The organism is Streptomyces sp. R-07, from assembly GCF_049913175.1.
In the GTDB taxonomy this organism is placed as follows: domain Bacteria; phylum Actinomycetota; class Actinomycetes; order Streptomycetales; family Streptomycetaceae; genus Streptomyces.
In genome coordinates this window covers 6,495,853-6,553,523 of record NZ_CP183978.1, presented here as the reverse complement: position 1 = coordinate 6,553,523, position 57,671 = coordinate 6,495,853, and the positions used below count along the sequence as shown (strand labels likewise).

The 57,671-nt window shown below is 70.3% G+C and carries 41 protein-coding genes and 2 pseudogenes (2 of these 43 only partly in view); 20 read left to right on the top strand and 23 right to left on the bottom strand.

The genetic code is table 11. The features are described 5' to 3' along the window. Together ACN9M0_RS30025 and ACN9M0_RS30020 are read right to left on the bottom strand one after the other, a co-directional pair. Positions 1 to 815: the 5' portion of a GNAT family N-acetyltransferase gene (locus ACN9M0_RS30025; protein ID WP_366040069.1), read on the bottom strand. 184 nt of this gene lie to the left of the window's left edge; only the first 815 of its 999 coding nucleotides appear in the window; its start codon is at positions 813 to 815; its stop codon lies off the left edge, out of view. 318 nt (positions 816 to 1,133) lie between these two features. Beyond that, entirely contained in the window at positions 1,134 to 2,285 is a 1,152-nt protein-coding gene (locus tag ACN9M0_RS30020; protein ID WP_366040068.1) for a glycerate kinase, read from the bottom strand. A 112-nt stretch (positions 2,286 to 2,397) separates the two neighbouring features. Between ACN9M0_RS30020 and ACN9M0_RS30015 the strand changes: the two genes are divergently transcribed. Together ACN9M0_RS30015 and ACN9M0_RS30010 are read left to right on the top strand one after the other, a co-directional pair. After that, positions 2,398 to 4,068, top strand: coding sequence for a BCCT family transporter (locus ACN9M0_RS30015; RefSeq protein ID WP_366040067.1), 1,671 nt, complete (start codon positions 2,398 to 2,400; stop codon positions 4,066 to 4,068). Positions 4,069 to 4,112: 44 nt separating this feature from the next. Continuing rightward, positions 4,113 to 5,174: an ADP-ribosylglycohydrolase family protein gene (locus tag ACN9M0_RS30010; protein WP_399696637.1), complete on the top strand. Its 1,062-nt coding sequence runs from the start codon at positions 4,113 to 4,115 to the stop codon at positions 5,172 to 5,174. A 25-nt stretch (positions 5,175 to 5,199) separates the two neighbouring features. Here the strand turns inward: ACN9M0_RS30010 and ACN9M0_RS30005 are convergent, their stop codons facing one another. From ACN9M0_RS30005 to ACN9M0_RS29975, 7 genes are all read right to left on the bottom strand, one after another. Continuing rightward, complete coding sequence (locus ACN9M0_RS30005) at positions 5,200 to 5,403, bottom strand: DUF2191 domain-containing protein (protein WP_426404512.1); 204 nt, start codon at positions 5,401 to 5,403, stop codon at positions 5,200 to 5,202. 21 nt (positions 5,404 to 5,424) lie between these two features. Next, positions 5,425 to 5,925, bottom strand: coding sequence for a methylated-DNA--[protein]-cysteine S-methyltransferase (locus ACN9M0_RS30000; RefSeq protein WP_426404511.1), 501 nt, complete (start codon positions 5,923 to 5,925; stop codon positions 5,425 to 5,427). Between the two features lie 22 nt (positions 5,926 to 5,947). Beyond that, positions 5,948 to 7,426 carry an AlkA N-terminal domain-containing protein gene (locus ACN9M0_RS29995; protein ID WP_426404510.1) on the bottom strand — a complete coding sequence of 493 codons (1,479 nt, stop codon included), beginning with the start codon at positions 7,424 to 7,426 and terminating at the stop codon, positions 5,948 to 5,950. Positions 7,427 to 7,507: 81 nt separating this feature from the next. Then, positions 7,508 to 8,275 carry a metallophosphoesterase gene (locus ACN9M0_RS29990; RefSeq protein ID WP_366040062.1) on the bottom strand — a complete coding sequence of 256 codons (768 nt, stop codon included), beginning with the start codon at positions 8,273 to 8,275 and terminating at the stop codon, positions 7,508 to 7,510. A 185-nt stretch (positions 8,276 to 8,460) separates the two neighbouring features. Beyond that, positions 8,461 to 9,081: an L-threonylcarbamoyladenylate synthase gene (locus tag ACN9M0_RS29985; RefSeq protein WP_399696632.1), complete on the bottom strand. Its 621-nt coding sequence runs from the start codon at positions 9,079 to 9,081 to the stop codon at positions 8,461 to 8,463. 10 nt (positions 9,082 to 9,091) lie between these two features. Further along, positions 9,092 to 10,495 carry a phytoene desaturase family protein gene (locus ACN9M0_RS29980; protein ID WP_366040110.1) on the bottom strand — a complete coding sequence of 468 codons (1,404 nt, stop codon included), beginning with the start codon at positions 10,493 to 10,495 and terminating at the stop codon, positions 9,092 to 9,094. 81 nt (positions 10,496 to 10,576) lie between these two features. Further along, entirely contained in the window at positions 10,577 to 11,413 is an 837-nt protein-coding gene (locus tag ACN9M0_RS29975) for an inositol monophosphatase family protein (RefSeq protein WP_426404509.1), read from the bottom strand. Positions 11,414 to 11,996: 583 nt separating this feature from the next. On the opposite strand from ACN9M0_RS29975, the gene cseB reads away from it, so the two are divergent. The 6 genes from cseB (at position 11,997) to ACN9M0_RS29945 (ending at position 18,433) form a co-directional block, all read left to right on the top strand. Then, positions 11,997 to 12,725 carry a two-component system response regulator CseB gene (gene cseB / locus ACN9M0_RS29970; protein WP_366040059.1) on the top strand — a complete coding sequence of 243 codons (729 nt, stop codon included), beginning with the start codon at positions 11,997 to 11,999 and terminating at the stop codon, positions 12,723 to 12,725. Beyond that, entirely contained in the window at positions 12,722 to 13,993 is a 1,272-nt protein-coding gene (locus ACN9M0_RS29965; protein WP_399696628.1) for a sensor histidine kinase, read from the top strand. The genes cseB and ACN9M0_RS29965 overlap by 4 nt, the downstream gene beginning before the upstream one ends. A gap of 141 nt (positions 13,994 to 14,134) precedes the next feature. Then, positions 14,135 to 14,368: a hypothetical protein gene (locus tag ACN9M0_RS29960; protein ID WP_426404508.1), complete on the top strand. Its 234-nt coding sequence runs from the start codon at positions 14,135 to 14,137 to the stop codon at positions 14,366 to 14,368. Positions 14,369 to 14,564: 196 nt separating this feature from the next. After that, positions 14,565 to 15,338 carry an ABC transporter ATP-binding protein gene (locus tag ACN9M0_RS29955; RefSeq protein ID WP_399696625.1) on the top strand — a complete coding sequence of 258 codons (774 nt, stop codon included), beginning with the start codon at positions 14,565 to 14,567 and terminating at the stop codon, positions 15,336 to 15,338. Between the two features lie 119 nt (positions 15,339 to 15,457). Further along, positions 15,458 to 18,019 (top strand): ABC transporter permease, encoded by a 2,562-nt coding sequence (locus tag ACN9M0_RS29950; RefSeq protein WP_426404507.1) that lies wholly within the window; start codon positions 15,458 to 15,460, stop codon positions 18,017 to 18,019. 132 nt (positions 18,020 to 18,151) lie between these two features. Continuing rightward, positions 18,152 to 18,433: a hypothetical protein gene (locus tag ACN9M0_RS29945; RefSeq protein WP_426404506.1), complete on the top strand. Its 282-nt coding sequence runs from the start codon at positions 18,152 to 18,154 to the stop codon at positions 18,431 to 18,433. Between the two features lie 116 nt (positions 18,434 to 18,549). Here ACN9M0_RS29945 and ACN9M0_RS29940 read toward each other — a convergent pair whose 3' ends face one another. Together ACN9M0_RS29940 and ACN9M0_RS29935 are read right to left on the bottom strand one after the other, a co-directional pair. Beyond that, positions 18,550 to 19,323 carry a GNAT family N-acetyltransferase gene (locus ACN9M0_RS29940; RefSeq protein ID WP_426404505.1) on the bottom strand — a complete coding sequence of 258 codons (774 nt, stop codon included), beginning with the start codon at positions 19,321 to 19,323 and terminating at the stop codon, positions 18,550 to 18,552. A 140-nt stretch (positions 19,324 to 19,463) separates the two neighbouring features. Beyond that, the gene (locus ACN9M0_RS29935) at positions 19,464 to 19,901 is read right to left on the bottom strand and encodes a LysR substrate-binding domain-containing protein (protein ID WP_426404504.1); all 438 of its coding nucleotides are present in this window, start codon (positions 19,899 to 19,901) and stop codon (positions 19,464 to 19,466) included. Between the two features lie 59 nt (positions 19,902 to 19,960). On the opposite strand from ACN9M0_RS29935, the gene ACN9M0_RS29930 reads away from it, so the two are divergent. The 3 genes from ACN9M0_RS29930 to ACN9M0_RS29920 all read left to right on the top strand — a co-directional run bounded on the left by ACN9M0_RS29930 (position 19,961) and on the right by ACN9M0_RS29920 (position 21,979). Further along, positions 19,961 to 20,089: a hypothetical protein gene (locus ACN9M0_RS29930; RefSeq protein WP_399696615.1), complete on the top strand. Its 129-nt coding sequence runs from the start codon at positions 19,961 to 19,963 to the stop codon at positions 20,087 to 20,089. A 20-nt stretch (positions 20,090 to 20,109) separates the two neighbouring features. Beyond that, on the top strand, positions 20,110 to 20,997 hold the full coding sequence (locus ACN9M0_RS29925; protein ID WP_426404503.1) for a hypothetical protein: 888 nt from the start codon (positions 20,110 to 20,112) through the stop codon (positions 20,995 to 20,997). Between the two features lie 190 nt (positions 20,998 to 21,187). After that, the gene (locus ACN9M0_RS29920; protein WP_366042856.1) at positions 21,188 to 21,979 is read left to right on the top strand and encodes a serine protease; all 792 of its coding nucleotides are present in this window, start codon (positions 21,188 to 21,190) and stop codon (positions 21,977 to 21,979) included. Here the strand turns inward: ACN9M0_RS29920 and ACN9M0_RS29915 are convergent. Then, positions 21,933 to 23,492, bottom strand: coding sequence for an NCS1 family nucleobase:cation symporter-1 (locus ACN9M0_RS29915; protein ID WP_426404502.1), 1,560 nt, complete (start codon positions 23,490 to 23,492; stop codon positions 21,933 to 21,935). The genes ACN9M0_RS29920 and ACN9M0_RS29915 overlap by 47 nt on opposite strands. A gap of 123 nt (positions 23,493 to 23,615) precedes the next feature. Beyond that, on the bottom strand, positions 23,616 to 24,107 hold the full coding sequence (locus tag ACN9M0_RS29910) for an MmpS family transport accessory protein (protein ID WP_426404501.1): 492 nt from the start codon (positions 24,105 to 24,107) through the stop codon (positions 23,616 to 23,618). Positions 24,108 to 24,408: 301 nt separating this feature from the next. On the opposite strand from ACN9M0_RS29910, the gene ACN9M0_RS29905 reads away from it, so the two are divergent. Both ACN9M0_RS29905 and ACN9M0_RS29900 read left to right on the top strand, forming a co-directional pair. Beyond that, the gene (locus ACN9M0_RS29905) at positions 24,409 to 33,042 is read left to right on the top strand and encodes a DNRLRE domain-containing protein (RefSeq protein WP_426405344.1); all 8,634 of its coding nucleotides are present in this window, start codon (positions 24,409 to 24,411) and stop codon (positions 33,040 to 33,042) included. Positions 33,043 to 33,055: 13 nt separating this feature from the next. After that, the gene (locus tag ACN9M0_RS29900; protein ID WP_366042654.1) at positions 33,056 to 33,577 is read left to right on the top strand and encodes an SMI1/KNR4 family protein; all 522 of its coding nucleotides are present in this window, start codon (positions 33,056 to 33,058) and stop codon (positions 33,575 to 33,577) included. Between the two features lie 90 nt (positions 33,578 to 33,667). Here ACN9M0_RS29900 and ACN9M0_RS29895 read toward each other — a convergent pair whose 3' ends face one another. The 3 genes from ACN9M0_RS29895 to ACN9M0_RS29885 all read right to left on the bottom strand — a co-directional run bounded on the left by ACN9M0_RS29895 (position 33,668) and on the right by ACN9M0_RS29885 (position 43,507). After that, positions 33,668 to 34,213, bottom strand: a complete 546-nt coding sequence (locus ACN9M0_RS29895) for a GNAT family N-acetyltransferase (RefSeq protein WP_366042653.1) — start codon at positions 34,211 to 34,213, stop codon at positions 33,668 to 33,670. Between the two features lie 38 nt (positions 34,214 to 34,251). Continuing rightward, positions 34,252 to 34,743 (bottom strand): hypothetical protein, encoded by a 492-nt coding sequence (locus ACN9M0_RS29890; protein WP_366042652.1) that lies wholly within the window; start codon positions 34,741 to 34,743, stop codon positions 34,252 to 34,254. Positions 34,744 to 34,867: 124 nt separating this feature from the next. After that, positions 34,868 to 43,507, bottom strand: coding sequence for a DNRLRE domain-containing protein (locus ACN9M0_RS29885; RefSeq protein ID WP_426404500.1), 8,640 nt, complete (start codon positions 43,505 to 43,507; stop codon positions 34,868 to 34,870). A gap of 346 nt (positions 43,508 to 43,853) precedes the next feature. Here ACN9M0_RS29885 and ACN9M0_RS29880 point away from each other — a divergent pair, with 346 nt between their 5' ends. Continuing rightward, positions 43,854 to 44,279 (top strand): MmpS family transport accessory protein, encoded by a 426-nt coding sequence (locus ACN9M0_RS29880; protein WP_426404499.1) that lies wholly within the window; start codon positions 43,854 to 43,856, stop codon positions 44,277 to 44,279. Between the two features lie 301 nt (positions 44,280 to 44,580). Here ACN9M0_RS29880 and ACN9M0_RS29875 read toward each other — a convergent pair whose 3' ends face one another. Together ACN9M0_RS29875 and ACN9M0_RS29870 are read right to left on the bottom strand one after the other, a co-directional pair. Then, on the bottom strand, positions 44,581 to 44,772 hold the full coding sequence (locus ACN9M0_RS29875) for a hypothetical protein (protein WP_426404498.1): 192 nt from the start codon (positions 44,770 to 44,772) through the stop codon (positions 44,581 to 44,583). A gap of 508 nt (positions 44,773 to 45,280) precedes the next feature. Beyond that, on the bottom strand, positions 45,281 to 48,229 hold the full coding sequence (locus ACN9M0_RS29870) for an AfsR/SARP family transcriptional regulator (RefSeq protein WP_426404497.1): 2,949 nt from the start codon (positions 48,227 to 48,229) through the stop codon (positions 45,281 to 45,283). Between the two features lie 79 nt (positions 48,230 to 48,308). Between ACN9M0_RS29870 and ACN9M0_RS29865 the strand changes: the two genes are divergently transcribed. The 6 genes and pseudogenes from ACN9M0_RS29865 to ACN9M0_RS29840 form a co-directional block, all read left to right on the top strand. Next, positions 48,309 to 48,872 carry a carboxymuconolactone decarboxylase family protein gene (locus ACN9M0_RS29865; protein ID WP_366039565.1) on the top strand — a complete coding sequence of 188 codons (564 nt, stop codon included), beginning with the start codon at positions 48,309 to 48,311 and terminating at the stop codon, positions 48,870 to 48,872. 96 nt (positions 48,873 to 48,968) lie between these two features. After that, on the top strand, positions 48,969 to 49,946 hold the full coding sequence (locus tag ACN9M0_RS29860) for a GNAT family N-acetyltransferase (protein ID WP_426404496.1): 978 nt from the start codon (positions 48,969 to 48,971) through the stop codon (positions 49,944 to 49,946). Positions 49,947 to 49,990: 44 nt separating this feature from the next. Next, on the top strand, positions 49,991 to 51,208 hold the full coding sequence (locus tag ACN9M0_RS29855; protein WP_399700046.1) for a serine hydrolase domain-containing protein: 1,218 nt from the start codon (positions 49,991 to 49,993) through the stop codon (positions 51,206 to 51,208). Positions 51,209 to 51,285: 77 nt separating this feature from the next. Continuing rightward, positions 51,286 to 52,497, top strand: a pseudogene (locus tag ACN9M0_RS29850) (glycosyltransferase); the annotation flags it as partial. 12 nt (positions 52,498 to 52,509) lie between these two features. Beyond that, entirely contained in the window at positions 52,510 to 53,256 is a 747-nt protein-coding gene (locus ACN9M0_RS29845; RefSeq protein WP_426405343.1) for an SAM-dependent methyltransferase, read from the top strand. An 8-nt stretch (positions 53,257 to 53,264) separates the two neighbouring features. Then, positions 53,265 to 53,372: pseudogene (locus ACN9M0_RS29840) on the top strand (alpha/beta hydrolase); the annotation flags it as partial. 766 nt (positions 53,373 to 54,138) lie between these two features. On the opposite strand, the gene ACN9M0_RS29835 reads toward ACN9M0_RS29840, so the two are convergent. From ACN9M0_RS29835 to ACN9M0_RS29815, 5 genes are all read right to left on the bottom strand, one after another. Next, a complete protein-coding gene (locus tag ACN9M0_RS29835; RefSeq protein ID WP_426404495.1) occupies positions 54,139 to 54,660 on the bottom strand; it encodes a hypothetical protein in 522 nt (173 codons plus the stop codon). 283 nt (positions 54,661 to 54,943) lie between these two features. After that, positions 54,944 to 55,216: a lamin tail domain-containing protein gene (locus tag ACN9M0_RS29830; protein WP_426405342.1), complete on the bottom strand. Its 273-nt coding sequence runs from the start codon at positions 55,214 to 55,216 to the stop codon at positions 54,944 to 54,946. Between the two features lie 206 nt (positions 55,217 to 55,422). Then, positions 55,423 to 55,629, bottom strand: a complete 207-nt coding sequence (locus tag ACN9M0_RS29825; RefSeq protein ID WP_426404494.1) for a hypothetical protein — start codon at positions 55,627 to 55,629, stop codon at positions 55,423 to 55,425. A 484-nt stretch (positions 55,630 to 56,113) separates the two neighbouring features. Continuing rightward, positions 56,114 to 57,559 (bottom strand): GH1 family beta-glucosidase, encoded by a 1,446-nt coding sequence (locus tag ACN9M0_RS29820; protein WP_399700052.1) that lies wholly within the window; start codon positions 57,557 to 57,559, stop codon positions 56,114 to 56,116. Between the two features lie 51 nt (positions 57,560 to 57,610). Next, a protein-coding gene (locus ACN9M0_RS29815; protein WP_426404493.1) for a carbohydrate ABC transporter permease crosses the window boundary here: on the bottom strand, positions 57,611 to 57,671 show its final stretch. The gene runs 848 nt beyond the window's last position; the window shows 61 of its 909 coding nt (coding positions 849-909); its start codon lies off the right edge, out of view; the stop codon is at positions 57,611 to 57,613.

Genomic DNA, 57,671 nt, shown 5'->3' with positions numbered 1-57,671 from the left:
GCGAGCAGTCGCTGCCCCAGGCCCCGGCCGCGGGCCGAGCGGTGGACGAGGAGCCGGGCGATCTCGCCGCGGTGCCGGCCGTTCGCCGTGCCGGTACGGACGAGCGTGACGACGCCGGTCAGCCGCCCGTCGGGGGCGTGGGCGGCCCAGACGTCCCGTACGCCCTGCTCGGCCTCCTCGGCGACGCGGGACCACCAGGCGGCCGCCTCGGCGGTGTCCAGGGGCGCCAGGAAGCCGACGGAGGCCCCGCCGTCCACGGCGTCCACGAGGAGCGCGGCGAGACCGGCCGGGGCGTGGGCCCGTACGGCGTCGGGGTCGAGGCGCTCGACGAGATCGAGCCGCCGCTCCAGACAGAGGAGGTCCGGGCGGTCGTCCCAGGAGGCGACGGTCCCGAAACCGAGGCTGCGGTAGAGGGCGAGCGGCTCCTCCCGCCAGTTCCAGACCGTGAGGCGTACGGCGGGGGCGCCGGCGGCGGCCGCCCGGTGCAGGGCCTCGGTCATGAGGGCCTTCGCGAGCCCCTTCCGGCGGGCCTCCGGCGCGACCCAGAGCCGCTTGATCTCGGGCGCGCGGCCCTCGCGGGGTGCCTTGAGGACGACACAGGCGGCCGGCTCGTCCGCACCGGGCGGGGTGGCGAGCAGGACCGTGTCGGCGGCGAACGCGACGGCCGGGTCCTCGGCCTCCGCGCGGTATACGGCCGGGAGCTCGTCGACGGTCGCGACGGCGGTCCCCTTCTCGGCCTGGTTGACCAGGTGGTAGGCGCGCAACAGGTCAGGGAGGCGGGGGTGGGAGCGGTTCTCCTCGATACGGGGGTTCATGGCCCGAGCTTCACACCACCGTGTTTCCACAAGATGACGATCTCCGGGCCCGCCCGTGCCCACGCCCGTGTGGGCAATCGTCCGCAGGGCGGGCCGGGTGGGCACACGGGACGGCGCCCTCTGCGGGCGCCTCCGCTCCCGTGCCTGCCCGCACCACCAGCGCGGCGCACCCGTGGGGCGGGTCCAAGCGCGGAAGCCTAGGCCCGGCACGGGGCGCCGTCCGTTGTGCCCACCCGTTCCGCCCTTGCGGAACGTATGCCCACAACGGGGGCGACGGGCGGGTGCCCACAGCGGACGGGGTGAGCGCTCGCGGCGCGGCTACCGCAGGAAGTCGCGGGCGATGTCTGCCGCCACGTCCTCCAGCAGCGGCCCCGCGTTCGCGATGCACTTCGCCGTGTCCGGTTCCAGGTCCGTGAGCGGGTACGCGCGGCGGATGCCCGCCGTGCCCAGGGCCTCCGGGGGCAGGGCCAGGCGGCCGCAGACCGCGACGACCTCCTTGCCGGCGGCGCGGGCGGCGGCGGCGACGCCGGCCGGGGCCTTGCCGTGGAGGGTCTGCTCGTCGAGGGAGCCTTCGCCGGTGATGACGAGGGTCGCCCGCGACAGCGCGGGCGCGAAGCCGAGGACCTCCAGCATCAGCTCGATGCCGGGCCGGAAGCTCGCGCCGAGGATGAGCGCGCCGTAGCCGATGCCGCCCGCCCCGCCCGCGCCGGGCGCGACGGCGGCCTCGGCGGCCTTGGGGCCGATGGCCTTCTCCAGGACGGTGGCGAAGTGGGCGAGGGCCGCGTCGAGGGTGCGCACGTCGTCCGGGGTGGCGCCCTTCTGCGGCCCGTAGACGGCGGGCGCGCCCTTGGGTCCGGTCAGCGGGTTGTCGACGTCGCTCGCGAGGATCAGGTCGACGGAGCCGAAGCGGGGGTCGAGGCCGCTGAGGTCGGCCGTGGCGAGGTCCGCGAGGGGCGCGCCGCCGGGGCCGACGGGTTCGCCGGCGGCGTCGAGGAAGCGGGCGCCGAGCGCCGCGAGCATGCCGGAGCCGCCGTCGGTGGTGGCGCTGCCGCCGACGCCGAAGACGAGGGTGGTCGCGCCGGCGTCGAGGGCGGCGCGGAGCAGCTCTCCGGAGCCGTACGTGGTCGCCGTCAGCGGGGCGAAGACGCCGGGCGGGAGGAGCTGGAGGCCCGAGGCCTCCGCCATCTCGACGACCGCGGTGGTGCCGCGCAGCGCGTACGCCGCGGTGACGGGCTCGCCGAGCGGGCCCGTCACGCGGACCTCGCGCCGTTCGAAGCCGGCCGCGACGGCCGCCGCGACGGTTCCGTCGCCGCCGTCCGCGACGGGCAGGGTCTCCACCGTGAGCTCCGGGACGACCCGTCGCAGTCCTGCTGTGACCCGCTCCGCGACCTGTACGGCCGTGAGCGAGCCCTTGAACTTGTCGGCCGCCACGAGCACGTGAGCGACCTGAGTTGCTGCCCCGTCCGTCACCTTGCATCCCTTGCTTTCGAACGTGCAGTCGCGCCGAGGCCGACCCTATCCGTACCGCCAGACGGCGTGCCACCCCCTGATAAGGCGATATTCCGCACCATAGTGGGGTCACATGAGCACGGAAGAGATCGTTCCTGACGGCAGGCCCGACGGCAAGGTCATCGGGATCGGGATCGTGGCGGTCATCGCGGTCGTCGGCTGGGCGGCGCTGGGCGAGGACTCCTTCGACAGTGCGTCCTCCTCCGCCCTGAACTGGGTGTTGTCGAACTTCGCCTGGCTGTTCGTGGTCGCCGCGGACACGTTCCTCGTGCTGTGCGTGGTGATCGCCATGAGCCGTTTCGGCCGGATCAGGCTGGGCGCGGACGACTCGGAGCCGGAGTTCACGAACCTGGCGTGGATCGCGATGATGTTCAGCGCCGGCATGGGCATCGGTCTGATGTTCTACGGGGTCGGGGAGCCGCTGACGCATTTCCTGAGCCCTCCGCCGGCGGCCGGGGTCCCGGCGGGGACGGGCGCGGCGGCCCGGACGTCCCTGGAGTACTCGTTCTTCCACTGGACGCTGACGCCGTGGGCGATCTACGGCATCGCGGGTCTCGCGCTCGCGTACGCGGGCTTCCGCAAGGGCCGGGGGAACCGGCTGAGCTCCGCGTTCGTGCCGCTGATGGGGGCGCGCCGGGCGGATTCCTGGCCGGGCAAGGCGATCGACCTGATCGCGGTGTTCGCGACGGTGTTCGGCACGGCGACGAGTCTGGGGCTCGGCACCCTCCAGGTCGCCGAGGGGCTGAACCTGACGATGGACGTGGAGAACTCCACGGCCACCCAGCTGATCATCATCGTGGCGCTGTCGGGGGCCTTCGTCCTGTCGGCGTTCTCCGGTCTCCACAAGGGCGTGAAGTGGCTGTCGACGCTGAACATCGTCCTCGCGGCCTGTCTGATGCTCTTCGTGTTCCTGCTCGGCCCGACCGTCTACATCCTGGACACGATCCCGGCCTCCGTCGGCGGCTATCTGCACCAGCTGCTGCCGATGGCGAGCCGCACGGGCGCGTTCACCGACCGTGACTGGCTGGGCGCGTGGACGATCTTCTACTGGGCGTGGTGGCTGTCCTGGGCGCCGTTCGTCGGGACCTTCATCGCCCGGATCTCGCGCGGCCGGACGATCCGCGAGTTCCTGGTGGGCGTTCTGCTCGTGCCGTCGGGGGCGACGGTGGTGTGGTTCTGCGTGATGGGCGGGACCGCGATCCGGCTGGAGTCGACGGGCGCGGCGGACCTGGCGACGGCCGTGAAGGACGGCCCCGAGGCCTCCCTGTTCGCGATGCTGGAGGCGCTGCCGATCGGGACGGTCACCTCGGTCATCGCGATGCTCCTGGTGATGACGTACTTCGTCACGAGCGCGGACTCGGCCTCGCTGGTGATGGGTTCGCTGACGAGCCGCGGCTCGCTGCACCCGCCGACCTGGCTCGTGGTGACCTGGGGCGTCCTGATGGCCGCCGTGGCGGCGGTCCTGCTCGTGGCGGGCGGCCTGAAGTCGCTGCAGACGGCGACGATCCTGGTGGCGCTGCCGTTCGTGGTCGTGATGCTGACGCTGTGCTATGCGCTGCTGAAGGAGCTGCGGGAGGATCCGGGGGCGGGCCCGGCCCGGCACCACGCCCTGCACGGGCTGCGGGACGCGGTGCGGGCCCTGGTCGGGGAGGCGATGACCGAGCGGGCCGGCGACCGCGACCGGCGGCCGACCGGCCCGGCGGAGGCCCGTACCGACGCCGAGCACGCCGAGGAGGGGCGCTGAGCCTCCGACGCGCGCCCGGCCGCCGGATTCGGTACACCGGAGGTATGGGGTTCGCACACGGGGAGCTCGGGGACCGGATCCTGGGCGGCTGGACGGGCCGGATCGCCGGGAACATGCTCGGCAAGCCCGTGGAGCGCGGGGACCACTGGACCCGGGAGCGCATCGACGCCTATCTGCGGCTGACCGGGGCGCTCCCGCTGACGGACTACCTCCCTCCCCCGCCCCCGGGTGCGGAGGGCTTCGAGCTGCGGCCCGAGTGGGAGCGGTGCGTGCGGGGCGGGATCGACGGGAGCTGCCGGGACGACGACGTCGACTGGTCGGTCCTGGGGCTGCACCTCCTGGAGACGTACGGCTCCGGATTCACCACCGAGCAGGTCGGCGAGGAGTGGCTGCTGCGGCTGCCGTACCTGCAGACGTTCACGGCGGAGCGGGTCGCGTACCGGAACCTCGCCGACGGGCTGCGGCCGCCGCTGACCGCCACGTACGACAATCCGTACCAGGAGTGGATCGGCGCGCTGATCCGGGCCGACGTCTACGGCTGGACCTGCCCGGGCGACCCGCGCCGGGCCGCCTCGCTCGCCCGCCGGGACGCGGTCCTCTCGCACACCGGGAACGGCGTGTACGGGGCGATGTGGGCGGCGGCGCTGATCGCGGCGGCCTTCACCGCGCCGGACGTGCGCTCCGCCCTGGAGACGAGCCTGGGGCGGGTCCCGGCGAGCAGCCGCCTCGCCCGGACCGTCCGGGGCACGATCACGCTGTACGAGTCGGGTCTCGGCTGGTCGGAGACCCTCACCGAGCTCGCGGCGCGGACGGCGGGCCTCGGCTGGATCCACGTCGTCCCGAACGCGGCCGTGCTGACCGCCGGACTCCTGTACGGCGAGGGGGACTTCACCCGCACGATCACGCTGACCGTCCGCGGCGGCCTGGACACCGACTCCAACGGGGCGACGGCGGGCTCGGTGGCCGGGGTCCGCTGCGGGGCGGCGGCGATCCCGCCGCAGTGGTCGGAACCACTGCGGGACCGGGTGCGCAGCGCCGTCTTCGGCTTCGACGGCATCGGGATCGGCGAACTGGCGGACAGAACCCGGCGATTGGCCGAGCGGTGACGCGGCGCCTCGTCGCCGGCCGGCCTCAGCCCTGCGGGGGTTCCGGCTGGATGATCTCGCCGGTGCGCTGCGGCTCGTCGCGGCTGACGGCGCGCGCCTCGGTGCGGTGGCCGCGGGCGATGTAGTCGCGGACCACTGCCTCGACGGCGTCCTGGGGATTGCCGATGCCGGCCAGAACCATGACTTCCACGACGAGTTCGACATCGAGACCGATGTTCACCTTGGCCATGGCGGGAACCTAACACCCCGCTCAGAAAAGGGCGTCCGGTTCCGCCGTACCCGATTCGAAGGCGAGCAGCCGCTGCTTGCGGTCCAGGCCGCCGCCGTAGCCGGTGAGACCGCCGCCCGCGCCGATCACCCGGTGGCAGGGGACGATGATGCCGACGGGGTTCTTGCCGTTGGCGAGGCCCACGGCCCGGGAGGCGCCGGGACTGCCCAGTTCCTCGGCGAGTTCGCCGTACGTCCGGGTCTCCCCGTACGGGATGCGCAGCAGCTGCTCCCAGACGCGCAGCTGGAACGGGGTGCCGATGAGGTTCAACGGCAGGTCGAACTCGGTGAGTTCGCCCGCGAAGTAGGCGTCGAGCTGGCGGATCGCCTCGCCGAAGGGGCGCGGGTCGGGCTCGCCGAAGGTCTCCTCGGGCGGACGGTGGCGCTGCCCTGTCATGTGGAGGCGGCTGAGGACGCCGTCGATGGCGACGAGGGTCAGCGCGTCGTAGGGGCTCTCCACGACGGTGTGCTGGATGGCGGGCATGGGACGGGGTCCTAACGATCCGTTACGCGGGCAGGTGGTTGATCGGGTGGTCGTCGGTCGCCCAGAGGTACTGGACGGCGTAGGCGCGCCAGGGGCGCCAGTGCGCGGCGCGGGCGGTGAGCGCGGCCGGGGTGCCGGGCAGGCCGAACCCCTCGGCGGCGCGGCGGACGCCGAGGTCGCCGGGGAGGAAGGCGTCGGGGTCGCCGAGGGCCCGCATGGCGATGATCTCGGTGGTCCAGGGGCCGAAGCCGGGCAGGGCGAGCAGCCGGGCGCGGGCCTCCTCGCGGTCGTCGGCGGGGCCGAGCGGGAGCGAGCCGTCGGCGAGGGCCCGGACGAGGGTGAGGAGGGTGGTGCGGCGGCTGCGGGGCAGGGCGAGGGTCTCGGGGTCGAGGGCGGCGAGCGCTTCGGGGCTCGGGAAGAGGTGGGTGAGCCCGCCCTCGGGGTCGTCGACGGGGATGCCGTGCGCGGTGACCAGGCGGGCGGCGTGGGTGCGGGCGGCGGCGGTGGACACCTGCTGGCCGAGGACGGCCCGTACGGCGAACTCGGCGGGATCGACGCTCCCGGGCACGCGGCGGCCGGGGGCGGCGTCGACGAGCGGGGCGAGCAGCGGATCGGCGCGGAGCCGCTCGTCGACGGCGACGGGGTCGGCGTCGAGGTCGAGGAGCCGGCGGCAGCGGCTGATCGCGTGGGTGAGGTCGCGCGGGTCGGTGAGGGAGAGCCGGCAGGCGATGTGGCCGTCTCCCGGGGCGAGGGCCACGATGCCGTGTCCGTACGGGAGGCTGAGCGTCCGCCGGTAGGCGCCGTCGCGCCACTCCTCCACGCCGGGCACGGCGGTCGCGGCGAGGTGCCCGAAGAGGTTGGAGGGTTCCAGCGGGGCGCGGAACGGCAGCCGGAGGCTGATGACGCCGGGGGTCGCGGTCGGCAGGACCGGTGAGCGGCGGGCGGCGCGGGCGCGGAGTTCGCCGGGGGTGAGGGCGAAGACCTCGCGGACGGTGTCGTTGAAGGTGCGGATGGAGGCGAAGCCGGCCGCGAAGGCGATCTCGCCGAAGGCCATCGCGGTGGTCTCGATGAGCAGCCGGGCGGTCTGGGCGCGCTGGGCGCGGGCCAGGGCGAGGGGCCCGGCGCCGAGTTCGGCGAGGAGCTGGCGCTCGATCTGGCGGGTGGACCAGCCGAGCCGCCGGGCAAGGCCGGGGACGCCCTCGCGGTCGACGACGCCGTCCTGGATGAGCCGTACGGCGCGGGCGACGGCGTCGGCCCGGACGTTCCACTCGGGCGAGCCGGGGCTGGTGTCGGGGCGGCACCGCTTGCAGGCGCGGAAACCGGCGCGCTGGCACGAGGCGGCGCTGGGGTGGAACTCCATGTTCTCGGGCTTGGGCGGGACGGCCGGGCAGCTGGGCCGGCAGTAGATCCGGGTGGTGCGGACGGCGGTGAAGAACACGCCGTCGAAGCGCGCCTCCTTCGACTGGACGGCCCGCACGCAGCGCTCGGTGTCGGTGTGCATGGTTCAAGGATCGGGGACGGACGGCTCACGGGCTGGCGAGAAAACGACATGGACGTCCGTCCCCGGTGGGAGCGGGTCGGGTCAGACGGTGACCGTGCGGTAGTGGGTGGTCAGCCGCCCGTCCTCGCCGAGGACGTGGAAGGCGAGGGCGGGCGGCAGGTCGAGGTGGACGTGCGGGTCCTCGGGGCTCGGGCTCTCCCAGGGCAGCCGGAGGGCGGAGACGACCCCGGGTGCGACGAGCAGCGGGCGCCCGGCGAAGGTCGTGGCGGCGGCCGTGTGGGCGTGGCCCGCGAGGAAGGCCGTGAGGTGGGGGTGGCGGTCGGCGAGCGCGGCGAGCCGCTCCTCGCCGAACTGCCGGATCTCGTCCACGTACGGCGTGTGCAGGGGGACCGGCGGGTGGTGGAAGGCGACCAGGACGGGCACCTCGTGCGGGGTGGCGGCGAGGACGCCGTCGAGCCAGTCGAGCGTCTCGTCCTCCAGGAGCCCCTGGTGCTCGCCGGGTACGGAGGAGTCGCAGAGGGCGACGACGAAACCCTCGCCGCGGAGCACCTGGTTGACGGGCGCGTACGGGCGGGCCGCCGCCTCCTCCTCGGCGAGGAGGCCCTTGCGGAAGGCTGCGCGGTCGTCGTGGTTGCCGGGGCAGACGAGCAGCGGGTGGCGGGAGGTCAGCAGCTCCCGCGCCGCCGCGTACTCGTCCGGGGTCCCGTGGTCGGCGATGTCACCGGTGACGAGGACGGCCGCCAGGTCGTACGGCAGCTCCTCCAGGTACCGCAGGACGGCGCGGGTGCGGTCCGCGCTGCGCGGCTCGCCGTCGATGTGGACGTCGCTGACGTGGGCGATGACGATCATGCGGCCGGACCTCCGTGGGTGCGCGTGAACGGGCGTTCACGCGACCGTACGGTGATCACGGCCGGGCCGGGAAGGGCCGCTTCGGGACCGGTGGACCGGTTCGGGACCGGTGGACCGGTTCGGGGCCGGTTCGGGACCGGTTGGGTGCGGTGGACCGCTTCAGGACGCTTCCCGGCTCGGGTCGTCTACTCGAACCGCGAGGTGTCCCCCGCTCCTCGGCGGACGATCTCGGGCTCGCCGCTGGAGAAGTCGACGACGGTGGTGGGTTCGGTCCCGCAGTCGCCGGAGTCGAGCACCGCGTCCACCTGGTGGTCGAGCCGCTCCTTGATCTCCCAGCCCTGGGTCAGCGGTTCGGCCTCGTCGGGCAGGAGCAGGGTGCTGGAGAGCAGCGGCTCGCCGAGTTCGGCGAGGAGGGCCTGGGTGACGACGTGGTCGGGGATCCGGACGCCGACCGTCTTCTTCTTGGGGTGCAGCAGCTGGCGAGGCACCTCCTTCGTCGCGGGCAGGATGAAGGTGTACGCGCCGGGGGTGGACGCCTTGACCGCGCGGAACACGTCGTTGTCGATCTGCACGAGCTGGCCCAGCTGGGCGAAGTTCGCGCACATCAGCGTGAAGTGGTGCCGGTCGTCGAGGTCGCGGATGGCGCGGATGCGGCTGATGCCGTCACGGCTGCCGAGCCGGCTGCCGAGCGCGTAGCAGGAGTCGGTCGGGTACGCGACGAGCGCCCCGTTCCGGATGGAGTCGGCCACCGCGCTGATGGTGCGGGGCTGGGGATTGTCGGGGTGCACGTCGAAGTACTTGGCCATGGGGCCCAGTCTATTTTCGCAGGCTCCGCCAGACGGCCTTCGCCGCGTTGTGCCCGGACATGCCGTGCACGCCGGGGCCGGGCGGGGTCGCGGAGGAACAGAGGAAGACCGACGGGTGCGGGGTGGCGTAGGGACGCAGCGAGAGCGTGGGGCGCAGCAGGAGCTGGAGGCCGCGGGCGGCGCCGCAGGCGATGTCGCCGCCGACGTAGTTGGCGTTGCGCTCGGCGAGTTCGGGCGGGCCGGCGGTGGCGCGGGCCAGCACGCGGTCGCGGAAACCGGGGGCGAAGCGCTCGATCTGACGCTCGATCGCCTCGGTGAGGTCGCCGCGCCAGCCGTTCGGGACGTGGCCGTACGCCCAGAAGACGTGCTTGCCCTCGGGGGCGCGGGAGGGGTCGACGAGGCTCGGCTGGGCGGTGATGAGGAAGGGGGCGTCGGGGGCGGTGCCGGAGGAGGCCTCGCGCAGGGCGGTGCCGATCTCGCCGGCGGTGGGGCCGACCTGGACGGTGCCGGCCCGGCGCGCCTCCTCGGCGGTCCACGGCACGGGCCCGTCGAGCGCGTAGTCGATCTTGAAGGCGCTCGCGCCGTACTTGTAGTGGTCGTAGTGCCCGCCGAAGCCGGCGATCCGTGCGAGGGCGGTGGGCGAGGTGTCGAAGACGTAGGCGCGGGCCGGCGGCAGGTCGTCGAGCCGCTTCACCTCGAAGTCGGTGTGGACGGCGCCGCCGAGGTCCTTGAGGTACGCGGCGAGGGCGTCGGAGATCGACTGCGAGCCACCCCGGGGCATCGGCCAGCCGCCCGCGTGCGCGGCGAGCGCGAAGACCAGGCCGACGGCGCCGGTGGCGAAGCCGCCGAGCGGGGCGATGACATGGCCGACGAGCCCGGCGAAGAGCGCGCGGGCCTTCTCGTCCTTAAACCTTCGCATCAGCCAGGTCGACGGCGGCAGCCCGGCGAGCCCGAAGCGGGCGAGGGTGACCGGGTCGCGGGGCAGCGCGGTGAGCGGCAGCTGCATGAAGTCGCTCGCCAGCGCGTCCCACTTGCCGAGGAAGGGCGCGACGAGCCTGCGGTACGACCCGGCGTCGCGCGGGCCGAAGGAGGCCGCGGTCTCGGCGACGGAGCGGGCGAGGACGGCTGCGGTGCCGTCGTCCCAGGGGTGGGCCATGGGCAGTTCGGGGTGGAGCCACTCCAGGCCGTACCGGTCGAGCGGCATCGTCTTGAAGACGGGCGATCCGGCGCCGAGCGGGTGCACGGCGGAGCAGGGGTCGTGACGGAAGCCGGGGAGCGTGAGCTCCTCGGTCCTGGCGCCGCCGCCGATGGTGGACTTGGCCTCGAAGACGGCCACGGAGAGGCCGCGCCTGGCCAGTTCGACAGCCGCCGTCAGTCCGTTGGGCCCCGCCCCCACGACGACGGCATCGAGCATCGACGTCTCGTTCGTCACCTTCGGACTCCTTCGTCAGCCGATGGCCAAGGCTCCCAGGATATGCGGGTGGTGGTAAGCGCCTCACTCGCCCCCGAGGAGCGTCCGGATCCGCTCGGCGGTCGCCGCGTCCCGGGCGGTCGTGAACGGCAGGGCGTTGCCTCCGGCGATACGGAACGGCTCTCCCGCGATCGTCGTCGTGGCACCGCCCGCCTCGGCGACCAGGAGGAGCCCGGCCGCGTGGTCCCAGGCGTACTCCCAGGAGAAGGCGGTGGCGTCGAGCGCCCCGCGCGCCACGGCGAGGTACTCGAGCCCGGCGGAGCCGCAGGGGCGCGGCCGGACGCCCTCGGTGACAAGGCCGAGCAGGGCGCGCTTCTGGTCCGGGGTGGTGTAGTCGGGGTGCGAGGTGGCGACCTCGAGGTCCGCGCCGGGTGACGGGGAACCGGACCGTATCGCCTGCCCGTTGAGCGTGGCGCCGCGCCCGCGCACGGCGACGGCGAACTCCTCCAGGGCGGGGGCGAAGGTCCAGGAGGCGAGGATCTCGCCGTGGTGGGCGAGGGCGACGAGGGTGCAGAAGGCGGGGTCGCCGTGGACGAACTGGCGGGTGCCGTCGACGGGGTCGACGATCCAGACGGGGGCGTCGCCGCGCAGCGCCTCGTACACCGTGGGATCGGCGTGGACGGCCTCCTCGCCGACGACCACGGAGCCGGGCAGCAGGGCGGTGAGGGAGGCGGTGAGATGGGCCTCGGCGGCCCGGTCGGCGACGGTGACCAGGTCGTGCGGCCCGTTCTTCTCGACGATGTCGTCGGCGGCGAGCTGCCGGAAGCGCGGCATGATCTCGGCGGCGGCCGCCTTGCGGACGGCCTCCTCGACCTCGGTCGTACGGCCGCCGAGGACGTGCTCAAGGAAGTCTTCGATCATGCCTCCAGCTAAGCACGGGGGGCTGACAACCGGAATGCCGCACTTGTCATCCTCCGTTTCCCCGGGGAGTACCCTTTGGCCGAGTTCACCCCTTACATGAGTTCAGCCCTTGCACGCGGGGAGGGTTCCCGTCCTCACCTGCGCGTCCGAGCGAGGCGTTCCTGGTTCAGCCGCCACTTCGACCGCTGCGCCCGCGGCGGCTCCCGTCATCTGCTCTTGAACGAAGCCCTGATCAGAGGCCAAGGCCTTCGTCGTTGCCCCTCCCGGGCCTGCGGGTACGACGGCAGACCCCACCGCGCGCGTCCGACTGTGTATCCGAAGTGTGTCAGGCAGCGCTCGGGATCGCGTCGAAGACGAGCAGCGCGGTGAGCGGCGTGCGGCCGTCGGCGGAGCAGCCGCACGGGCTCGTACCTGGGATTTCTCATGGGCGTCAGGGGACGGCGCCGCACCTTGGGAGGCTTCGGGGACAGGGGAGCTGTCCGCTCTCGGCACGTATTGTTCCGATCGTGGCGCGGCCGTGCCCACGTCGTGGACGTGAACCGAGGCCGACCGCCCGTCCGCCGCCCGAACAGGAGCCGTCCTCTTGTCCTCACCCGACTCCCCCGCGTCCACCGCGCGCGTGCTCCTTGTCGAGGACGACGACCTGATGCGCCGGTCCTTCGCGGTCGCTCTGGAGCGTTACGGCTACGACGTGCGGGCCGTCGCCGACGGCCTCGCCGGGCTCGAGGTCTTTCGTGAGCACGACTTCGACCTGCTGATCCTCGACGTGATGCTGCCCGGCCTCGACGGGATCGGGCTGTGCCGCAGGATCCGGGAGACCAGTCTGGTGCCGGTTCTGATGATGTCCGCCCGCGGCGACGGGCTCGACGTGGTCGCCGGGCTGGAGGCCGGGGCGGACGACTACGTCGTCAAACCGGTGGAGACGTACGTCCTCGTGGCCCGCATGCGTTCGCTGCTGCGGCGCGCCACCTACGCGCCCGTGCCCCCGGACGGACCGGAGCCGGCCGGAGGCCGGCCGGCCGAGGGGGACGTCCTGGAGTTCGGGGACCTGAGGATCGACACCGCCGGGATGGAGGTGTTCCTCGCCGGCCGGCCGGTGGCGCTGACCCCGACAGAGCTCAAGCTCCTGCTGGAGTTCGCCGCCCACCCCGGGGTCGTGCTGGAGCGGCACACCCTCCTGCGGGACGTGTGGGAGTACGGCTGGGACGGGGACAGCCGCGTCGTCGACCTGTGCGTGCAGCGGCTACGCCGGAAGGTGGGCCGGGACCGGATCGAGACGGTCCGGGGCTTCGGTTACAAGTTCCGGCGGTGACCGTGCCTCCCCTCCGCGGTCCGTGGGCGGGCCGCACCTCGCTGCGCCGGAAGATCGCCGCGCTCGCCGCGGCCACGGCCCTGCTCGTCGTGGCGGCGGTCGGCGTCCTGGTGCACCTGTGGACCGCCCAGGACATCCGCGGCCGGGGTGAGGCACGGGCGATGAACACGCTGTACGCGGCCATGGACGTCTACCGCCGCACCGGCGTCCTCACCGACGGCGCCGAGCTCGACCCCGACGACCTGCCGACCGCGCTGCGGGCCCCGGCCGACGCCGAACGGCACCACGTCTACGACGGGCACGCCGAGGGCAACGTCGGGCCCAGCGTCTGGGCGGCCCAGCGCACCGGCGGTCCAGGCAGCCCGGTCCTCGGCGTCCAGATCAACCTGGGCCCGGACCGTGCCAACCTGTCGCGCCTCGACGCGGCCATGGCGGTCGCCTCGCTCGTCGCGCTCGCGGCCGCCGTCCCCCTGGCCGTCTACGGCGCGGGGCTCCTGTCCCGGAGACTGGGCCGGGTCGCCGAGACGGCGACGCGGATCTCCGCCGGGGACCTGGACGCCCGCTCGGGACCCACGAAGGGCCGTGACGAGGTCGCGGACATCGCCGCGACCGTAGACCGGATGGCCGACAGCCTCGCACTGCGGCTGCGCACCGAGCGCCGGTTCACCGCGGACGTGGCCCACGAGCTGCGCACCCCCGTCGGGGGACTGCTCGCCGCCGTCGACCTCCTCCCTCCCGGCGAGACCGAGGACCTGCTGCGGGCCCGGGTGCGCGACCTGCGCGACCTGGTCGAGGACCTCCTGGAGATCTCCCGCCTGGACGCCGGCGCCGAGGAACCGGTCCGCGTCCGTGTGCCGCTCGGCGCCGTGGTCGCGGAGGCGGTCTCCCGTACCGGCCTCGCCACCGATGTCGCCGCGGCTGCCGGGGGCGCCGCCGACGGGGTCGCGCGGACGGTGGAGACCGACCCGCGCCGCCTGGAACGGATCGTGGGCAACCTGGTCGTCAACGCGCACCGCCACGGCGCCGGCCCCGTGCGCGTCACCGTCGAAGGACCGACGGTCGTCGTCCGTGACCACGGCCCCGGCTTCCCGGCCGACCTGCTGCTCCACGGCCCGCGCCGCTTCCACACGGGTGCCCGGGAACGCGGCTCGGGTCACGGCCTGGGGCTCACCATCGCCTTCGGCCAGGCGCGGGTCCTCGGCGCCGAACTGCTGCTGGCCAACGCCCCGGACGGCGGGGCCGTCGCCACCCTTCGGCTTCCCCCGTGACGGACGGCCGTGGGGCCGGTACGCGGTGGAGCGGGCACTGATACACAGCCGCCCAGGCCCCGATACGTTGCTCCGACACCCTTCGAAGGACACCTCGTCCCGTACCGGATCCGGCGCGGGACCCACTTCGAGGAGGCCATCATGAACCCGTCCGTCCGCACCACCGCCCTGTCCCGCGGCGTCCTGGGCATCGGTGCCCTCACCGCCGCCCTGTCCCTGCTGCTCGTCATCGGCGGGCTCACCGCGAACGCCGCGGCGGGCGAGACGGGACAGCCCGCCGGTGTGCTCGGCGTGATCGGGCTGTTCCTCGGCGGAACGCTCCTGGCCGTAGGAGCGCTCGCCCGCTCGGTCGCCGCCCAGGCCGGGCGCAGGTAACGGCGGCGCCCCTCCAGGGCCTCCCCGTGGTGCCCGCGCCCTCGACGCGCGGACACCGCGGGGAGGCCCTTTCGCGTGCCCGGCCCGCTACACCTTTGCCGCACGCCCGAGCGGGCGTCGATACACAGAGGCCCAGGCCCCGATACGTTCCCCGGACAGGCTTCACGTGCGCTTTCCGTACGAGAAGAGGAGCCCCATGACCGCCGACCTCCTGTCACCGCACCCGATGACCGGCATCGCGGCCGCCACCACCGACCTGTCGAAGGTCTACGGCAGCGGCGACACCCGCGTGGTCGCCCTGGACCGGGTCAGCATCGCCTTCCGGGAAGGCGAGTTCACCGCGATCATGGGCCCGTCGGGCTGCGGCAAGTCCACCCTGATGCACTGCGCCGCCGGGCTCGACTCGCCCACCTCCGGGTCGGTACGCGTCGGCACCACCGAACTCGCCCGCCTCGGGGACCGGCAGCTCACGCAGCTCCGCCGGGACCGCATCGGGTTCGTCTTCCAGGCGTTCAACCTGCTGCCGACGCTGACCGCGCTCGAGAACATCACGCTGCCGATGGACATCGCCGGCCGCCGCCCCGACCGGGCGTGGCTGGACCGGGTCGTCTCCATGGTCGGGCTCTCCGACCGCCTGGGCCACCGGCCCGCCCAGCTGTCCGGTGGCCAGCAACAGCGCGTCGCCGTCGCCCGCGCCCTGGCCTCGCGCCCGGCGATCGTCTTCGGTGACGAACCGACCGGCAACCTCGACTCGCGCGCCGGAGCCGAGGTCCTCGGCTTCCTGCGTGACTCGGTGCGCGAGCTGGGCCAGACCGTGGTCATGGTCACCCACGACCCCGTGGCCGCCGGCTACGCCGACCGCGTCGTGTTCCTCTCCGACGGACGCCTCGTCGAGGAGATGTCCCGGCCCACCCCGGACCGCGTCCTCGACCTGATGAAGAGCCTGGGCTCCCGCTCCCACGACGGCTGACCGCTCCAACGACGGCTGAGCCCCTCCCCCGACGGCTGAACCGCGCCCCCGCCGTCCGTCCCGTACCCCTCCGGAAGTCCTCGACTTCCCCGGAATCCCTCGGAAAGCCCGGAAGCCCCATGTTGAGAACAACCCTGCGCAACCTCCTGGCCCACAAGGCCCGGCTGGCCATGACCGTCCTCGCCGTCTGCCTGGGCGTCGCGTTCGTCAGCGGCACCCTCGTCTTCGCGGACTCCACCGCCGCCGCCCATCGCGCCGCCGCGTCGAAGAGCTTCGCCGGGGTCGACGTCACCGTGACCGAGAAAGCCCCCGAGCCCGGTGCCGAGGGCGGAGCGCGGGCCGGTGTGCTCGACGACGCGCTCGTCGCAAGACTGGCCCGGGTGCCCGGTGTCGCCGCCGTACGCCCGTCGGTCGACGGCTCGGCCACCCTGAACGCGGCGGACGGCACCCCGCTGCGGGCCGACCGCGCCTGGTCCCATCCGGCCACCGCGTACGTACCGGGCAAGGACGGCAAGGACAGCCGTCACCCGCTTGCCGAAGGCCGCGCCCCCGCGAACGACGGCGAGATCGCCGTGGACAGCGGAACCGCCACCGCCGGCCGCTTCCGCATCGGCGACACGATCACCCTGGCCACGGACGGCCCCGTCATGACCAAGCGGCTGGTCGGCACCGTCACCACCGACGACACCCGCGTCACCGCCGGCGGCACCCTCGTCCTCTTCGACACGGCGACCGCCCAGAAGCTGTTCTCCACGCCCGGCCACTACACCGGCATCGACCTGACCGCCGCCGCCGGCACCACCGCGTACGGACTCGCCGACCGGGTCACGGCCGTGCTGCCCGCCGACCGTGCCGAAGCCACCACGGGCCAGGCCCAGGCGGCCCAGCAGGCCATCCTCGTCGACACCCTGACCCGCGGCTACGAGAAGGTGCCGATGGTCTTCGCCGGGGTCTCGCTCTTCATCGGCTCGTTCCTCATCGTCAACACCTTCACCATGCTCGTGAAGCGGCGCAGCCGGGAGACCGCGCTGCTCCGGGCGATCGGCGCCTCGCGGCGCCAGGTGTCGCGCTCCGTCCTCCTGGAGGCCCTGGTCGTCGGCCTGGCCGCCTCGGTGGCCGGCTTCCTGCTCGGGCTCGGCATCGCGGCGGTGCTGCCCGACGTCCTCGGCGGCGACGGCACCGCCCTGCCCAGCGGCCCTCTGGTGATCGGCCCGCGCTCGGTCGTGGCGGCGCTCGGCGTGGGCGTCGGCGTCACCGTGCTCGCCGCGTGGCTGCCCTCCCGCCTGGCCGCGAGGACCTCACCCGTGGAGGCGATGCGCACGGCCGAGCAGCCGCCTCCGGCGCAGCGGTCCCGGCTGCGCGGCGCGGTGGGCCTCGGCCTGCTCGTGCTCGGCGCCGGCCTGCTGGTGTCGCTCAGCGGCGCGAAGGACGCCTCGGAGGAGAACCTGCGCGACGCGATGGCCGGCTGCGGTCTGTTCGTCGCCGCCCTGATCGTGCTCGCCCCGCTGCTCGCCACCCCGGTGATCCGGCTGACCGGGCGGCTGACCAGGCGCTTCGGCGTCACCGGCCGTCTCGCGCGCGAGAACGCCCTGCGCGATCCGCGCCGCACCGCGGCCACCGCCGCCACCTTGCTGATCAGCACCGGCCTCGTCACGGGGCTCGCCGTCATCGGGCACTCCACCGGACAGGCCCTCGACCGCCAGGCCGCGGCCGGGCTCGGCGCCGACTACGTCGTCAGCACCCGCTCCACCATGACGGGCATCGACCCCGGTGCCGTACGACGGCTGGCCGACACCCCCGGAGTGCGCAGCGCGCACGCGGTCACGGACTCGACCCTGTTCACCGGTGGCGGCGTCCGGCAGATCTCCGGTGTCGAACCGGCCACCGTGCGCGACACCATGAAGCTCGACTTCGTCTCCGGATCCGCCGAGAACCTGGCCCCGGGCCGGATCGCCGTCTCCAGCACCCTCGCCCGGGAGAACGGGGTGACCACCGGCGGTCGGCTGAACGTCCAGATGGGCCGCGCCGGGAAGTTCACCGCGTACAGGATCGTGGGCGTCTACCGGGACAACCCCGTCGCCCACGACGCGCTCGGCAGCCGCGCCGAGGTCGCGGCGAGCAGTTTCCTGCCCGACTCCGTCCAGCGTGTCCTGCTGCGCACCGACGGGCCGGCGACGACGGCGCTGGAGAGCCGGCTGCGCACCGCCGTGGGCAACAACCCGCTGCTCAAGGTGCAGGACCGGGAGCAGCTCGTCCGTGAGGCCGCGGGCACCATGGGTGACCTGCTGGACGTGATGTACGGGATGCTCGGCATCGGCGTCGTCATCAGCGCGCTCGGCATCGTGAACACGCTGGCCATGTCGGTCGCCGAACGCACCCGCGAGATCGGTGCGCTGCGCGCGCTGGGCATGGACCGCGCCGGCGTCCGCCGCGTGATCCGCCTGGAGGCGCTGACCGTCGCCGGCTTCGGCACGCTCCTCGGCCTGGCGGGCGGGCTGTTCGGCGCCTGGGCGGTCGGCTCCCTCGCCAACGGCGCCATCGAGCAGTACACCCTGGTACTGCCCTGGGGCACCCTGCTCCTCGTATGCCTCCTCTCCCTCGCGATCGGAGTCCTCGCGGCCGCCGTCCCCGCCCGCCGGGCAGCCGCCCTGAGCCCCCTGGAGGCGACCGCGGACGCCTGACATCCGGCAGGGGGTCGACGGGGCCCATCGGCCCCCCTGGTCTGACCCGTCCGGTCCCCGGTGGTCCGTTCGCACCGCGCCGGGGATCGGAGGTGACGGTGAGGTCACCTCACTGGCGAGGAGGCGAGAACGATGGACGAGATCGGGCGAGCGGAATGGTTCGCCATCGGTGTCCTCGGCATGACGCTTGCCGGAGCCGCCCACGCCACGATCGGCGCGACCCACGTCGCCAGGGAGATGCTGCGGGCGCCCGCCGGGAACCCCGGGACGAGTGGTTCGGACTTCCAGGTGGACAGCGGCCGCGGTGGCTGGATCCTGATCGGCGCCCTGGTCCTGGCGGGCGGATCCATTTACCACTTCGTGTCCGGTGTCGGGACGATCGTCAAGGAGATCGTGCATGTAGCGGAACGCTGACGTGCCGGAACGCTGACGTGCCAGAACGCCGTGACCTCGGCGGAGATCCCCGCAGGGCCGGACGCGCGTCCGGTCCTGCGGGGATCGGCGAGCCCGCGGGGCTCACCGCGGCGGTGTCACGGGAGCGGAGGCCCCCACCAGGTCGAGGGTGCCGCGACGGTGTAGCCCAGCGACTCGTACAGCGGCCTGCCCAGCTTCGAAGCGGTGAGGGTGAGCGGCAGGTCTGCCAGGTGGGCGAGGGAGCCGAGCATGACGGCCCGCCCCACGCCACGCGACCGGAACGCCGGCGAGGTGCCGACCCAGTAGTGGCTGCCGATCCCGTCGTCCACGACGCTGACGCAGGCTCCCGCGGGCACGCCGTCGTGCGAGGCGACGTACACCTCCACGCCCGGCTGCTCGATCAGCGCTGCCGGGAACAGCTCGCCGGGGCGGTAGGGCGTGAATCCGTCCAGTTCGAAGCCCTCGATCACGATCTGCTCGGCCGCCTGGAGGTCCTCTGGCCGCCGCACCCGGAACACGTCGAGCGCCGGTTCGCCGACGGGCCCGGGCAGGCGCAGCATGACCGGCATCTGCCAGCTGCGCATGCCCAGGTGGCCCAGGTCGGTCGAACTGAACGGATCCTCGGCGTTCACCGGGCCCGCGGCCCGGCGAGCCAGCTCGCTCAACTCGGCCAGCTCGCCCGGATCGAGGTCGGACTCCTGGATGAGGATCCGCAGGCCGGCCCGCTCGCCGCCGTCGACCGCGACGAATCCGCGGCGCCGGATGACCTCATGCCCCCGGGATCGCCCGGTCGCGATCCAAAGGGCGGCGGAGTTACGGGCCTGACGCAACGGCGCCTCGGTCAAGGGCACGGACGTGGGCCGGTCGGCCGAAGTGGATCTTGTTGTCATTGCGCCTACGGTAGTGCGCAACTCCCCTCTCACACAGGCCAATTCCGTACGAGCCGACTGGGCCACCTGCGAGCCGACCGGGCCACCTGCGGCCCTACTCGGCGCGAGGGAAGAGATGCCTGTGCCACGCGGCAGGCTGATCAGCGGGCGATCACGCAGCTCGGCCAGCGGAATGCTCGTGCGGTCGGGGGGGGTGAGGGCGTGGTCGTCCGGGCGACGGCCGCGACCGGGGAGTCGTCGACCAGGACCTGGACGGATACGCCCGGTGGGGGTTCCTCGTCCGCGAGGCCGATCACGGCGAGGTCGAGGTCGCCGCGATTCATTGCGGTGAGCATCCGCTCCGAGGCGTCCTCGGTCAGGGCGATCTCGACCTGGGGGTGTTCCTCGTGGAAGCCGGCCGGGATGGCCGGCAGGTCGAACTCGTGGGCTGCCGCGGCCGCGCCCGGGACGAGGCCGAGGGTGACCTGACCGCGGAGCAGTCCGGTGAACTCGTCCGCGACCTGCGGCACCGCTTCGACGGCGGAGAGCGCGGCCCGGGCGTACGGCAGTACGGCCTCGCCCACCTCCGTCAGAGTCACCGAGTCCAGGATTCGCTCGGCGTCAGGCGGGTCTGCCGCGCGAGACGGTGATCGAGCGGATGATCGCCTCCTTCCGGAACCGCTACGGCCTCGCGGAGGGCCGGCTCACGGAGGACGAACCGACCCGGGCGAAGGAGCGGGCGGAGTCCACGTTCGGTACGGAGGACTGGACGGCCCGGGGGCCGTAGCCGCCGCGTAGGGTGGCGGGATGCGTGTCGAGGGGCCGGTGAAGCCCGGTCTGCGGATGGAGTGCGCCGACGAGCGCCGGCTGGTCCTGCTGCAGGGCGCGACCCCGGTGCTGTTCGCCCGTCAGCGTGTCAATCACCACGGGGTCCACTACGGGCGGACCGGCCGGTACGTCTCCCCGATGGCCCCGCTGCGGGCCGAACGGGCGCGCGCGTTCGCGGAGTTCGCGACGCCGGGCACGGAGGAGTGGACGTCGCGCTGGGCCGCCCACGCGGAGACGGAACTCCGGACGGCGACCGAAGGACCGCTCCACACGGGCGAGTGGCGACTCGGGCCCCGGACGAGGGGCTGGTTCGTGGACGGCAATTGGCCGAAGCTCCTCGCGCACGACCCCGACCGGGGCCATCTGACCTGGTTCGGGTACGGCGACCCGGTCGAGGACGCGCGCGATCTGCTGCCGCTGCGGGCGCTCTCGCCGGTGGAGGCGCCCCGGGTGCGGGCGTACCGCCGCCAGTACCGGGAAGGAGTGCTGCCGCCGGTGTTCGCCTGGTGGATCAGCGGGCTCAACTCCCCCGTCGTCCTTGACGGCCACGACCGTCTGACGGCGGCGCTCGCGGAGGGAGGGCGGCCGGAGGTGCTCGTGCTGTCGCGGGCCGTGGACGCCGATTGGGTGGCGCGCTGCGCGGCCCGGCCGATCCGAGGGTACGAGGAGCAGGTCGCCGCACTGGACGGCACCAGCGGCGCCGGCCTCCTGATCTCGTTCGAGAGCCGCCGGCTCGCGGAGAACCTGCGGGCGATCACGGAATCGCCCGACGCGACGTGGGCCTGGCCGTTCCCCGGCGGCGCCCCCGCCTGGGACGCCGCCGCCGCCGCGCACGTGCCCGGCTGGGCCCCCGACGCCGACCGCTGATCGCCGCCCCGGCACCCCAGGTCACCGTCTCGGACACCAGTCCGGCCCCTGCTCAGGTGACCCCGCCGCGTCCGCGTCGTTGATGCCCACGCGGGCCGGGACGGACGTGCGGAAACGTCTCCGCACAGGACCGGCCCCGGAATCACGGTGCCGACGGAGCGGAGATCAGGTGGGACGGGCGAGGAAACTCATGGCGACGGTCGCGGGCGCGGTGATGGCGGTGTGCCCCCTCGGCATCGCACCGCCCGCGTACGCGGTCGTCGGAGGTCAGGAGGCGCGGCCCCATCAGTACCCGTTCATGGTGGGGCTCGTGGACCTGGCGGAGCGGCGGGTGATGTGCGGCGGGGCGCTCGTCGGCGAGCGGTACGTGCTCACCGCCGCGCACTGTCTGACCGGCTCGTACAGCAGCACCGCGCGCGTGGGCGTGCTCCTCGGCGACCACGACCTGACGCGCGGGGACGACAGTCCGCACGCGGTGCTCGCGACCCCGGCCTCGTTCATCCCGCACCCGGACTACGACCCGGCCACCCAGCGCAACGACATCGCGCTGGTCCGCCTCGCCGAGCCGGTGGTGTTCAACCGTGACGTGCGGCCGGTGGCCCTGCCCACCCGGTACGCCCACGGCACCTTCGACCACACGCAGGTGGAGGCTCCCGGCTGGGGCGCCACCTCGTTCGGCGGCCGTACCTCCGACGTCCTGCGGACCGTGGTCCTCGGCACCATGAGCAACCCGGCGTGCGGGACCCGGGGCATGTCCCAGGTCGGCCCCGCCCAGCTCTGCACGTACGCACCGGGACGGGACACCTGTCAGTACGACTCCGGCGGCCCACTGGTCCACACGGTCGCGGGGACGCCGTACGTGGTCGGTCTGGTCTCGTACGGGAAGGGGTGCGCGACCGACACCCCCGCCGTGAACACCCGGGTCTGGTCCTACCTCAGGTGGATCGGGACGACGGCCGGACGGCTGCCCCGCGCTTCATGAGGGCGGTGTAGAGCAGCAGGGCGGCGGTGAGTCCGACGGCCCAGCCGTAGTCGGCGAGGGGCTTGAGGAAGGGGATCAGTCCGTCCTCGGGGAACGGTCCGGTGCCCGGCGCCGAGTGGGAGCCGCCCACGGCGAGGACACCGCCGACCACGAAGGCGAGGACGGCGGCCGGGTTCCAGCCGCCCCGGTACCAGTACGGGCCGTCGGCCCGGTAGAGGCCTTCGAGGTCGAGGACGGTCCGGCGGACGAGCCAGTAGTCGGCGATGAGGATGCCCGCGACCGTACCGAGGAGGCCGCCGACCAGGCCGAGCCACGTGAAGATGTAGAGCTCCGGGGTGGCCGTCAGCTTCCACGGCATGATGAGCACGCCGACGACGCCGGTGATCAGCGCGCCCGTACGGAAGTTCACCAGCCTCGGGGCGAGGTTGGCGAGGTCGTACGCCGGGGAGACGACGTTCGCCGCGAGGTTCACCGAGAGGGTGGCGACCAGCACGGTCACCAGGGCGAAGAGCAGACCGAAGACGTTGTCGGTCCTGGCGGCGAGCTCCACCGGGTCCCAGACCGGCGCCCCGTATACGGCCTGCGAGCCGGAGGTGACGAGCACCGAGAGCAGCGCGAACAGGGTCATGGTGGTGGGCAGACCGAGGGTCTGCCCCAGGACCTGGGAGCGCTGGCCGGCGCCGAAGCGGGTGAAGTCGGGGATGTTGAGGCTGAGGGTGGCCCAGAAGGCGATCATGCCCATGAGGGCGGGGAAGAAGACCGGCCAGAAGTCGGCTCCCCAGCCCAGCTTCGACGGCTGGTCGAGGAGGGGGCCGACGCCGCCCGCCTTGACCGTGATCCAGACGAGGAGCGCGAGCGCGCCGACGATCACGAAGGGCGCGGCCCAGTTCTCGAAGCGGCGCAGGGCCTCCATCCCCCGGTAGATGATGGCGAGTTCGAGCGCCCAGAAGAGGACGAAGGAGAGCCAGAGCGTCCAGGGCTGGCCGCCGACCCTGGAGGCCTCCGCCCAGTCGCCCCCGAAGGCCTTGTCGAGCAGGACGAAGACTCCCTGGCCACCGATCCAGGTCTGGATGCCGAACCAGGCGCAGGCGACGCCGGCCCGGACGAGGGCGGGCAGGTTCGCCCCGCGCAGTCCGAAGGAGGCACGGGCGAGGACGGGGAAGGGGATGCCGTACTTCGGGCCGGCGTGCCCGGTGAGCAGCATCGGCACGAGGACGACGACGTTGGCCAGGCCGATGGTGAGGACGGCCTGCTTCCAGTCCATGCCGAGGGCGACGAGACCGGAGGCGAGCATCCAGGAGGGGATGTTGTGGGCCATGCCGACCCAGAGGGCGGCGAAGTTGTACGTGGTCCAGCGGCGTCCGGCCACGGGCACGGGGAGCAGGTCGTCGTTGACGAAGCGGGGGTCGGCGGGCTCCGCGCCGGGCGCGAGGTCGACCCGGCCGTCGCGGTAGCCGGAGGGTCTGGGGCTTCCGGGGTTTCCGGATCTTCCGGAGGGTGCGGTTGCGGTCATGGACGGAACCCTTCGTTCGGGGGGACGGAACGAGGCCGTGCGGGGCGTGGGGTTCTTGACCGTGCGGAGTCTTGTCCTACGGGGCAGGGGCGTCAAGGGAGTCGGAGGGTCCCTGCCCACTGGTCAACGGGCCCCCTCGGCGGCGGCGGGGGCTTCGCTGCGGCACGTCGCACGGCCGAAGGCGCCCGTGGCGGTGGCGCGCTGGACGTGCCGCCCGTGGACGGCCAGGGAACAGCTCGCCGTGCCGCCCTTCTCCCCCAGGGTGACGTGGACGGTCGGGGCGGCGCCGACAGGGACGCTCACGGTCTTCTTCCACGGGAGCGCGGCGTTCGTGACCACGGCCGCCTCGTCGTCACCGGGCCCCCGGTAGGAGATGTCGGCGGTTCCCTCACCGAGCACCTCGTACGTCACGTCGGCGACGGGCACGTTGCGCGCGGCTGCGCCCTCCCGGGTCGCGGACGCGTCGTCGGAGTCGAGCATCCGGTACGTACCGAACGCGCCGCCGGCGAGAAGCAGCAGCGCCACGACGGCGATGCCTCGGCGACGCCGAGAGGTGTGAGAGGCCACGGGCTCATCCCGCTCCGCCGGTTCTGTCAGTTCTTCCGTCGTGGACATGGCCCGCACTTTCGGTCGACGCGAATTCGGCCTGGGTTATACACCATCCGAATCCGTGCATGCCAGGCGGCCGACAAGTCCGGCAAGGCGCAACCAACCTTCGCAACCTCGACTCGTGAAATGCCCTAATTGCGTGAGCACTTGACGGAGCGACAGTTCCGTGATGAACAATCCCACCGCCGTGACCTGATCACGTCTGGCGAGGTCGCTTCCCGCGCGTGGGAGGTGGCCTGTTTTGGCATGCCCTGGCGTGCGCAAGCGCGGTCAGGTCCACCACATCAAGGTAGGGATTCGCGTGAAAATGAAATACGGGCGGGCAATAGCCTGCCTCGTGGTTTCGGCGATAGCCGGGACCATGTTGCCACAAGTCGCCTACGCGGCACCTGTTTCGAGAGAAGATGACGAGGGTATCGTCGACGCCCTCTCGGGTTGGTTCTCGGACGACGACAAGCCCGAGCCGGCGAAGCCGGTCGAGCCGTCGAGCGGTGGGACTCCGGTCCTGCCGAGTCGTGAGAAGTTGCCGAAGGGCAAGGCTGCGCCGAAGGCGAAGCGGGTTGCCGAGCTGGCCGGGAAGCGGACCGCGAACGCGCGGTACTGGATGCTGTCGGACGGTCGGGTTCAGGCCGAGGTGTCGGCGGTTCCGACGGGTTACCGGTCGGGGAAGTCCTGGAAGGACGTCGATCCGACGGTCGTTCCGTCCGATGTCGAGGGCTTCGCGTTCTCCAACACGACGAATGCTGCGCGTAGTTGGTTCGGTTCGGACGCGGGCAGGTTGCTGCGGTTCGAGGCCGGTGACGGGCATGCGGTGACTCTGGGTCTTGAGGGTGCGGGGAAGCTCGCGCCGGTGGCCAAGGGTGACACGGTGACGTACAAGGGCGCGGTGTCCGGTGCGGATCTGTCGTATGTGGTCGGTCCGGGGCGGGTGAAGGAGAACATCGTCCTGGGCGCGAAGCCGTCCGGTCCGGTGTCGTTCACGTTCACGCTGGATGCGGGTGGTCTGACGCCGAAGGCGAACAAGGACGGTTCCGTCTCCTTCTTCGGTGAGGGTGCGGATCCGGTCCTGGTCATTCCGGCGGCGTTCATGACGGACGCGAAGAAGGACGCGAAGGCTCCGTACGGCTCCGCCTACAGCGGGAACATGACGCAGAAGCTGACCCGGGCGGGTAAGGGCTGGGAGCTGACCGTCACGCCGGATGCGAAGTGGCTGGCGGCGTCCGAGCGGCAGTATCCGGTGACGATCGATCCGACGATCTCGATCGCGCCGACGCCGTCGACGGCGCAGGACGTGATGATCTCGTCCGACGGTCCGGCGACGAACTACAACGACAACTGGCGCCTGTCCGTCGGCAACACGTCGACCGGTGCGTCACGTGGCCTGATCCGCTTCCCGGTCAGCAGCATCCCCGCCGGAACCAAGCTGGACTCGGCTGATCTGAAGCTGTGGTTCGACCAGACGCACACCACCGGTGACACGGAAGTGCAGCTGGAGGCCCACCGGGCGACCCAGTCCTGGTCGGAGGACACGGCCACGTGGGACAACGCCAACGCGATCACGGGTGAGTTGTCGGGCACGGCTGTCGTCGTGGATGACGGCGACACCGGCCGCACTGCGGCGGTCGGCGCCTGGCCGGCCTCCGGGAACACCGCCTACACGCAGTACGCGGTGAACCAGGACTACCTGTACAACAAGGACGCGGTCGCGGGCGACACGTACACCTGGCAGCCGAGCCTTCCTGAGGACGGCACGTACCAGGTCGAGACCCACTACGTTCCGGCTTCGGACCGTGCGACGAACGCGCCGTACACCGTCACCTACGACGGCGGCACGAAGGCCTACACCGTCAACCAGCAGGCCGGCACCACCGGCGTCTGGAAGACGCTGGGCTCGCACCCGTTCAAGGCCGGCACGCTCGGCAAGATCGTCCTCGGCGACGGGCCTGTCACGACCGCGACGTCGGTCATCGCGGATGCGGTGCGGTTCACCAAGGGTGGTGTGGTCACCAAGCAGCCGGGTGAGTTGAACACCTGGCATTCCTTCCCGGTGACCAAGACGGTTCAGTCGTGGATCGACGGGGCGAACGTCAACAACGGTTTCGTGATCAAGGCCGGTGACGAGTCCGTCAACGGTCCCAAGGGCGGGCCGCGTTACGAGGGCAGCGAGTTCGGGTACGGCGGCGAGACCGCCAACTACCCGCGCCTTGTTCTCACGTTCGGCCGTCAGGGCGTCGACCTCTCCGCCCCGACCACGATCCACGACACCGGCGCGGAGCTGAACTGGTCCACGTACCAGGACAAGGACCCGGTCGGGACCGGTGACGACCTCGTCGAGTACCAGGTCCACCGCTCCGTCAGCCAGACCTTCACCCCCTCCGCCGCCACCCTCGTCGCGCCCGTCGCGCCGGGCACGACGTCGTTCACGGACACCTCCGCGACGCCGACCAAGGCCGACGACCCCGACCCGTACGGCCGCGCCTACTACTACATGGTCGCGGTCAAGACGAAGGACGGCCAGGTCGTCGCCGCGCCCACCCAGCTCGTACGCCTGCCCAAGGCCGGCCGCACGACCAAGGTGTACGCCGCGACTCAGGACACCACGGTCTCCTCGGCGCAGCCCACGACGGCTCACGACACGATCGACGACGCGGGTCCGAAGAACTGGCTGTCGGTCGGCAACAACTCCACCACCTACGGCGACACCCGCGCGGTGCTGAAGTTCCCGGCCCTCGGCATTCCCGCCACCGCCCGCGTCCTCGATGCGAACGTCCGACTGTGGTCCACGCAGACGGCCCAGGACACCACCGGTGCGCTCTATGAACTGCGGCCGCTGACGCGTGACTTCGACGAGGCCACCGCCACCTGGGTCAAGGCCGACGCCGCCACGAACTGGACGACGGCCGGCGGCGACTTCGGCGCCGTCACGGCCGACACCGGGGCGATGACCAACGACCCCGCCCGTCACGACTGGAACGTCACCTCGCTCGCCCAGTCCTGGGTGACCACCCCGGCGTCCCAGAAGGGCGTCGCCATCAAGATGGCCGACGAGGCCACCTCACAGGAACGCACCCTGTTCCTGTCCTCCGAAGGCACCGAGCCGCGCCTCGCGCCGAGGATCGTGGTCACGTACATCGACTCCACCACCGAGTCGACGTACTACGCGCCGCAGACCCCCGCGCGCATGACCCCGAACAGTGACTACACGGTCGACTTCACCCTCACCAACACGACCGCCTCCACCTGGACTTCGGCCGACAACGTCCTGACCTACAAGTGGGCCCTGCCCGACGGCACGGACGTCACCACCGGCGGCAACCAGGTCCAGACCGCACTGCCGTCGAACGTCGCCCCCGGCGGTTCCGTCAGCCTCCAGGCCGCGGTCAAGACCCCGATCAACTCGGACAACGGCAACAAGCGCACCGACTACGTCCTCACCTGGGACGTCTACAACAAGACGACCGGTGCCTGGGTCTCCGGCACCTCCGGCATCCCGGGCCTCGCCCAGAACGTGGCGGTGGAGGACCCCACCTCCAATCAGCTCGGCATGGAGAAGTTCTACGTCTACACCGGCAAGAACACCGGTGCCGGCTCGACCGCGATGAGCAACCTGGCGTCCGGCAACACCGTCTGGCAGTACAACGCGTTCACCAACCCCGGCCGTGGTGTCACCACCTTCGCCCGGTTCGCGTACAACAGCCTCGACACCTCCGACACCGTCTCGGGCTACGGCTGGTCCTTCCAGGCCTCCGGCCCGATCCGGCTCGGCGCGCCGCTGGAGTTCCACCCGAAGCCGCACCCGACGGAGATCCGTCTCCCGGACGGCGACGGCACGACCCACGTCTTCCGTGAGCAGCCCGACGGCTCCTGGAAGGCCCCGGCGGGCGTCCACTACAAGCTGGCGGCCAAGCCCGGCCTGGACTGCACGCCGCTGAAGGACCCGGTTCCGGACGCGTGGACGATGACCCGTCCCGACGGCACCCGGTTCGTGTTCGGCTGCGACGGCTACATGACGTCGGCCATCGAGAAGAACGGCAACACGCAGACGTACACCTACGAGGAGAGGAAGTCGAACAACAAGCCGACCAAGTTCCTCAAGTACGTCACCGACCCGTCCGGCCGTCAGTCGCTCACCATCGAGTACTACTCCAAGGCCGACAGCAGCAACCCGAAGATCATCGACCACATCAAGTCGATGACCGACATCTCGGGCCGCAAGGTCACCTTCGAGTACTCCGACAAGGGCCTGCTCACCAAGATCACCGACGGCGCCGGCTCCACCCAGCCCAAGGTCTTCGGCTTCGAGTACGACGCCACCCAGGGCAACAAGAACGTCAAGCTCGTCAAGGCGACCGATCCGCGCGGCAACGCCACGTCGCTCGCGTACAACTACCCGCAGACCGGCGACGACCCGAAGTACCACTGGTGGACGAAGACGATCACCGACCGTCTCCAGGGCACCACGGGCTTCACGTACGCGGCGGACGCCGCCAACAACAAGTTCACCGACACCAAGGTCACCGACGCAGAGTCGCGTTCCTCCGACTACGTGACGGACGACTTCGGCCGGGCCGTCCTGTCGACGAACGCCAAGTCGCAGTCGATGAAGCTGTCGTGGGACGCGGACAACAACGTCACGTACACGGAGGAGAGCAACGGCGCCAAGACCGCGTACTGCTACGACCAGAAGACGGGCTACCCGCTCTGGAAGCGCGACGCGGAGAACAACAAGGCGGGTGTGCCGGCCCAGAGCGAGTGCGCCCCGGGCGTCTACCCGGCGAACTCCGCCCAGTACACGTACCAGACGCGTGCCGACGGGTACTCGGCCGACATCTTCACCAAGACCTCCCCGGAGGGCCGGAAGTGGCAGTTCGGCTATGACACCTTCGGCAACCTGAAGACGGTCACCGACCCCAAGGGCGTCGCCACCGCGACGGCGGGTGACTACACCACCTCGTACGAGTACGACGCCTACGGTCAGCTGACCAGGGCGGTCGACGCCAACGGCAACGCGGACACGAACAGCGGCTTCGGGCCCACGGGCTTCCCGGCGACGATGACGGACGCGCTCGGCAAGTCGTCGACGTTCGTCTACGACGAGCGCGGCCAGGTCCGCGAGGTCACCGACGCCCTGGGCAAGAAGACCACGCAGACGTACGACGTCTACGGCCGCCCGCTGGTCAAGACCGAGCCCAAGGACCAGGCCGCCGGTGACCTGATCACCGCTCCGGCTCCCGTGTACGACGCCAACGACAACGTCACCACGTCGACGGCGCCCAACGGCGCGGTGTCCACCGCGGTGTACGACGCGGCCGACCAGATGACCTCGGCGACCGCGCCGAAGTACACGCCGACGTCGGACGAGCGGAAGACGACCTACACCTACGACAAGGTCGGCAACCTCAGGACCACGACCGAGCCGAAGGGTTCGCTGACCACGGCGGACGCGACGGACTTCGTCACGACCAACTACTACAACGAGATCTACCAGCTCACCTCGGTCACCAACGCGAACGGTGACAAGGTCAGCTACGAGTACGACAACGTCGGCAACACCACCAAGGTCATCGACCCGAAGAAGAACGCCACGGCCGACACGGCCGACTACACCTCCATGTCCGCCTACGACCTGAACCACCGGGTCACGTCGGTCACGGACGCCGCCGGCAAGACCACCAGGAAGACCTACGACAAGGACAACCTGGTCGTCTCCTCGACGGACGCCGAGAACAACACGACGCTCGTCAGCTACGACGAGCGCGGCAAGCAGACCGAGGTCAAGGTCCCGCGCAGCGGCACCTCGCCGATCGTCTACCGCACGACCCGGTACGAGTACGACCAGGTCGGCAACTCCACCAAGGTGATCAGCCCGCGTGCCGTCGAGGCGGGGACGACCACCGCGTTCACGGCCCGCACCGAGTACGACGCGCTGAACCGGCCGAAGCGCCAGTACCAGCCGTACGACCCGGCGGACACCCTTCACAACGACCCGAACGTCTACACCGAGACCGAGTACGACGCCGTGGGCCGGGTCTCCCAGACCTCGATGCCGCCCTCGGAGGGGCAGACCGTCCGCAACGTCACGAAGGTCGCCTACTTCGACAACGGCTGGACGAAGAGCTCCACGGACCCGTGGGACATCTCCACCACCTACGACTACAACGCCGTGGGCCAGCAGACGGCCCGCACGCTGACGTCGGCGGGTGGCTCCTCCAACCGCACGATGACGTGGCAGTTCTACCCGGACGGCAAGGTCAAGTCCCGTTCCGACGACGGTGTTCCGGTCGGCAAGTCGGTGGTCCTCCTGGACAACTCCGACACCCAGAGCATCTCCACCACGGGCACCTGGGCGACCGGTGACATCGCCGGACAGCAGGGCTACGACCACCGCACCCACGCGGCGGGCGCAGGCACGGACGCCTTCACGTGGGCCCTCGACATCCCCAAGGACGGCACGTACACCGCGTACGTGAAGTACCCGAAGGTGACCGGGGCCGCCACGACCGCGAAGTACACGCTGGTCCACGGCACGACCACCGAACCGGCGGTCACCAAGGACCAGAACGCCGGCACCGGCACCTGGGTCGGCCTCGGCTCCTACGCCCTCAAGCAGGGCGAGGACACCAAGCTGAAGCTGGACCAGAACAGCACCGGCGTCGTGGTCGCGGACGGGATCAAGCTGGTCCGTGACAACGCCACGGAGACAGACAACGAGAAGCGGACCTTCACCTACTCCTACGACGTCAACGGCAACCTGACGTCGATCGGCGACACGTCGCCGGGGACGAAGGTCGACGCGTACGCCATCACCTACACCGGCCTCGACCAGGTCCAGAAGGTGACGGAGTCGCTGTCGGGCGTGGAGAAGAAGGCGACGACGTACACGTACGACGCCAACGGGCAGTCGGACACGGTCACCCACCCCAGCCAGTTCTCCAAGTACACCTATGACCTGCGGGACAAGGTCAAGACGGTGTCCATCGGCAAGTCCGCGACGGACAGCGACCCCAAGGTCACGTCGTACACGTACACGGACCGCGGCCAGAAGCTGAAGGAGACCAAGGACAACGGCAACACCGTCGACTACACCTACTACCTCGACGCCGCGCTGAAGTCGACGACGGAGAAGAAGGCGGACGGCACCACGCTGGTCGCCTCCCACACGTACGCCTACGACGCCAACGGCAACAAGTCGCAGGACGTCGCGAAGAAGATGAACGCCGACAACCGCGCGGCGTACCTCGACTCGACGACCGACCTCACCTACGACCCGGCCGACCGGCTCACCAAGTCGGTCAAGACGGGCAACGGCGCCGCCACGGAGACGTACCTCCACGACGACAACGCCAACGTCATCAGCCAGACCGTCAAGGGCGCGACCACCACGTTCCAGTACGACCGGAACAGGCTGCTGTCCACGTCGACCTCGGGCGTCGGCGCGAGCTACGCCTACGACCCGTTCGGCCGCCAGCAGTCGGTCAGCTCCGGCGGCAAGGTCATCGAGCGGAGCGTGTACGACGGCTTCGACCACGTCGTGGAGTCCCAGAAGCTGGACGCCGGCGGCGCGATGAAGTCGACGACGTACACCTTCGACCCGCTGGACCGCACCGCGTCGAAGACGGCGGAGGGCAAGACCACCGACTTCGAGTACCTCGGCCTGTCCGGTGAGGTCCTCGACGAGAAGGTCGCCGGCGCGCTGACCAAGTCGTTCCAGTACAGCCCGTGGGGCGAACGGCTGTCCCAGACCAAGCACAACACCGACGGGACGACCGAGGACGGCTACTACGGCTACAACAGCCACACCGACGTCGAGACCCTGACCGACAAGAACGGCGACACCAAGGCCACCTACGGCTACACGGCCTACGGCAACAACGACGCCACCGAGTTCACCGGCATCGACAAGCCCGAGACCGGCCAGCCCGACAAGGAGGAGTACAACCCCTACCGCTACAACGCGAAGCGCTGGGACGCCCAGTCCGGCACGTACGACATGGGCTTCCGCGACTACAACCCGGGGCTCAACCGCTTCACCACCCGGGACATGTACAACGGCGCCCTCGCCGACATGAGGCTGGGCGCGGACCCGTACACCAGCAACCGCTACGCCTTCGGCGGCGGAAACCCGACCAGCCTCGTCGAGCTCGACGGCCACTTCCTCTTCGCGATCCCGGCCATCTACTGGGCGGCGGCAGCGCTTCTGGGTACGGCCGCCTACGCCTCGACTCCGCAGGGCCAGCAGAACCTGGCGGACGCGGGGACTGCCCTGGGCAGTCTGCTGATGCCGTCCGCGGACGACGTCGATTCGGACTCCTCGTCCGACAACGAACCGCGTCCGGGTCCCACCCCCCAGCCGTCGCCGGGCCCCCAGCCCAGGCCGGCACCGCGCACCACCGACACCAACAACCCGACGTGCGACCCGATGCCTCTGATCGACGGAGGACGGATCTACGGCGGTCTTGAGGAGTACACGGACCACGCGGGCAACAAGGGCTGCCGCGCGACCGGGGCCTACGCGTTCCTCACCAAGGACGACCGCAGGTCGCGCACCGGGGCGAACGGCCTGCCGAAGTGCCCCGAATGCGAACCGTCCGTCAAGCCGGACGGAATGGCGGAAATCGCGGCAGGAGGCGGAAAGCCGCAGGCCGGCCACCTGATAGGTTATTGGGGCGGCGGCACCGGTCAGGACATCCGGAATCTGGTCGCTCTGCACGGCAGGGCGAATGCCAGGATGGCCAGCAAGGTGGAAGCCTTCGGGTGGAAGCACCTGACCGGGGACAACAAACTGTTCATGTCGGTCGTCCCCATCTACGGGGACCCGCATTCGGCTGTTCCCACGCTCGTCCAGGTGGGAATGACGGCATACGGACCGTCGGGCGACATCGCGGAGACCTTCTCGTGCACCGCGATCAACTCCAAGTCCGGCATCGGCTCGACGTGCTAGAAGGGGCCTAGTGGTGGCAACGCTTGCAGAGATCCAAGCCCTGTTGGGCGAACCCCGGTTCAACTGGTCGGATCCCGCGCCGTGGATCGAGCTGGAGCAGGAATTCGGAGTCGAATTCCCTGCGGACTTCCGCGAGATCGTGGACGCCTACGGATCGATCACGATCAACGGGCAGTTGTATCTGGAGCACCCCGCCGGGCATCTCCTGCACAGCCTGGGTAGAACCGTCAAGGACGATCTAGAGTTCTGGCGGGAGGAGGACATGGCCGCGTTCCTGCCCACTCCGGTGGGGGGCAACCCCGGTGAGTTGATGCCGGTGGCCTCGGCCATGACGGGGGAATACGTCTTCCTCCGCGTTCCCGACGACTCCTCGTCGCCCTGGCGCGTCCTGGTCCAGGAGATGGACAGTCCGTCCTGGACCCTCTACGAGATGACGTTCAGCGAATGGCTGCTGGCCTATCTCAAGGGGAGGGACGTGACGTTGTGTTCTCGCAACTTCGCGCCTGACGGACCATCGTACGAGTTCCTTCCCTGATCTCCCTGATCTCCCTGATCACCGCGAGACCGACGGAGCCCCGCCACCCTGTGGCGGGGCTCCTGTCGTTCCGCGCTGTCGCGTACGTGTTCAGGCGGACGGCGTGACCGGGGACCACGCGCCGCACCACTGCTGGGCGCCGTACTCCTCGAAGCGCTCCACCTCGGTGAACCCCAGCTTCTCCGCGAGGCGCATCGCGCGGTGGTTGGCGGCCTGGGTGGTCAGCACCACCGGCTCGCCCGGCAGCGCGTCGGTGAACCAGTCGAGTACCGCCGCGCACGCCTCGCCGGCGTACCCGTGTCCCCATGCCTGCGGCAGGAACAGGTAGCCGAGCTCGGCCTCCCCTCCCTCCGGACGGACATGCCCCGGGCGCTCCGCGTCACGCCGATCGAGCGTGATCATGCCGATCATCGCTCCGTCGAGATCGACCACGAAGCAGCCGGGGCGCCGCCCGGGCACCTCGGGCGCCCGCTCGAGCTCTTCCTGCGGTCGGGCACCACCGATGTAGGTCCCCACCTCCGGCGAGGCGAACAGCTCGATGAACGCCGCGCGGTCCCGCGCCTCTGACTCACGGAGCACGAGTCGTTCGGTCCGTATCGGGGCAGGCGGCCAGGCGGCGGATCCCAGTCCAGTCATGCAGGGCAACCTAGCGCGAGCGGCGGGCGCCAGACCCGCTATCGGCCGAATTCGGGGTCGGTGGAGGTGCGTTTGAATCTGCACGAGAAGGTGTGTTCGGGATCCCCGTGCGCCTCGACCGTCGTACCCATCCGCAGGGCCCCCTTGTCCACAGTGAAGACGAGGGTATCTGTTTCCACCACTCCCCCCTTCTCGAAACGAAGCACGAGATAGGGTGGCCGGTCAGGGTCTTTGGTGACCGCATGCCATTTGCCGTCGGTCGAACGGCGTGTCACCTGCTCGCCCCGCACGGGGCCGTTCCACTCGATCGGATAGTCCTTGACGGTATAGGTGTAGTCGTCGCGCAGCCGGATCACCGGAAGCGGCGAGCCGCATTCCCGTCCTCCGTCCCATCGGCCGACCAATTCGGAATGACTTACGGTCTCCGGGTGCACGTAGGTGGGTTCGTTCGTCCCGCAAGCGGTCGAAGCGAATGCCGTCAAGGTGGCAGCTGCGAGGCTTGCGCCGCTGCGCAATACGCCGAATTTCATGCTGTCTACTTCCAGTCGCTCCGGACGGCCGGGCCGCCCCTGGTGATCCCTTGGGGTCCCCAGGGGCGGCCCGGCCGCTTTCAAGGCGCTCCCGCCGACCGACCGGCGGGAGCGCGTCAGTCTGCTACCAGAAGAGGTTGGACAGCGCATTCGTAATGCTGTCCAGCAGGCCGGGCGACGACTCCGACTGCCCCGACGGAGCCTTGGGATCGGCGAGGTCGATCGTCTCCGTCCACGTCACGTCCTGCGTCTTCTCACTGAAACGCCCCGTGGCGTAATTCGCCAGGAGAGGTTCGGCGATGTGCTCGTCCCACCACGGGCTGTACCCGCCGGCCCCCGGACCGATGTGCGTACCGGAGTTGATGTCGCTGGTGTTCTGCACATGGAACTGAACGGTCGCCGTCCCCGCCTCCTTGTCGACCGACTGGACCGTGTAGTCCATGGTGTAGGAGCCGAGGAACGCCGCGGACATGTTGGTCGTGAAGTCCAGGATGAGGCTCTTGGTGTTCAGCGACTGGTTCAAGCCGTTGTTGGTGATGCTGCCGTCGTCCTCCTTCTTCTGCTTGACCGGGTCGCCCAGGTTGTAGTTACCGATGTTGATGTTGTCGGCCGCGATCTCGCGCACCCGCTGGACGTGGTAGTGGTCCATGAGGTTCTGCGTGAAGGCGTCGTTTCCGCCGAAGTCCCGATGCTTGGGGCCGCTGCCGGTGACCCATTCGAATCCCAGATCCACTCCATTGGGATTACCGGCAGTTCCGAAGCACGAAGGGCACTTCTCTCGAAGGATCGGCTCGGCGGCGATCACGGGGCTGGCAAGGGTGTCCGTGAGGAGCCCGATACCGCCGACCCACGCCTTGGCGAAGGTGTCGTTGTAGGGGCAGAAGGCACCGTCTTCACACCAGTTGTGTCCATCGATCTCGACGTTGCTGATCGGGTTGCCGCCCGTGAAGGCGTAGCGGTTCCCCGTGAAGGGGTCCGACCCAAGCTGCATGTCGGCCAGGGCGCCGTTGTACATGTCCCGGCTGGTGAAGCGGTTCAGGCCGGGGCTGTAGTCACGGAAGCCCATGTCGTAGGTGCCGCTGGCGGAGTCCCAGCGCTTGGCGCTGAAGCGGTAGGGGTTGTACGCCTCCTTGTCGGGCTGGGCCGTGTCGGGCTTGTCGATGCCGGTGAACTCGGCGTCGTTGTTGCTGCCGTAGGCCGTGTAGCCGTAAGTCGACTTGGTGTCACCGGTGGTGTCGGTGAGGGTCTCGACGTCGGTGTGGCCGTTGTAGCCGTAGACGCCGAGCTCCTCGGAGCCGTCGGTGTTCTTCTTCAGCTGCGTGAGGCGCTCGCCCCACGGGCTGTACTGGTAGGACTTGGTGACCTCGCCGGCAACCGCCTCGTTCAGGACCTCGCTGGAGGTACCGAGGTAGTTGAAGTCGGTGGTCTTGCCGGCCTCCGTCTTGGACGCCGTGCGGTCCAGCGGGTCGAAGACGTACGTGGTCGTCTTCGTCGTGACCCCGTCGGTCTGCAGCTTGGCGTTCTTGACCACGTGGTCGAAGCCGTCGTAGTCCCGGTCCTCGACCACCTTGCCGCCCGCGACGACCGTGTCCAGTCGACCGTACGGGTCGTAGTTGTAGCTGTTGCTCGCGGCGCCGATGCTCGAGCTGAGGAGCCGGTTGCGGTCGTAGGTGTAGTTGGTCGTGACGTTCTTGATCGTCTGGGTGACGACGTTGGCGTTGTTGTCGTGGACGTACGTCTCGGTGCCCGCGCCGGTACCCGTCTTGACGGACTGGGCGAGCCGGTTGACCGGGTCGTAGGTGGAGTCCGTGGTGGAGTTCAGATACGCGCCGTGGTTGTCGGCGTTCATCTTGGACGCGACGTCCTGCGCCTGGTTGCCGTTGGCGTCGTAGGCGTAGGTGTGCGAGGAGACCAGGATGCCGTTGGGCTTCTTCTCGGTCTGGGTCTTCAGCGCCGCGTTGAGGTAGTAGGTGTAGTCGACCGTGTTGCCGTTGGCCTTCGTCTCCTTCAGCCGCAGGCCGCGGTCGGTGTAGGTGTAGTCGGTGACCTTCGGCGAGGCGTCCGAGACGGACTTGCCGACCTTCACCGTCTTGACCTGCTCACGCAGGTCGTAGATGTACTGCGCGTACTGGTCGGGGTGGGACGTCGTCGCCTTCTGGCCGTTGGCGTCGTAGGTGAACGACGTGGCCTTCTTCTCGACGCCGGCCAGGGACTCGCTGACCTTCTGGACCTGGTTCAGCCCGGTGTAGGTCATCGAGTACGTGTCGATCTTGGCACCCGAGGAGGCGTCCCCGATCGAGGTGAGGTTGCCGTTGAGGTCGTACGAGTAGGTGAAGTTCTTCTTCTCGTTGTCCGTCTCGGTGACAGTGCGGACGATCTTGACCGCGTCGGCGACGACCTTGCCGGAGACGTCGGTCCCCAGGGTGATCTTGGACGCGATCCCCTGCTTGAAGGTGAACGAGCCCAGGGAGACCCAGGTGCCGCCGCCGGTGGTCTGGTTGACCGTCTTGACGGTGGTGCCGGCGTCGTGGGTGACGGTGTACTTCGCCGCCGTGGAGGCGCCCGAGGTCGTCGGGTACTTCGCGTAGGCGGTGTAGCTGCCGTCCTGCGGGACGTTCAGGGTCCAGGTGAACGTGTCCGTCGACGTCCCCGCCGCGTGGGTGCGGTGGTCGAAACCCTGCTGGCCGGTGGCCGAAGCCGTGGCCCAGGTGCCGGTCGCCGACGTGGTCTGGGTGTCCGAGTTGTCGGCCACCACCACCTGGGCGCCGACCGGCACGCCGTCGTCGGAGCGGGCCTGGATGCTGCCGTCGGGGTAGTACGCCCAGCCCTGGGTCCGCGAGCTGGAGCCGCCGGCGGAGGTGAGGGTGCGCGAGACCTGCTGGCCGGTCGTGTTGTAGCCGTAGGAGGTGACGATGTCCCACGGGTCGATGGACGTCTTGGTCCAGCCGTTGTCGAAGTAGGTGTAGTCGGTGTCGTTACGCACCGTCTGACCCGCCGACGGCGGCGCGGAGACCCGCGAGGTGCGGCCGACCACGTCGTAGGTCGTCTGCGTGTAGACGTTGGGGTCGTTGTAGCGCGCGTCCGCCGGGTCGTAGGGCTGGTACTGCTTGACCGGACGGTTGAGCTTGTCGTACTCGGTGCGGCTGGTGAAGTCGTCGACGGCCGCGGTCGCGGTGCCGCGCGGGCTGATCACCTTGGTGGTGTTGCCCATCTGGTCGTACTCGTACTTCGTGGTACGGACGACGCCGGTCGAGTACGGGACCCGCTGCTCGATCGTCTTGCCGCGCTGGTCGTAGACGACCTCGCTGGTGTTGCCCTCCTTGTCGGTGCTCCTGACCACCAGCGAGTCCTTGTCGTACTCGCTCGTGGTGAACTTGCCCGCCGCGTCGGTGACCTTGGTGACGCGGTGGTTGAGGTCGAAGGAGGTCTTGCTGGTGTAGTCGGTGGTGTCGGCGGTGGCGCTCTTCTTCGGGTCGATGAGCGTGACCGGGTTGCCGACGACGTCGTACTCGTAGGAGACCTTGTCGCCCTGGGCGTTCACCACCGACATGAGCTGGTAGATCTCGTTGTAGTTGTTGGTGGTGACGTAGTCGTCCGGGACGGAGGTCGTCGCCACGCCCTTGGGCTCGGTCGTGGTCTTGAGGTTGCCGACCTTGTCGTAGGTGTAGCGCGTCGTGCGACCGCTCAGGTTGTTGTCCGGGCCGGTCGACTCGGTCACCTGGTCCGCCGGGTCATAGACCGCGGTGGAGACCACGCCGTCCGCGGCGGTGCTGGTGGTGACGTTGTCGTTGGCGTCGTACACCGGGGCCGGAGTGGTGATGAACACCCCCTGCGCCTGGTCCTTGGGCACCTTGTTGACCAGCGGACGCTTGAAGGCGTCGTAGGTCTGGGTGGTGGTGGTGCCCACCGCGTCGGTCACCGAGGTGACCTGGCCGCGCTCGTCGTAGACGAACGAGGTGGGGTGGCTCTCCGCGTCGGTGATCGTCTTGGGGTAGCCCATGACGTCGAAGTCGGAGTTGACGGTGGCGTTGCCGTTGGCGTCGGTGGCCTTGGTCAACTGCCCGTAGGCGTCGTAGTCGTACTTGGTGGTGTAGTCGTCCGGCACCGAGGTGGTGGCGGCGCCCATGGGGTCGGTGACCGTCTTCAGGTTGCCGAAGGCGTCATAGCCGAACTGCCACTTGCGGCCCTCGGGGGAGGTCTTGGTGGACAGGTCGGCCGAGAAGCCGTCCGCACGGGTCTGGTACGTGTAGACCGTCGCCGCGGTGCCGTTCTTGTTGGCCTCCGCGTCCTTCTTCGTCAGCGGGTTGCCGGTCTTCGGGTCGTACGTCCAGGTGGTCTGGGCTCCGTTCGCCTCCTTCAGGAGGATGACGTTGTTGTCCGCGTCCCAGGACATGTCCAGGGACTCGGACTTGGCGTTGGTGGACTTCACCTGGCGGCCGAAGTCGTCCAGGACGTAGTCCGTGGAGTGCGACTCGGAGTCCGTGACCTTCGTGTCGGTGAACTTCGTGTTCGTCGTGTCCGCCTTGTAGGCGAACGTCGTGTTGTTGTTCAGCCGGTCCGTGATGGTCTTGGTCCACCAGTGGTACTTCGGGTCGTCGCCGGTCTGCGGGGCGTAGTAGTCCAGCTTGGTGGCGTTGCCCCGGGGGTCGGTGGCCGCCACCATCTTGACGTTCTTGTTGCCCTGCGTGGCGTCGTAGGTGAACTTGAACACCTTCGGCTGCGAAGAGCCCACGCCGTCGGTGAACTGGCCGAGCAGACCCTTGTCCGTGTACCAGAAGTTGATCTTACGGCCGGAGACGTCGGTGACCGACTTGATGTGGTCGTAGATCTTGGAGTTGGTCAGGTTCGAGCCCGTGGCGATGGTGCCCGTGCCCGAGACGTACTCGTAGGAGTTGTCGCCCTTCTTGAAGTAGTCCACCGTCAGCGTCTGCCGCGACGCGGGGTCGGTGATGTACTTCAGGAACTTGGTCGGCTTGTTGTTGGACTTCCGCTCCTCGTAGGTGAACAGCATGGTGTTGCCGTTCTTGTCCACCGTGGAGGTCAGGTAGCCGTCGCAGCCGAACAGGAAGCGGGTGCCGTCGGGACGGGTCATCGTCCAGGCGTCCGGGATCGGGTCCTTCAGCGGCGTGCAGTCCAGGCCGGGCTTGGCGGCCAGCTTGTAGTGGACACCGGCCGGCGCCTTCCACGAGCTCGTCGCCGAGTCCCAGCGGAACACGTGGGTGGTGCCGTCACCATCGGGCAGGCGCACCTCGGTGGGGTTGGGGTTGGGGTGGAAGTCCAGCGGGGCCCCGAGCCGGATCGGCCCCGATGCCTGCATGGACCAGCCGTAGCCGGACACCGTGTCGGAGGTGTCCAAGCTGTTGTAGGCCAGCCGGAAGAACGTGTTCAGGCCCCGGCCGGGGTTGTTGAACCCGTTGTACGACCACACGACGTTGCCGGAGGCCATGTTGTTCATCATGCTGGCGCCGGCGCCGGTGTTCTTGCCGGTGTAGCCGTAGAACTTCTCCAGGCCGAGGGTGTTGGAGGTGGGGTCCTCCACCGCCACGTTCTGGGCGAGGCCGGGGATGCCGGAACTGCCGGAGACCCAGGTGCCGGTCGTCTTGTTGTAGACGTCCCAGGTGAGGACGTAGTCGGTGCGCTTGTTGCCGTTGTCCGAGTTGATCGGGGTCTTGACCGCGGCCTGGAGGCTGACGGAGCCGCCGGGGGCGACGTTCGACGGCAGTGCGGTCTGGACCTGGTTGCCGCCGGTGGTGACGTCCGTGCCGTCGGGCAGGGCCCACTTGTAGGTGAGGACGTTGTCGGCCGAAGTCCAGGTGGAGGCGGTCGTGTTGGTGAGGGTGAAGTCGACCGTGTAGTCACTGTTCGGGGTCATGCGCGCGGGGGTCTGCGGCGCGTAGTACGTCGACTCGGTGGTGGAGTCGATGTACGTGACCACGATCCTCGGCGCGAGGCGCGGCTCGGTGCCTTCGGAGGACAGGAACAGGGTGCGTTCCTGTGAGGTGGCCTCGTCGGCCATCTTGATGGCGACGCCCTTCTGGGACGCCGGGGTGGTCACCCAGGACTGGGCGAGCGAGGTGACGTTCCAGTCGTGACGGGCGGGGTCGTTGGTCATCGCCCCGGTGTCGGCCGTGACGGCGCCGAAGTCGCCGCCGGCCGTCGTCCAGTTCGTGGCGGCGTCGGCCTTGACCCAGGTGGCGGTGGCCTCGTCGAAGTCACGCGTCAGCGGCCGCAGTTCATAGAGCGCACCGGTGGTGTCCTGGGCGGTCTGCGTGGACCACAGTCGGACGTTCGCGTCGAGGACGCGGGCGGTGGCGGGAATGCCGAGGGCCGGGAACTTCAGCACCGCGCGCGTGTCGCCGTAGGTGGTGGAGTTGTTGCCGACCGACAGCCAGTTCTTCGGACCCGCGTCGTCGATCGTGTCGTGCGCGGTGGTCGACTGCGTGGAGGACAGGGTGGTGTCCTGCGACGCGGCGTACACCTTGGTCGTGCGGCCGGCCTTGGGCAGGCGTACGAGCTGGGTGGGCGCGGCGACGACCTGGCCGTCCTTCGTCTTGACCGCGACCATGTAGTAGTAGGCGCGGCCGTACGGGTCGGGGTCATCCGCCTTCGTCGGCGTCGCGGAGGTGTCCGTGAACGACGTCGTGCCCGGCGCGACGGGCGCGACGAGCGTGGCGGCGGAGGGGGTGAAGGTCTGGCTGACGGAGCGGTGGACCTGGTACTCGACGAGGTCGTCACCGGTCCCGACCGGGTCCTTGTCCTGGTACGTGGACCAGTTCAGCTCCGCGCCGGTGTCGTGGATCGTCGTCGGGGCGGAGAGGTCGACGCCCTGACGGCCGAACGTGAGAACAAGGCGCGGGTAGTTGGCGGTCTCGCCGCCGTACCCGAACTCGCTGCCCTCGTAACGCGGCCCGCCCTTGGGACCGTTGACGGACTCGTCACCGGCCTTGATCACGAAACCGTTGTTGACGTTCACCCCGTCGATCCACGACTGAACCGTCTTGGTCACCGGGAAGGAATGCCAGGTGTTCAGCTCACCGGGCTGCTTGGTGACCACACCACCCTTGGTGAACCGCACCGCATCCGCGATGACGGACGTCGCGGTCGTGACAGGCCCGTCGCCGAGGACGATCTTGCCGAGCGTGCCCGCCTTGAACGGGTGCGAACCCAGCGTCTTCCACACGCCGGTCGTGCCGGCCTGCTGATTGACGGTGTAGGCCTTCGTGCCACCGTCGTAGGTGACGGTGTACGGCGCGTTCGTCGCACGGTCCGAAGCCGGAACGTAGTGGGTCTCGACCTGGTACGTGCCGTCCTCAGGAAGGCTCGGCTGCCAGGTGTACGTGTCGCCCGCGACCGCGTCCTTGTTGTACAGGTAGTCCTGGTTCACCGCGTACTGCGTATACGCCGTGTTCCCGGAGGCCGGCCAGGCACCCACCGCCGCAGTGCGGCCGGTGTCGCCGTCATCGACGACGACAGCCGTGCCCGACAACTCACCGGTGATCGCGTTGGCGTTGTCCCACGTGGCCGTGTCCTCCGACCAGGACTGGGTCGCCCGGTGGGCCTCCAGCTGCACTTCCGTGTCACCGGTGGTGTGCGTCTGGTCGAACCACAGCTTCAGATCGGCCGAGTCCAGCTTGGTTCCGGCGGGGATGCTGCTGACCGGGAAGCGGATCAGGCCACGTGACGCACCGGTCGACGTGTTGCCGACGGACAGGCGCCAGTTGTCGTTGTAGTTCGTCGCCGGACCGTCGGACGAGATCATCACGTCCTGCGCCGTCGACGGCGTCGGCGCGATCGAGATCGTCGGATCGATCGTCACCGGATACTGCCGCTCGGACGCCGCCAGCCACTTCGCGTCCGGCGTGACGGTCAGCTCCCAGCCCTTACCCGCCCGGGTCAGCTTCTGCGTCACGTTCCCGCTGTAGGCGGAGCCGTACGGAGCCTTCGCGTCCTTCTTCGCGTCCGTCATGAACGCCGCCGGAATGACCAGGACCGGATCCGCACCCTCACCGAAGAAGGAGACGGAACCGTCCTTGTTCGCCTTCGGCGTCAGACCACCCGCGTCCAGCGTGAACGTGAACGACACCGGACCGGACGGCTTCGCGCCCAGGACGATGTTCTCCTTCACCCGCCCTGGACCGACCACATACGACAGATCCGCACCGGACACCGCGTCCTTGTACGTCACCGTGTCACCCTTGGCCACCGGCGCGAGCTTCCCCGCACCCTCAAGACCCAGAGTCACCGCATGCCCGTCACCGGCCTCGAACCGCAGCAACCTGCCCGCGTCCGAACCGAACCAACTACGCGCAGCGTTCGTCGTGTTGGAGAACGCGAAGCCCTCGGCATCGGACGGAACGACCGTCGGATCGACGTCCTTCCAGGACTTCCCCGACCGGTAACCCGTCGGAACCGCCGACACCTCGGCCTGAACCCGACCGTCCGACAGCATCCAGTACCGCGCGTTCGCGGTCCGCTTCCCGGCCAGCTCGGCAACCCGCTTCGCCTTCGGCGCAGCCTTGCCCTTCGGCAACTTCTCACGACTGGGTGTCTCCGCCCTGTCGTCCGACGGCGGCTTCACCTCCTGCGGTTCGTCGTCCGAGAACCAGCCCGAGATCGTGTCGAAGACGCCCTTGTCGTCGTCCGTCGCCGGTGACTGCGGAGCCCCATAGGCGACCTGCGGCAACAGCGTGCCCGCTACCGCCGACACGACAAGACAGGAGAGATATCTCCTGTACGGAACTTTCACCTCAATACCTTTCGGCATCGACGCACCCGCATCGCTGCACGCGAAATGGGCACGCCGAAGGAGCTGGTGCGGAGGTTTCCGCCCAGCTTTGAGCAATGCGGCGTGAACGCGCGGAGGGTATGAACCACAAGCTCACTGGCATTGCAGCGGGCTTTCTAGCCACTCTTGTGGGGCCCGGTCAACCCCTGCGACATAAAGGACAAATAAGTGGCCGAAGGGAGTGCGGTTCGCCCGATTCTTCCGCCCGCTCGCACTCGGCCGGTGGCGTGGTGTATAACCACCCGGTCCATCTGCCAATCAACCGAAAGCCGGCTCTCTCATGTCGTCCGATGAACTTGCGGAAAGCGCAGTGCGGGAGGAGAACGTGCACGAGAACACGGGGGGCTCCCCGGACCGGCGGGGGTTGCTGATCGGCGGCATCGTCCTGCTGGCCTGCTTCGGGCTCGTCGGCTACGGCATCCTCAACACCGAGGAGCAGCCGAAGCCGCGCGCCGTGCCGACCGCCGAGGTGACGTACGAGGTCACGGGGACGGGAACTGCCGACATTTCGTATCTCGCCCGCGGCGAGGCCGGTACGGCCACGGTCGAGAGAGGCGTCACGCTTCCCTGGACCAAGTCGGTTCAGATGCCCCTCGGCAAGGCCCCGAGCGTCGCCATCGTCCTCGATGACAAGGGCGGGCAGGCATCCTGCACGCTCGCAATCCACAAAAAGCACGTCCAGCGCGCCACCGCCATCGGCGCATTCGGACGTGCCACGTGCACGGGAGAGGCTCAGGCCGAGCAGGGGTGATTCCCGCCGACCGGATCCAGATCGGCGATTCGCCCGAAATCTTCATATGGTGGAGATCCGGTGGCGCGCTGCTGTACAGCAGCGCCGATTTCGCCGGATCGCCCTCCTAGTGCTTGTGCCGACCCGCGCTCATTCCCCCGACGCTGCCCTCGAACTCGACAAAGGGCTCTTTCGTGCTTCCCGAAAACACTCTCCTGCCCCTGCTTACAGAAACGGCCTTCGCCTGAACGTGTGCCCCGACCAGGGAGCACGCACGTCCAGCGCGAAGGCCGTGAGGAGAACCCCCGGACCGGGGGGAGGGTCAGCCGGTGAGTGCCGGGATGATGTCGGAACCGTAGGCGTCGATGGTGGCCTCGCGGTTGTCGTGCATGCGGTAGCAGACCAGGTCGATGCTGCGCCGGTGCTCGCGGACGGGCGACCGCAGGCGTTCGGTCCACCGGCTGTATCTTCTAGTCAGCCCCGGCACTGCTCGACGAACGTCCGCCGTCCGCACGCGGCATCAGCGGCCGCACACTTCCTCATTCAGAAAAATCCCCTTCCAAAGCCGGAAGCTCAAGGCGTGCGCCCCGATTCGCAGAGCGCGCTGCACGAGCGAGGGGTACGGGCGCGCGGAGTCGTGTTCGCAGCATCCTGACTCGGTCACATTGGTACGCGCTGCAGCCTTCCATGCCAGTGGCCGCAGGTCGATTCGACCGGACCCCTCACAGCAAGGAACGGAACCCCTTCGGGTCACGGCTCCCGCGCAGCCGAGCCCTGGCCTGAATCCACAGTGCCCGGCCTCGACCTGCAGCCCCTGCCTGGCGCGCCTTGGAACGGCCGTGCAGCTGCGGAGTTCCCCGTCGATCAGAGCCTTGGGGGTGCCTCCCCTCCTTCCTGCGTCAGGGACAGGGAAACCGCAGGTTTAGCTCTGATCGGATGAGTTGTCGTACCACTCGATGGTGCTCCCGATGAGGCTGGCGGCGACGACTCTCCTGATGCTGCCGGCGGTTGGGGACCATACGTCAACCGCCTGCGAGGCAGGTCGGCGTCCCTCGACCCGTCGCCTCCAGCGGTTCGGGCCCGTCCGGGGTCGGCGGCAGCTCGGTGATGAAGGTGCGGATCTCATCGGCCTCGGGCACGGCGAGGGCGGTGTACAGGTCAAGGGCCTGACGGGCGTGGTCGTGGGCGACGCCGATCCGGCCGAGGTCGCGGTGGAGGTGCGCCAGGCCGGCGTGGGCGCGGGCCTGTTCGGGAAGGTAGCTGAACTCCCGGGCGAGGGTCAGCGCCGTGTCGTGTTCGGCCGCGGCCCGGGCGAGGTCGCCCATGGAACGGGCGGCTTCCGCCAGGGCGTTGAGGGATTCGGCCTCGTCGCCGGGGAAGTCGAAGCTGCGGCTCAGCTGCAGGGCATCGTGATGACGGTGTCGCGCCTCGTCATAGTTGCCCTGCCGTTGGTACAGCAGCCCGATGTTGTTCAGGACGACGATCTCGCCGATGCGCGATCCGTTCTCGCGATGCAGCTGGAGCGCCTGGCGGTGATGGTCGTGGGCGTCCTCGAATCGTCCTCGGCGCTCGTGGATGATGCCGAGTTCGGTCAGTGATCTGGCTTCGCCGGCGCGATCGCCGAGTTCACGGAAGAGCGCGAGGGACTGCCGGCAGTGATCGTGGGCTCGGTCGTACTCTCGGCGCCGGGAGTGCAGAGTGCCGAGGTTCTGCAGGGCGCGGGCCGCGGCGCCCTGGTCGCCAACGTCGCGCGAGAGGTTCAAGGCGCGCAGGTAGTACTCGGCCGCTTGCTCGTAGGCGCCGTGCCACCAGTAGTGCACCTCGCCGAGGTCGAGGAGCGTGCGGGCCTCGGAGGCCGTGTCCCCGCTTCGTCGGCTCGTCCGGAGCGCGAGGCCGTGGAGGTCCAGTGCGTCGGCCTGGTGAGCGTGGCCCAGCAGGTAACGGTGCAAGGTGGCGGCCAGCTGGCTGGGATAGGGGAGCCAGTCGTGGTCGGCGGTGTGCCGGGCGACCGCCATGAGGTTCGCGCGTTCTCCGTCCAGCCACGCGATGGCCTCGGCCTCGTCCAGCAGGAAGGAGGGTTCCGTGGTCGGTGCGGGGATGCGTGGTCTACGGCTCTTGCCCTCGGGGTAGAGGTGGTCGACGGCCGTGCTCGCGGTGCGAAGGTAGTGGTGGAACAGTCGTCCGACGGCGTCGCGCTGGGCATCGGAGGGTTCCTGGGTGGTCCCGGTGGCCAGGGCGTGTTCGCGCAGCAGGTCGTGGAAGGTGTATCGGCCCGGCTGGTGCTGTGCCAGGACGTGGGCGTCCAGGAGGTCTTCCAGGAGCGTCTCGGCCTCCTCGCTCGGGAGGCCGGCCAGCGCGGCGGCCGCCTCAGCGCCGATGTCACGGCCCGGCTGCAGCCCCAGGAGCCGGAACATACGCTGCTGATCAGCAGTCAGCTGCTGGTAGGACAGCGTGAACGCTGCGGCCACGCCCCGCTCCGACGTGGCCAGCTCGGACAACCTGCGGCGCTGGTCACGGAGTCGGGCGGCCAGATATTCGACGGTCCAGCGGGGGCGATGGTGCAGCCGGGCGGCGGCGATGCGGACGGCCAGCGGCAGGAAGCCGCACAACTGGAGCACGTCGAGGACGGCGAGTGGTTCGGCGGCCGCCCGTTCGCCCACGATCGCCGTGAACAACTCCACGGAGTCCGCGGCAGGCAGCACTTCCACGGACAGGGCGTGTGCACCGTCCAGGTCGGTCAGCCGTCGGCGACTGGTGACGAGGACGAGGGTGCGGGAGGCGCCGGGCAGCAGCTGGCGCACCTGGTCGGCGCCGAGGGCGTTGTCCAGCACGACCACCACGCGACGACCGGAGAGTTCGGAGCGCCACAGCGCGGCGCGATCGGCGGCCGATGCCGGGATCTGTGCCGCGGGCACGCCGAGTTGGCCCAGGAGGATCTCGAGCGCGGCACCGACGTCGAGCGGCTCCTGACCCGCGGTGTGCGCCTGAAGGTCGACGAACAGCTGCCCGTCCGGGAAGTGGTCCGCGAGGCGGTGTCCCGCATGGACCGCGAGCGTCGTCTTGCCGACCCCGGCCATCCCGTCGATCGCCGCGATCGTCACGCTTCCGCTGTTGTTGCTCGTCCACAGACGGGTCAACCCGTCGAGCTCGCCCTCGCGTCCGGTGAAATCCGGGACGTCGAAGGGCAGGAAGTTGACCCGCCGCGTCTTCGCCGGCTCGGCGGCCGGTGGCTGCAGGGCGGGTTCGTCCCGCAGGATGTCCTGTTCGAGCTTGCTGAACGCGTGGCCGGGGTCGAGTCCCTGCTCCTCAGCCAGGGTCGCCCGGAATTCTCTGGCCACCTGCAGCGCGTCGGCCTGCCGTCCTGCGCGGTGCAGGGCGAGCATCAGCTGGCAGCACAGCCGCTCCCGCAAGGGGTTGGCCGCCGCGTGGACGGTCAGTTCGTCGATGAGGTCGTCGTGACGGCCCAGGGACAGTTCCAGGTCGGCCAGGCGCTCGACGGCGGTCAGCCGCTGCCCGTTCAGGCGTGCTCTGGCGCCCTGGACGTAATGGGCGGTGATGTCGGCCAGCGGCTCTCCCCGCCACAGCGCCAACGCGGTACGTATCTGGCCCACCGTCTCCAGCGGGTCGTCAGAGCTGGCCGGTGCTTTGGTGATCAGGCTGGTGAACTCGTGCAGATCGAGCTGTCCCGGCTCGGGAGCGATCACGTACCCGGCCGGCTGAGTGGACAGCATCCGGTCGGCTCCTGAAGCGCGCAGCATCCGTCGGATCGCGGCGATCGTGGTCTGGATCTGCGCGCGGGCCGAGTCCGGCGGCAGCGGTCCCCACATCGCGTCAACCAGACGGTCCGTACTGATCGCGACCCCGGCGTGCAGCAACAGGTAGGCGAGTACCGCCCGATGACGGGGTGCCAGCCCGGGCGACTCCGGACCGGGGGCCAGGGTCACCACCGGGCCGAGGATCCTGAACCGCATACGTCACTCCGGGGGTCACCAGCGCGTGCATAGAAGAAGCATCGGGAATGTATCAAGATCCACCGGCAGGGTTACCGGCATGCCAGCACTCCACACCATCGAGCCGGAGAAGGCGACCGGCGAAGCCGCGAACCTGTTCACCGCCACGCACCAGGCCCTGGGGGTCATCCCCAACCTGGCCAAGGTGATGGCCAACAACCCCGCCGTACTGAAGGGATACGTGCAGGTCGTCACCGCCCTGAGCGCGGAGGGGACATTGTCGGAGGGTGTGCGCGAGCGCATCGCGCTGCTGGTGGCGCAGGAGAACCGATCCGACTACTGCCTGTCCGTGCATGCGTTCCGCGGGACCAAAGTGGCCGGGCTGACCACGGCCGAGGCCACCCGCGCACGGCGGGGCGAAGCCGACGACCCCTGGGCCGCCGCAGTCCTGGACCTGGCCGCCGTGGTGGTCCGGGACCACGGAGTCGTTTCCGACGCGCAGCTGGCGACAGCCCGGCACGCCGGCCTCTCCGACGGGCACGTCGTCGAGGTCATCGCCCACGTGGCGCTCAGCCTGTTCACCAACTACCTGGCCACAGCGGCGCGCATCGACATCGACTGGCCGCTCGTGCGCCACACCGACTGGGAGAGCGCGATGAGCTGAACGTACGCGATGACACGGTCAGGGCCGGACCGCCCGAACCGGATCCCGCAGCCCGCGCCCAAAGGAATGTGAACCATCCCCACCGAGGAGTCCCACATGATCACCGCCGTCCGCCTCACCGAGGTCTCGACCGAAGACGCCACCGCCTGGCATGCGGTCGTGGCGGCCTCGCTCGCCAACGATCTGCCCGAGGAGCCCCGGCCCACGTTCGAGCAGGTGCACGCCCAACTCACCGTCGTCGGGAGGGACAACCGCCGCCTGCTGTGGCTGGCCACCGCGGCCGACGGCGCGGTGCTCGGTGTGGCCGGTCTGCGGCTGTTCACCTCGCCCGGTCAGAGCCACCTGGCAGAGCTGGAGCTGCACGTCGCCCCGGACCGGCGGCGCTCGGGAGTGGGCTCGCACCTGCTGGCCACAGCCGTGAAGGCAGCACAGGCCGAGCAGCGTCGCAGCCTGGTGGCCGCCGCACCCGGTGACGGACCGAGTGGCGCCTTCTGCGCCGCGCACGGCTTCCGGCGCGTACTGGCACTTGACCACCTCCATCTCGACGTCGCGCACGCCGACGATGCCGAGGCCGACGCCGAGCACCCCGGCTACGAGCTGGCCGGCTGGACCGGCACGGTTCCCGACGAGCTGGCCGAAGCGTTCGCCGCGGCCAAGAACGCGATGAACGACATGCCCACCGGCGACTGGGACTACGGCAGCCAGACCTGGACCGCCGACCGGGTCCGCGCCATGGCCGAAGTGCTGGCCGACCGCGGCGACCTGCTGCTGACGACCGCCGCGCTCCGCAAGGGGGAGGTGGCCGGATACACCGAGATCGTCATCCGGGCCGGGGAGACCCGCCGGGCCCTGCAGTACGACACCGTCGTGGTGCACGCTCACCGCGGCCACGGACTCGGGCTGTGGGTCAAGGCCGAGATGGTGCGCAGGCTCCGTGCCGAGCACCCCGGAATCGTGGAGATCGAGACCGACAACGCACAGGACAACACCCACATGCTCGCCGTGAACCGCCGCCTGGGCTTCCGCTTCCACCGCAGCACCCACGAATACCAACTCGACCTGCCCGCCAACTGACCACTCCGCCCCGACACTTCAACCCGACCAGGGAGCACCCCACCATGTCCAAGTTCACCGCATCAGGGCAGCGCAAGATCCGCGACGTGCTGGCCCGGCACGTGGAGTCCGGCAAGATCCCCGGAGTCGTCGCGCTGTTCAGCAAGGACGACGAGACGCACGTCGAGGCGCTCGGAACGATGCAGCACGACGGCGGCGCCCCGATGCTTCGGGACACCGTCTTCCGGATGGCCTCCGCCTCCAAGCCGGTCTCGATAGCGGCCGCGATGGTGCTGCTGGACGAGTGCCGGCTGCGGCTGGACGACCCGGTGGACCAGTGGCTGCCGGAGCTGGCCGACCGGCAGGTACTGAAGGCGTTCGACGGCCCCATCGACGAGACGGTCCCGGCACGCCGTCCGATCACCGTCCGGGACGTACTGACCTCTACTTTCGGCCTCGGTATGGACCTGACCTCGATCGGTACGCCGATCATGAACGAGGTCTTCGCGCAGGGGCTGACGCCCAACCTGCCCACGCCCATGCCCGACCAGGACGAGTGGCTGCGCCGCCTGGGCGCGCTGCCGCTCATGCACCAGCCCGGCGACCAGTGGCAGTACCACATCGCCAGCGACCTGGCCGGCGTACTGGTCTCCCGGGTGACCGGCAAGACCTTCGACGAGGCGCTGCGCGAGCGCGTCTTCGGCCCGCTGGGGATGAACGACACCGGCTTCCACGTCCCGGACGAGAAGATCGACCGCATGCCGGTCCTCTACGCGCCCGACCCGGCGTCCGGCGAGTTCCATGTGTGGGACGAGTCCAAGGGCGGCCGGTGGAACGTTCCTCCGGCGTTCCAGGGCGGCGGGGGCGGTCTGGTCTCCACCGCGGACGACTACCACGCCTACTTCAGGATGCTGCTGAACGGCGGCAAGCACCGCGGCGAGCGGATCCTGTCCCGGCAGGCGGTGCAGCTGATGACCACCAACCGCCTCGCCCCCGCGCAGAACGCCGCCCGCACCGAGCTGGCCACCAACAACGTCCACATCTCCTTCGGCCAGGGGCAGCACGGAGGCTGGGGGTTCGGGATGGCGGTACGGACCTACCGCGGCGACTACGCGCCCGTCGGCCAGTTCGGCTGGGACGGCGGCGCCGGCACCTCCGCGTACGCCGACCCCGTCAACAACGTCGTCGGCATCCTCCTCACCCAGGTCGGCGCCTCCGTCCCCAACTCGGTCCACCTGATGCACGACTTCTGGACCACCCTCTACCAGGCGGTCGAAGAGTGAGCGCTCACACAGACGTAATTGATCCTGCCGCACCATCGCCGGCCGAGACCGGCATCCACAGAAGTGAGAATGACGACATGCGTGTGCTGATCATGGCCTACGGGTCACGCGGCGACATCATGCCGCTGGCCGCACTCGCGGCGCAGCTGCGGAAGCTCGGCGCGGAGGTGCGGGTGTGCGCGCCTCCGGACGAGGAGTTCGCTCAGCTGCTGGCCGGTGTGGGTGTGGAGCACGTGCCGTTCGGCCGGCCGGTGCGCCCGCTGGTGACCGGCGCGCCGCCGTCGCCCGGCTTCGCCACCGAGTTCGCGGCCGAGCTGGTCGCAGGGCACTTCGACACGATCGCCGCGGCTGCCGAGGGATGCGACGTGCTGGTGGCGACCGGCCTGATGCCGGCGGGCGCCCGGTCGGTGGCCGAGAAGCTGGGCATCCGCTACGTGTACGCCTGCTTCCACCCGTTCGAGATGCCGTCGACGCACTACCTTCCGCCGTCGCGGCCGGGCCCGGCGCTGTCGACCGACGCGATCGACCCGACCGACAATCGTGCGCTGTGGGACCTGGACGTCCAGAAGGTCAACGCCCTGTACCTCGCGCCGCTCAACGCCCACCGGGCGGAGATCGGGCTCCCGCCACTGGACAACGTCCGCGACCATGTGTTCGGCGACCGACCGTGGTTGGCGGCGGACCCGGTCCTGGGGTCGTGGCAGGAGCTGACCGACCTCGACCTCGTCCAGACCGGCGCGTGGATCCTGCCCGACGAACGCCCGCTGCCGGCCGACCTGGAGGAGTTCCTGGACGCCGGGACGCCGCCGGTGTACGTGGGCTTCGGCAGCATGCCCATGCGCGCCGCAACGGACGTCGCCAAGGTGACCGTCGAGGCGGTCCGCGAGCAGGGCCGACGCGTGCTCGTCTCGCGCGGCTGGGCCGAGCTCGGCCTGGTCGACGACGCGGACGACTGCTTCGCCGTAGGCGACGTCAACCACCAGGCGCTGTTCCCCCGGGTGGCCGCCGTCGTCCACCACGGCGGTGCGGGCACCACGACGACGGCCGCCCGAGCCGGCGCGCCTCAGGTGGTGGTACCCCAGATCGTGGACCAGCCGCACTGGGCTGCCCGGGTCGCCGAACTGGGCATCGGCGCGGCCCACGACGGTCCGGTCCCGACCTTCGAGTCCCTGTCGGCCGCGCTCAGCACGGCGCTGGCTCCCGAGACCGCGGCCCGGGCGAAGGCCGTCGCGGGCACGGTCCGGGGAGACGGGACGGCGGTGGCAGCGAAGCTGCTCCTCGACACGGCGCCCGCAGCGCCGGTGAGCCGCGAACAGATCTCCGACATCGCGCACGCCGACCACCCGATCAAGTCCCCCCTCAACGACGAATCGGTCGGCGCGCTGCTCGAACGTGCCCTCCCGCGAGGCGACGAACGCGTTCTCGATCTGGGATGCGGCACCGCGGAATGGCTTCTGCGTGCCCTGGCGACCCGCCCACACCTGCACGCCGAGGGCGTCGACGTCTCCCAAGTCGCCCTGACCCGGGCACGCCAGGCGGCGAGCGAACTCGGGGTCGACGAGCGCCTGGTCCTCCACCACCAGGAAGCCGCCGAGTTCGTCTCCACGCAGCCGTTCGACCTGGTGATCAGCGTGGGCGCCACGCATGCCTTCGGCGGTCTGCTCCCCACCCTCGCGGCGGCCCGCAAGCACCTGGCCCCCGGCGGCCGCGTCCTGATCGGTGAGTCGTTCTGGGACCGCGCCCCTTCCCCGGCGGCCGTCGAGGCATTCGGTGACCTCGATGACCTGGCGACCACGGTGGACCGCGTCGCCGCCGACGGTTGGATCCCGGTCCACGGCCATGTCAGCACCCGCGGTGAGCTGGACGCCTACGAGTGGGCCTGCTGGGGCTCGCTGGCCGACTGGGCTCTGGACCAGGCTGCCGATCCGGCTGGCGCACAGGTGCTGGAGACGGCCAACGCTCAGCGTTCGCAGTGGCTCCACGGGTACCGGGACAGCTTCGGCTTCCTCTGCCTGGTCCTGCGCCAGCCCGAGACCTCCGGAAAGTGAGTACACCGATGCAACCGACGTTCGTACTGGTCCACGGAGCCTTCGCGAACTCCTTCTCCTTCGCACCCCTCCAGGCGGTACTCGGCCTCCTCGGGCACCGCGCCGATGGCACCGACGAGCAGTTCCTCACTGCGGGTGCGGCGTCGTGGGCTGCGGTCAGCGTGAGGCCATGACGAACCTTCCTTGCCTTGATGGTGTCGCTCGTGCGATTGACGGCAAGGGGAGAAGTCATCGCACCCGGCGATGTCCACCGGACCACACGCGGTCCGGGACGGCTGCCCCGCGGTCGCACCACCGAGAAGGGCGTGCCACAACGTGCCAGTAGAGGCGGTGAACAGCGGACGACAAGGGGTTCGAGTGAACGGCGAGATGGCGATCCTGAACCAGCGTTCCCCCTGGTCAGGTGCTCTGTGCGTCCAAGTGCCAGGTGATCCCAAGCTTTTAGCGCGGGTTCGATTCCCGTCATCCGCTCTTGAGAGAAGGCCCAGGTCTCTGACTCTGACCTGGGCCTTCTTCATGGTCCGGTGCTGGCAGTCACGGGGCACCCCTGGCTGATCGGCCGGTGAGTCACGCAGGCCGCCGCGGCCCCCAGGACGCGGGGTCACCAGGGGCGGGGGCACACAGGGGGCGCCCCAACGACCGGTCGGCACACCACCCACGGATCGCCGTAGTGGCCTCCGAACAGTCTTGTGGCGGCGTATCGGTTCGCCACCGCCCTCACGGGTTACGGAGCCGTGCCGGTGGTGACGGGCTGGTTGACGTGCGGGCTGGTCAGGGCCCAGCGATCAGCCACAGGATCAGGACGGCGTCGAGGGTGGTGCGTGAACGTGCACGGAGCGCCGTGCGGCCTGGGCCAAAGACAGAGCGGGGATGCCGGGCCGGTCAGAGTCCTGCGGCTCGATGCCGACGGTGGTGGGCGATGGTGACGGCGGCAAGGAGCGGCCCCCAGGCGACCAGTGGCAGGTAGAGGATTCCGGCGATGGTGCTGCCGAGGGGGGTCATGTCCGGATGGGGGAAGGCCCACCAGAAGGCAAACTGGGTAAGGACCAGCGTCAGCACCCCGGCGCCGAGGCTCGCCGCAACGGTCACCGCCCGCGGGTCCGGCCGACGCCCGCCGAGGAAGGGGACCCACCGCGGCAGCACCTCACCCCACGGCCGGACCAGCCCGAGCGTGAGCAGCGCGAGCAGCTCTCCGCCCACCGTGAGCCCGACCACGTACACCGCACCCCAGCCGGTGAAGCCCATCGCCTCGTACCCGGCCTCGGTGTACCCGGCGGTGAAACCGGCCGCCAGCAGCAGGCGCCAAATTCCGGATGGCAGGGTGACCAGCGCGGCGGCGTGGGCTGCACGGACGGCCCAACGGGGCGGGGACGGAAGGCTCGTGTCGAGTTGCGTGGTCAGCATGTGCACTATCGTCTCGGCGTGCCGTCGCCCCGGCATCCTCCCTGAGGACCGGCCTCGAAGCCAGGCTCGGAATGAGAGCCGTACCTCCGTCTCCCCCGCGTGGGGGAGGGCCGGCGCCCCGTCGGCCACAGGCGCATCAATGAGGACTCCCCGCCGTTGGCTCGGCAAGCACTCCGCTGTGTACGTCCGGCTGTACCCGCCTGTGCAGATTCACCTGTACGCCGACAGGCCCTGCCCGGCACACACATGTCATAGCCCCGGCCCCGATCCGGGGCGGGTGGTATCAGTGGTGAGGGTGGCGGCGGCCGCCCCAGGACTCCGTGTCGACGGTGCGGCCGTGGTCGTCGCGCAGGATCGCGGTGTCGGAGTGGTTGTCCCAGATGTAGTCGCGGCAGTCCTGGTACAGGTCGGTGCGGGTGTCGCGGCCCTCGCCGGTGCGGATGCGGATGGTGGAGCAGCCGGCGAGGCGGACGTCGTTGAAGCGGTAGCGGTAGCCGTCCTCGTCCTTCAAGGTCCAGCCGTCCAGCTCGACCGAGTGGCGGGAGTTGTTGGTGATCTCGACCCGCTCGGCGTTCAGCGACCGGTTGGGACGGCTGTCGCCGTCCAGCTGTCGGCCTGGACACGGCTGATCTCCGCCTTCGGCGTGCGGTGACGGTCATCGTCATGGGCGGAGGCCGGCAGAGCGACGACGCAGACCATGGCGCCGGCCGCGAGGACGGTCGCGGAGATACGGCGGGCGGCTCGGCCCGGCGCCCGCGCGGGTCAGAACATGGTGTTGGCCCCTGCCCGGCCCGCGAGCGCGAGGCCGACTGCGGCCAGCATCGAGCGGAGCCGCTCGGTCCACCGGCTGTAGCGCCGGGTCAGCCCTGCCATCTGCTCGACGAAGGTCCTCCGCTCGCACCATGTGTTCCCGCAGACGAACCGGCGGACGCGCAGACACAGCCGCACCCGCATCCCCGCACTGGGCACGTCGGCGGGAGACCGCAGATAGGAACTGTGAAGCCGCCCCCCAGGCAGGCTCCGTGGTGCCCGGGGTCTTCTATGACACCGCTGTCTTCGACCGCCAGCCCGTTTCCCCTGTTCTTTGCGAGCGCTGCCGCCGCCCAGCTCTGCATCGTCTTTGGTGATCGACGCCGCGGGCGCGACATCGAGCACGCGCACCGCGACGTCCCTGCCGCGACCGGGAGGACGCCTGGTTCTCACGGGCATCCCCGCCCAGGGGGCGGAAGGGCTCGCTCCCGCCCGGGTCGTCGCACAGCAGCTGTCGATCGGAACCGCCTTCGGACCCTCCTCCGGCGCCTGGTCCTACGCCGTGCGCGCCTTCTCCGCGGCACGCCTGACGCCGCTCGAACTCCTCACGCACCAGCTGGGCATCGACGAGTTCGAGCGGGCCATGGAACTCACGGGCAGCGGGGATCCCCGCGTCGGGAGGGTCCTGCTCCGCCCTAGCGGCTCAGAGACCCGGGATCGCGTTCGCGGCGACGGCCCTGGCGTACCAGCGGGCGCTGCGCTTCGGGGTGCGCAGCTGGGTCGCGTAGTCGACGTGTACGGCGCCGAAGCGCTTCCCGTATCCGTAGGCCCACTCGAAGTTGTCGAGCAGGGACCAGAGGAAGTAGCCGCGTACGTCCGCGCCGTCGGCGATGGCCCGGTGGATGGCCGCGAGGTGCTGGTGGAGGTAGTCGATCCGGTCGTGGTCGTGGATCCGGCCGTCCGCCGCGGGTACGTCGGGGAAGGCCGCGCCGTTCTCGGTGACCGCCAACGGGAGGCCGGGGTGGGCACGGGAAACGGCTGTCAGGAGGTCGTAGAGACCGGTGGGGTCGATGGCCCAGCCCATGTCGGTGGTCTCGCCGGGCGGGCGGTGGAACTGGACGTGCTCGGAGCCGGGCCACGGCGAGTGGTCGCTCTCACCGTGGGCGTGGTCGTCCGCGGCCGTTCCGGACCCGGGGGCGGAGACGACGGCGGGCGTGTAGTAGTTGATGCCGAGGAGGTCGATGGGGGCACCGATGGCGGCCTCGTCGCCGGGCCTGACGAGGGTGTCCCAGTCGACGACGTGGGCGGTGTCTGCGAGGAGGTCGTCCGGGTATCCGCCGGAGAGCATCGGGCCGGTGAAGACGCGGTTGGCGACGGCGTCGATGCGGCGGGCCGCGTCGAGGTCGGCGGGGTCCGTGGTGAGCGGGCGGACGTGGTGGAGGTTGAGGGAGACCGCGACCCGGGCGTGGGCGGGCAGGGCCGCGCGCAGGGCCGCGGTGGCGCGGCCGTGTCCGAGGTTGAGGTGGTGGGCCGCGCGCAGGGCGAGGGCGGGGTCGGTGCGGCCCGGGGCGTGGACGCCGGAGCCGTAACCGAGGAAGGCCGAGCACCAGGGCTCGTTGAGCGTGGTCCACAGGGCGACCCGGTCGCCCAGGGCGTCGGCGGCCAGCGCCGCGTACTCGCCGAAGCGCTCGGCGGTCTCGCGTACCGTCCAGCCGCCTTCGTCCTCCAGCGCCTGGGGAAGGTCCCAGTGGTACAGGGTGGCGACGGGCTGGACGCCGGCGTCGAGGAGTTCGTCGACGAGCCGGCTGTAGAAGTCGAGGCCGGCGGCGTTGGCGGGGCCCCGTCCGCCGGGCTGGATGCGGGGCCAGGACAGGGAGAAGCGGTACGCCTGGAGGCCGAGGTGGGACATCAGGGTGACGTCGGTGCGGTACCGGTGGTAGTGGTCGCAGGCGACGTCACCGGTGTCGCCGTTGGCGACCTTGCCGGGGGTGTGGGAGAAGGTGTCCCAGATGGAGGGGGTGCGGCCGTCCTCGGCGACGGCGCCCTCGATCTGGTACGCGGCGGTGGCCGCGCCCCACAGGAAGCCGGGCGGGAACCGCAGCCGGTCGACGGCCGTGGCGGCGGGGGCGGTGACGGGGGTTGCGGACATGGCGGAGTCTCCCTTTGACGGAGGGTTCGTGGACGAGGAGGGAAGGCGCGGTCAGCCCTTGACGGCGCCCTGGGTGATGCCGCCGACGATGTGCCGGCCGAAGAGGGCGAAG

What these genes read in the sequence shown, in the direction of transcription:
- ACN9M0_RS30015 (WP_366040067.1), top strand. Translation starts at nt 2,398, where the DNA reads ATGAGCACGGAAGAGATCGTTCCTGACGGCAGGCCCGACGGCAAGGTC.
- ACN9M0_RS30010 (WP_399696637.1), top strand. Translation starts at nt 4,113, where the DNA reads ATGGGGTTCGCACACGGGGAGCTCGGGGACCGGATCCTGGGCGGCTGG.
- ACN9M0_RS30005 (WP_426404512.1), bottom strand. Translation starts at nt 5,403, where the DNA reads ATGGCCAAGGTGAACATCGGTCTCGATGTCGAACTCGTCGTGGAAGTC.
- ACN9M0_RS30000 (WP_426404511.1), bottom strand. Translation starts at nt 5,925, where the DNA reads ATGCCCGCCATCCAGCACACCGTCGTGGAGAGCCCCTACGACGCGCTG.
- ACN9M0_RS29995 (WP_426404510.1), bottom strand. Translation starts at nt 7,426, where the DNA reads ATGCACACCGACACCGAGCGCTGCGTGCGGGCCGTCCAGTCGAAGGAG.
- ACN9M0_RS29990 (WP_366040062.1), bottom strand. Translation starts at nt 8,275, where the DNA reads ATGATCGTCATCGCCCACGTCAGCGACGTCCACATCGACGGCGAGCCG.
- ACN9M0_RS29985 (WP_399696632.1), bottom strand. Translation starts at nt 9,081, where the DNA reads ATGGCCAAGTACTTCGACGTGCACCCCGACAATCCCCAGCCCCGCACC.
- ACN9M0_RS29980 (WP_366040110.1), bottom strand. Translation starts at nt 10,495, where the DNA reads ATGCTCGATGCCGTCGTCGTGGGGGCGGGGCCCAACGGACTGACGGCG.
- ACN9M0_RS29975 (WP_426404509.1), bottom strand. Translation starts at nt 11,413, where the DNA reads ATGATCGAAGACTTCCTTGAGCACGTCCTCGGCGGCCGTACGACCGAG.
- ACN9M0_RS29960 (WP_426404508.1), top strand. Translation starts at nt 14,135, where the DNA reads ATGAACCCGTCCGTCCGCACCACCGCCCTGTCCCGCGGCGTCCTGGGC.
- ACN9M0_RS29955 (WP_399696625.1), top strand. Translation starts at nt 14,565, where the DNA reads ATGACCGCCGACCTCCTGTCACCGCACCCGATGACCGGCATCGCGGCC.
- ACN9M0_RS29950 (WP_426404507.1), top strand. Translation starts at nt 15,458, where the DNA reads ATGTTGAGAACAACCCTGCGCAACCTCCTGGCCCACAAGGCCCGGCTG.
- ACN9M0_RS29945 (WP_426404506.1), top strand. Translation starts at nt 18,152, where the DNA reads ATGGACGAGATCGGGCGAGCGGAATGGTTCGCCATCGGTGTCCTCGGC.
- ACN9M0_RS29940 (WP_426404505.1), bottom strand. Translation starts at nt 19,323, where the DNA reads ATGACAACAAGATCCACTTCGGCCGACCGGCCCACGTCCGTGCCCTTG.
- ACN9M0_RS29930 (WP_399696615.1), top strand. Translation starts at nt 19,961, where the DNA reads ATGATCGCCTCCTTCCGGAACCGCTACGGCCTCGCGGAGGGCCGGCTC.
- ACN9M0_RS29925 (WP_426404503.1), top strand. Translation starts at nt 20,110, where the DNA reads ATGCGTGTCGAGGGGCCGGTGAAGCCCGGTCTGCGGATGGAGTGCGCC.
- ACN9M0_RS29920 (WP_366042856.1), top strand. Translation starts at nt 21,188, where the DNA reads ATGGCGACGGTCGCGGGCGCGGTGATGGCGGTGTGCCCCCTCGGCATC.
- ACN9M0_RS29915 (WP_426404502.1), bottom strand. Translation starts at nt 23,492, where the DNA reads ATGACCGCAACCGCACCCTCCGGAAGATCCGGAAACCCCGGAAGCCCC.
- ACN9M0_RS29910 (WP_426404501.1), bottom strand. Translation starts at nt 24,107, where the DNA reads ATGTCCACGACGGAAGAACTGACAGAACCGGCGGAGCGGGATGAGCCC.
- ACN9M0_RS29905 (WP_426405344.1), top strand. Translation starts at nt 24,409, where the DNA reads ATGAAATACGGGCGGGCAATAGCCTGCCTCGTGGTTTCGGCGATAGCC.
- ACN9M0_RS29895 (WP_366042653.1), bottom strand. Translation starts at nt 34,213, where the DNA reads ATGACTGGACTGGGATCCGCCGCCTGGCCGCCTGCCCCGATACGGACC.
- ACN9M0_RS29890 (WP_366042652.1), bottom strand. Translation starts at nt 34,743, where the DNA reads ATGAAATTCGGCGTATTGCGCAGCGGCGCAAGCCTCGCAGCTGCCACC.
- ACN9M0_RS29885 (WP_426404500.1), bottom strand. Translation starts at nt 43,507, where the DNA reads ATGCCGAAAGGTATTGAGGTGAAAGTTCCGTACAGGAGATATCTCTCC.
- ACN9M0_RS29870 (WP_426404497.1), bottom strand. Translation starts at nt 48,229, where the DNA reads ATGCGGTTCAGGATCCTCGGCCCGGTGGTGACCCTGGCCCCCGGTCCG.
- ACN9M0_RS29865 (WP_366039565.1), top strand. Translation starts at nt 48,309, where the DNA reads ATGCCAGCACTCCACACCATCGAGCCGGAGAAGGCGACCGGCGAAGCC.
- ACN9M0_RS29860 (WP_426404496.1), top strand. Translation starts at nt 48,969, where the DNA reads ATGATCACCGCCGTCCGCCTCACCGAGGTCTCGACCGAAGACGCCACC.
- ACN9M0_RS29855 (WP_399700046.1), top strand. Translation starts at nt 49,991, where the DNA reads ATGTCCAAGTTCACCGCATCAGGGCAGCGCAAGATCCGCGACGTGCTG.
- ACN9M0_RS29835 (WP_426404495.1), bottom strand. Translation starts at nt 54,660, where the DNA reads ATGCTGACCACGCAACTCGACACGAGCCTTCCGTCCCCGCCCCGTTGG.
- ACN9M0_RS29820 (WP_399700052.1), bottom strand. Translation starts at nt 57,559, where the DNA reads ATGTCCGCAACCCCCGTCACCGCCCCCGCCGCCACGGCCGTCGACCGG.